Annotated in this window: 53 protein-coding genes and 1 other RNA gene (1 of these 54 running past the window's edge); 25 read left to right on the forward strand and 29 right to left on the reverse strand. The window is 55.2% G+C overall.

The features are described from left to right. Positions 1–611 carry the 5' portion of a multidrug efflux transporter transcriptional repressor AcrR gene (acrR, locus tag ACOTZC_RS16290; protein WP_023310602.1) on the reverse strand. The gene continues 43 nt to the left of window position 1, outside the view, so 611 of the gene's 654 nt are visible here — the first part of the coding sequence; its start codon is at positions 609–611; its stop codon lies off the left edge, out of view. Between the two features lie 141 nt (positions 612–752). Between acrR and acrA the strand changes: the two genes are divergently transcribed. The 6 genes from acrA (at position 753) to ACOTZC_RS16320 (ending at position 7,589) form a co-directional block, all read left to right on the forward strand. Beyond that, positions 753–1,946 (forward strand): multidrug efflux RND transporter periplasmic adaptor subunit AcrA, encoded by a 1,194-nt coding sequence (gene acrA, locus ACOTZC_RS16295; protein ID WP_023310601.1) that lies wholly within the window; start codon positions 753–755, stop codon positions 1,944–1,946. Between the two features lie 22 nt (positions 1,947–1,968). Continuing rightward, positions 1,969–5,115, forward strand: a complete 3,147-nt coding sequence (acrB, locus tag ACOTZC_RS16300) for a multidrug efflux RND transporter permease subunit AcrB (protein WP_126302948.1) — start codon at positions 1,969–1,971, stop codon at positions 5,113–5,115. A gap of 511 nt (positions 5,116–5,626) precedes the next feature. Beyond that, on the forward strand, positions 5,627–6,001 hold the full coding sequence (gene tomB, locus ACOTZC_RS16305) for an Hha toxicity modulator TomB (RefSeq protein WP_008499288.1): 375 nt from the start codon (positions 5,627–5,629) through the stop codon (positions 5,999–6,001). 27 nt (positions 6,002–6,028) lie between these two features. Further along, a complete protein-coding gene (locus ACOTZC_RS16310) occupies positions 6,029–6,247 on the forward strand; it encodes an HHA domain-containing protein (RefSeq protein WP_008499287.1) in 219 nt (72 codons plus the stop codon). A 205-nt stretch (positions 6,248–6,452) separates the two neighbouring features. Continuing rightward, a complete protein-coding gene (gene maa, locus ACOTZC_RS16315) occupies positions 6,453–7,004 on the forward strand; it encodes a maltose O-acetyltransferase (RefSeq protein WP_126302949.1) in 552 nt (183 codons plus the stop codon). Positions 7,005–7,121: 117 nt separating this feature from the next. Then, a complete protein-coding gene (locus ACOTZC_RS16320) occupies positions 7,122–7,589 on the forward strand; it encodes a YlaC family protein (RefSeq protein ID WP_045400719.1) in 468 nt (155 codons plus the stop codon). Here ACOTZC_RS16320 and ACOTZC_RS16325 read toward each other — a convergent pair. Beyond that, positions 7,561–9,021, reverse strand: a complete 1,461-nt coding sequence (locus ACOTZC_RS16325; protein WP_421635882.1) for a PLP-dependent aminotransferase family protein — start codon at positions 9,019–9,021, stop codon at positions 7,561–7,563. The two genes, ACOTZC_RS16320 and ACOTZC_RS16325, sit on opposite strands and share 29 nt — an antisense overlap. A gap of 101 nt (positions 9,022–9,122) precedes the next feature. On the opposite strand from ACOTZC_RS16325, the gene ACOTZC_RS16330 reads away from it, so the two are divergent. Further along, complete coding sequence (locus tag ACOTZC_RS16330) at positions 9,123–9,833, forward strand: GNAT family N-acetyltransferase (protein ID WP_023310596.1); 711 nt, start codon at positions 9,123–9,125, stop codon at positions 9,831–9,833. Here ACOTZC_RS16330 and ykgO read toward each other — a convergent pair. Both ykgO and ACOTZC_RS16340 read right to left on the reverse strand, forming a co-directional pair. Continuing rightward, on the reverse strand, positions 9,830–9,970 hold the full coding sequence (ykgO, locus tag ACOTZC_RS16335; protein WP_003859006.1) for a type B 50S ribosomal protein L36: 141 nt from the start codon (positions 9,968–9,970) through the stop codon (positions 9,830–9,832). The two genes, ACOTZC_RS16330 and ykgO, sit on opposite strands and share 4 nt — an antisense overlap. Positions 9,971–9,972: 2 nt before the next feature. Next, on the reverse strand, positions 9,973–10,233 hold the full coding sequence (locus tag ACOTZC_RS16340) for a type B 50S ribosomal protein L31 (RefSeq protein ID WP_010428154.1): 261 nt from the start codon (positions 10,231–10,233) through the stop codon (positions 9,973–9,975). Positions 10,234–10,453: 220 nt separating this feature from the next. Here ACOTZC_RS16340 and ACOTZC_RS16345 point away from each other — a divergent pair, with 220 nt between their 5' ends. Continuing rightward, positions 10,454–12,019 (forward strand): EAL domain-containing protein, encoded by a 1,566-nt coding sequence (locus tag ACOTZC_RS16345; protein ID WP_248161544.1) that lies wholly within the window; start codon positions 10,454–10,456, stop codon positions 12,017–12,019. Here the strand turns inward: ACOTZC_RS16345 and ACOTZC_RS16350 are convergent. Beyond that, positions 12,012–12,284 (reverse strand): metal-sensing transcriptional repressor, encoded by a 273-nt coding sequence (locus ACOTZC_RS16350; protein ID WP_023310594.1) that lies wholly within the window; start codon positions 12,282–12,284, stop codon positions 12,012–12,014. The genes ACOTZC_RS16345 and ACOTZC_RS16350 overlap by 8 nt on opposite strands. Positions 12,285–12,417: 133 nt before the next feature. On the opposite strand from ACOTZC_RS16350, the gene ACOTZC_RS16355 reads away from it, so the two are divergent. Next, positions 12,418–13,248: a nickel/cobalt efflux protein RcnA gene (locus ACOTZC_RS16355; protein WP_248161546.1), complete on the forward strand. Its 831-nt coding sequence runs from the start codon at positions 12,418–12,420 to the stop codon at positions 13,246–13,248. A 39-nt stretch (positions 13,249–13,287) separates the two neighbouring features. On the opposite strand, the gene ACOTZC_RS16360 is transcribed toward ACOTZC_RS16355, so the two are convergent. The 3 genes from ACOTZC_RS16360 to ACOTZC_RS16370 all read right to left on the reverse strand — a co-directional run bounded on the left by ACOTZC_RS16360 (position 13,288) and on the right by ACOTZC_RS16370 (position 18,239). Beyond that, complete coding sequence (locus tag ACOTZC_RS16360; protein WP_421635883.1) at positions 13,288–16,377, reverse strand: beta-galactosidase; 3,090 nt, start codon at positions 16,375–16,377, stop codon at positions 13,288–13,290. A gap of 102 nt (positions 16,378–16,479) precedes the next feature. Continuing rightward, positions 16,480–17,550, reverse strand: coding sequence for a LacI family DNA-binding transcriptional regulator (locus tag ACOTZC_RS16365; protein ID WP_045400700.1), 1,071 nt, complete (start codon positions 17,548–17,550; stop codon positions 16,480–16,482). A gap of 77 nt (positions 17,551–17,627) precedes the next feature. Then, positions 17,628–18,239, reverse strand: a complete 612-nt coding sequence (locus tag ACOTZC_RS16370; RefSeq protein WP_047173818.1) for a YczE/YyaS/YitT family protein — start codon at positions 18,237–18,239, stop codon at positions 17,628–17,630. Between the two features lie 86 nt (positions 18,240–18,325). On the opposite strand from ACOTZC_RS16370, the gene ACOTZC_RS16375 reads away from it, so the two are divergent. Continuing rightward, positions 18,326–19,747, forward strand: a complete 1,422-nt coding sequence (locus tag ACOTZC_RS16375) for a PLP-dependent aminotransferase family protein (RefSeq protein ID WP_248161549.1) — start codon at positions 18,326–18,328, stop codon at positions 19,745–19,747. Between the two features lie 81 nt (positions 19,748–19,828). Here ACOTZC_RS16375 and ACOTZC_RS16380 read toward each other — a convergent pair whose 3' ends face one another. The 3 genes from ACOTZC_RS16380 to ffs all read right to left on the reverse strand — a co-directional run bounded on the left by ACOTZC_RS16380 (position 19,829) and on the right by ffs (position 20,649). Continuing rightward, a complete protein-coding gene (locus ACOTZC_RS16380; RefSeq protein ID WP_023310588.1) occupies positions 19,829–20,044 on the reverse strand; it encodes a hypothetical protein in 216 nt (71 codons plus the stop codon). After that, complete coding sequence (locus tag ACOTZC_RS16385; protein ID WP_023310587.1) at positions 20,041–20,292, reverse strand: hypothetical protein; 252 nt, start codon at positions 20,290–20,292, stop codon at positions 20,041–20,043. The genes ACOTZC_RS16380 and ACOTZC_RS16385 overlap by 4 nt, the downstream gene beginning before the upstream one ends. Before the next feature lie 260 nt (positions 20,293–20,552). Further along, positions 20,553–20,649, reverse strand: an RNA gene (gene ffs, locus ACOTZC_RS16390) — signal recognition particle sRNA small type. A 170-nt stretch (positions 20,650–20,819) separates the two neighbouring features. On the opposite strand from ffs, the gene ACOTZC_RS16395 reads away from it, so the two are divergent. Then, complete coding sequence (locus tag ACOTZC_RS16395) at positions 20,820–21,131, forward strand: MGMT family protein (protein WP_029741631.1); 312 nt, start codon at positions 20,820–20,822, stop codon at positions 21,129–21,131. Positions 21,132–21,164: 33 nt separating this feature from the next. On the opposite strand, the gene ACOTZC_RS16400 is transcribed toward ACOTZC_RS16395, so the two are convergent. Continuing rightward, entirely contained in the window at positions 21,165–21,692 is a 528-nt protein-coding gene (locus tag ACOTZC_RS16400; RefSeq protein ID WP_008503301.1) for a YbaY family lipoprotein, read from the reverse strand. A 200-nt stretch (positions 21,693–21,892) separates the two neighbouring features. Between ACOTZC_RS16400 and tesB the strand changes: the two genes are divergently transcribed. Further along, entirely contained in the window at positions 21,893–22,753 is an 861-nt protein-coding gene (tesB, locus tag ACOTZC_RS16405) for an acyl-CoA thioesterase II (RefSeq protein ID WP_421635884.1), read from the forward strand. A gap of 95 nt (positions 22,754–22,848) precedes the next feature. On the opposite strand, the gene amtB is transcribed toward tesB, so the two are convergent. The 5 genes from amtB to ACOTZC_RS16430 form a co-directional block, all read right to left on the reverse strand. After that, on the reverse strand, positions 22,849–24,138 hold the full coding sequence (gene amtB, locus ACOTZC_RS16410; protein ID WP_023310584.1) for an ammonium transporter AmtB: 1,290 nt from the start codon (positions 24,136–24,138) through the stop codon (positions 22,849–22,851). Positions 24,139–24,173: 35 nt separating this feature from the next. Then, positions 24,174–24,512: a P-II family nitrogen regulator gene (gene glnK / locus ACOTZC_RS16415; protein WP_008503304.1), complete on the reverse strand. Its 339-nt coding sequence runs from the start codon at positions 24,510–24,512 to the stop codon at positions 24,174–24,176. Between the two features lie 221 nt (positions 24,513–24,733). Then, positions 24,734–26,515, reverse strand: a complete 1,782-nt coding sequence (locus ACOTZC_RS16420; RefSeq protein ID WP_039263947.1) for a SmdB family multidrug efflux ABC transporter permease/ATP-binding protein — start codon at positions 26,513–26,515, stop codon at positions 24,734–24,736. Beyond that, on the reverse strand, positions 26,508–28,280 hold the full coding sequence (locus ACOTZC_RS16425; RefSeq protein ID WP_047173816.1) for a SmdA family multidrug ABC transporter permease/ATP-binding protein: 1,773 nt from the start codon (positions 28,278–28,280) through the stop codon (positions 26,508–26,510). The genes ACOTZC_RS16420 and ACOTZC_RS16425 overlap by 8 nt, the downstream gene beginning before the upstream one ends. Positions 28,281–28,310: 30 nt before the next feature. Further along, the gene (locus tag ACOTZC_RS16430) at positions 28,311–28,769 is read right to left on the reverse strand and encodes an Lrp/AsnC family transcriptional regulator (RefSeq protein WP_023310581.1); all 459 of its coding nucleotides are present in this window, start codon (positions 28,767–28,769) and stop codon (positions 28,311–28,313) included. Positions 28,770–28,881: 112 nt separating this feature from the next. Between ACOTZC_RS16430 and ACOTZC_RS16435 the strand changes: the two genes are divergently transcribed. Further along, positions 28,882–29,931, forward strand: coding sequence for a PLP-dependent cysteine synthase family protein (locus tag ACOTZC_RS16435; RefSeq protein ID WP_230122637.1), 1,050 nt, complete (start codon positions 28,882–28,884; stop codon positions 29,929–29,931). A gap of 40 nt (positions 29,932–29,971) precedes the next feature. Here ACOTZC_RS16435 and cof read toward each other — a convergent pair whose 3' ends face one another. Beyond that, positions 29,972–30,790 (reverse strand): HMP-PP phosphatase, encoded by an 819-nt coding sequence (cof, locus tag ACOTZC_RS16440; RefSeq protein WP_126302955.1) that lies wholly within the window; start codon positions 30,788–30,790, stop codon positions 29,972–29,974. Between the two features lie 101 nt (positions 30,791–30,891). Here cof and ACOTZC_RS16445 point away from each other — a divergent pair, with 101 nt between their 5' ends. Both ACOTZC_RS16445 and queC read left to right on the forward strand, forming a co-directional pair. Continuing rightward, the gene (locus tag ACOTZC_RS16445; protein WP_248161555.1) at positions 30,892–32,628 is read left to right on the forward strand and encodes an SgrR family transcriptional regulator; all 1,737 of its coding nucleotides are present in this window, start codon (positions 30,892–30,894) and stop codon (positions 32,626–32,628) included. Between the two features lie 29 nt (positions 32,629–32,657). Continuing rightward, on the forward strand, positions 32,658–33,353 hold the full coding sequence (gene queC / locus ACOTZC_RS16450) for a 7-cyano-7-deazaguanine synthase QueC (RefSeq protein WP_023310577.1): 696 nt from the start codon (positions 32,658–32,660) through the stop codon (positions 33,351–33,353). 61 nt (positions 33,354–33,414) lie between these two features. Here queC and ACOTZC_RS16455 read toward each other — a convergent pair whose 3' ends face one another. From ACOTZC_RS16455 to bolA, 9 genes are all read right to left on the reverse strand, one after another. Continuing rightward, the gene (locus tag ACOTZC_RS16455) at positions 33,415–33,813 is read right to left on the reverse strand and encodes a YbgC/FadM family acyl-CoA thioesterase (RefSeq protein WP_024906822.1); all 399 of its coding nucleotides are present in this window, start codon (positions 33,811–33,813) and stop codon (positions 33,415–33,417) included. A 99-nt stretch (positions 33,814–33,912) separates the two neighbouring features. After that, positions 33,913–34,293 (reverse strand): helix-hairpin-helix domain-containing protein, encoded by a 381-nt coding sequence (locus ACOTZC_RS16460; RefSeq protein ID WP_045400681.1) that lies wholly within the window; start codon positions 34,291–34,293, stop codon positions 33,913–33,915. A 148-nt stretch (positions 34,294–34,441) separates the two neighbouring features. Beyond that, positions 34,442–36,313: a peptidylprolyl isomerase gene (gene ppiD, locus ACOTZC_RS16465; RefSeq protein WP_023310572.1), complete on the reverse strand. Its 1,872-nt coding sequence runs from the start codon at positions 36,311–36,313 to the stop codon at positions 34,442–34,444. 212 nt (positions 36,314–36,525) lie between these two features. After that, positions 36,526–36,798, reverse strand: coding sequence for a nucleoid-associated protein HU-beta (gene hupB, locus ACOTZC_RS16470; protein ID WP_002444653.1), 273 nt, complete (start codon positions 36,796–36,798; stop codon positions 36,526–36,528). 210 nt (positions 36,799–37,008) lie between these two features. Then, the gene (gene lon / locus ACOTZC_RS16475; protein WP_045400678.1) at positions 37,009–39,363 is read right to left on the reverse strand and encodes an endopeptidase La; all 2,355 of its coding nucleotides are present in this window, start codon (positions 39,361–39,363) and stop codon (positions 37,009–37,011) included. Positions 39,364–39,545: 182 nt separating this feature from the next. Next, positions 39,546–40,820 (reverse strand): ATP-dependent protease ATP-binding subunit ClpX, encoded by a 1,275-nt coding sequence (clpX, locus tag ACOTZC_RS16480; RefSeq protein WP_023310570.1) that lies wholly within the window; start codon positions 40,818–40,820, stop codon positions 39,546–39,548. Between the two features lie 126 nt (positions 40,821–40,946). Continuing rightward, positions 40,947–41,570, reverse strand: coding sequence for an ATP-dependent Clp endopeptidase proteolytic subunit ClpP (gene clpP, locus ACOTZC_RS16485; RefSeq protein WP_010428105.1), 624 nt, complete (start codon positions 41,568–41,570; stop codon positions 40,947–40,949). A 260-nt stretch (positions 41,571–41,830) separates the two neighbouring features. Next, positions 41,831–43,129 carry a trigger factor gene (tig, locus tag ACOTZC_RS16490; RefSeq protein WP_126302957.1) on the reverse strand — a complete coding sequence of 433 codons (1,299 nt, stop codon included), beginning with the start codon at positions 43,127–43,129 and terminating at the stop codon, positions 41,831–41,833. 330 nt (positions 43,130–43,459) lie between these two features. Continuing rightward, positions 43,460–43,777, reverse strand: a complete 318-nt coding sequence (gene bolA, locus ACOTZC_RS16495) for a transcriptional regulator BolA (RefSeq protein ID WP_021241655.1) — start codon at positions 43,775–43,777, stop codon at positions 43,460–43,462. Positions 43,778–44,082: 305 nt separating this feature from the next. Here bolA and ACOTZC_RS16500 point away from each other — a divergent pair, with 305 nt between their 5' ends. The 8 genes from ACOTZC_RS16500 (at position 44,083) to ACOTZC_RS16535 (ending at position 52,955) form a co-directional block, all read left to right on the forward strand. Continuing rightward, positions 44,083–44,661, forward strand: coding sequence for a lipoprotein (locus ACOTZC_RS16500; RefSeq protein ID WP_023310568.1), 579 nt, complete (start codon positions 44,083–44,085; stop codon positions 44,659–44,661). A 46-nt stretch (positions 44,662–44,707) separates the two neighbouring features. Beyond that, positions 44,708–46,183 carry a muropeptide MFS transporter AmpG gene (ampG, locus tag ACOTZC_RS16505; RefSeq protein ID WP_047173811.1) on the forward strand — a complete coding sequence of 492 codons (1,476 nt, stop codon included), beginning with the start codon at positions 44,708–44,710 and terminating at the stop codon, positions 46,181–46,183. 477 nt (positions 46,184–46,660) lie between these two features. Next, positions 46,661–47,608, forward strand: coding sequence for a cytochrome o ubiquinol oxidase subunit II (cyoA, locus tag ACOTZC_RS16510; protein ID WP_014882770.1), 948 nt, complete (start codon positions 46,661–46,663; stop codon positions 47,606–47,608). A 16-nt stretch (positions 47,609–47,624) separates the two neighbouring features. Then, the gene (gene cyoB / locus ACOTZC_RS16515) at positions 47,625–49,616 is read left to right on the forward strand and encodes a cytochrome o ubiquinol oxidase subunit I (RefSeq protein WP_014168864.1); all 1,992 of its coding nucleotides are present in this window, start codon (positions 47,625–47,627) and stop codon (positions 49,614–49,616) included. Continuing rightward, the gene (locus tag ACOTZC_RS16520) at positions 49,606–50,220 is read left to right on the forward strand and encodes a cytochrome o ubiquinol oxidase subunit III (protein ID WP_014168863.1); all 615 of its coding nucleotides are present in this window, start codon (positions 49,606–49,608) and stop codon (positions 50,218–50,220) included. The genes cyoB and ACOTZC_RS16520 overlap by 11 nt, the downstream gene beginning before the upstream one ends. Continuing rightward, a complete protein-coding gene (locus tag ACOTZC_RS16525) occupies positions 50,220–50,546 on the forward strand; it encodes a cytochrome o ubiquinol oxidase subunit IV (RefSeq protein ID WP_006176899.1) in 327 nt (108 codons plus the stop codon). The genes ACOTZC_RS16520 and ACOTZC_RS16525 overlap by 1 nt, the downstream gene beginning before the upstream one ends. A gap of 11 nt (positions 50,547–50,557) precedes the next feature. Continuing rightward, the gene (gene cyoE, locus ACOTZC_RS16530) at positions 50,558–51,445 is read left to right on the forward strand and encodes a heme o synthase (protein WP_013095848.1); all 888 of its coding nucleotides are present in this window, start codon (positions 50,558–50,560) and stop codon (positions 51,443–51,445) included. A gap of 148 nt (positions 51,446–51,593) precedes the next feature. After that, positions 51,594–52,955: an MFS transporter gene (locus tag ACOTZC_RS16535; protein WP_421635885.1), complete on the forward strand. Its 1,362-nt coding sequence runs from the start codon at positions 51,594–51,596 to the stop codon at positions 52,953–52,955. Positions 52,956–52,987: 32 nt separating this feature from the next. Here ACOTZC_RS16535 and ACOTZC_RS16540 read toward each other — a convergent pair whose 3' ends face one another. Next, the gene (locus ACOTZC_RS16540; protein ID WP_033144770.1) at positions 52,988–53,479 is read right to left on the reverse strand and encodes a YajQ family cyclic di-GMP-binding protein; all 492 of its coding nucleotides are present in this window, start codon (positions 53,477–53,479) and stop codon (positions 52,988–52,990) included. 121 nt (positions 53,480–53,600) lie between these two features. On the opposite strand from ACOTZC_RS16540, the gene panE reads away from it, so the two are divergent. After that, positions 53,601–54,512 (forward strand): 2-dehydropantoate 2-reductase, encoded by a 912-nt coding sequence (gene panE / locus ACOTZC_RS16545; protein ID WP_045400674.1) that lies wholly within the window; start codon positions 53,601–53,603, stop codon positions 54,510–54,512. Next, entirely contained in the window at positions 54,475–55,065 is a 591-nt protein-coding gene (yajL, locus tag ACOTZC_RS16550) for a protein deglycase YajL (RefSeq protein ID WP_023310563.1), read from the forward strand. Before panE ends, yajL begins: the two co-directional genes overlap by 38 nt. A 63-nt stretch (positions 55,066–55,128) precedes the next feature. On the opposite strand, the gene thiI is transcribed toward yajL, so the two are convergent. Next, positions 55,129–56,577, reverse strand: coding sequence for a tRNA uracil 4-sulfurtransferase ThiI (gene thiI, locus ACOTZC_RS16555; protein WP_023310562.1), 1,449 nt, complete (start codon positions 56,575–56,577; stop codon positions 55,129–55,131). Between the last annotated feature and the right edge of the window lie 36 nt (positions 56,578–56,613).

The following is a 56,613-nucleotide window of genomic DNA, read 5'->3' on the forward strand; positions in this document are numbered from 1 at the left end:
AGCTGTAGCATTTCCAGTAAAATCGCCACGTAGCTGCGGGCTTCCTCTTTGAGATCAAAGGATTGCGGCGCGAAAAGCCAGTTTTCCATCAGACCTGAAATGTAGCTGCGCATCAGGATTGCCGCCCGTCGGGTCAAGAGATTGGCCGGTAACAGTTTTGCCTGCATACAGAGGTTAAGATTCTGTTCAATACGATCATAGCTCTCCAGGCTAAGGCTGCGTTGCGCCTGCTGCACCACCGCCATCTCGCCCACAAACTCGCATTTATGAAAAATAATCTCCATCATTAATCTGCGACGTTCTTCAACTACCGTTGCTTCAAGGATATATACTAATATTTCTCTCAATACTGAGAGTGGATCGTCAGGGAATTTTGCCCGATACTCACTCTCGAGATCGCTAATGCTGGACTCTGAAAGCTCCCAGATTTCACTGAACAGATCTGACTTATCTTTAAAATGCCAGTAAATCGCTCCTCGCGTCACACCGGCAGCCTGAGCAATCTGCGCCAGCGAGGTGGATGAAACACCCTGCTGCGAGAACAAACGTATTGCCACATCCAGAATGTGTTGTCGGGTTTCCAGCGCTTGTTGTTTAGTTTTTCGTGCCATAGGTGGGTGAATTTACAGGAGTCAGATTTACATACATTTGTGAATGTATGTACCATAGCATGACGATAATATAAACGCAGCAATGGGTTTTTAGACTCAGGACCCTTGATCAATTTGAAATCGGACACTCGAGGTTTACATATGAACAAAAACAGAGGGTTAACGCCTCTGGCGGTCGTTCTGATGCTCTCAGGCAGCTTAGCGCTAACAGGATGTGACGACAAACCAGCTCAACAAGGAGCTCAGCAGGCGCCAGAAGTAGGCGTCGTGACGCTCAAATCTGAACCTCTACAAATCACCACCGAATTACCAGGCCGTACCAATGCTTACCGCATTGCGGAAGTGCGTCCTCAGGTTAGCGGCATTATCCTGAAGCGTAACTTCACCGAAGGCGGTGATGTGAAGGCCGGTGAGTCTCTGTATCAGATTGATCCAGCAACCTATCAGGCCTCTTATGAAAGTGCGAAAGGCGACCTGGCGAAAGCACAGGCAGCGGCCAAAATTGCTCAGCTGACGTTGAACCGTTACCAAAAACTGCTCGGTACGAAGTACATCAGCCAACAGGATTACGATACTGCCCTGGCGGATGCACAGCAGGCTAACGCGGCCGTGGTGGCAGCCAAAGCGGCCGTCGAAACCGCGCGCATTAACCTGGCCTATACCAAAGTGACCTCCCCTATTAGTGGTCGTATTGGTAAATCTTCCGTCACGGAAGGGGCACTGGTGCAAAACGGGCAAACTACTGCGCTGGCGACCGTGCAGCAGCTCGATCCGATCTACGTTGACGTGACGCAGTCCAGCAACGATTTCCTGCGCCTGAAACAGGAGCTGGCTAACGGCACCCTGAAACAGGAAAACGGCAAAGCCAAAGTGGAGCTGATTACCAACGACGGTATCAAGTTCCCGCAGGAAGGTACCCTGGAATTCTCTGACGTGACGGTCGACCAGACTACCGGTTCCATCACCTTACGTGCGATTTTCCCGAACCCTGACAAAAATCTGCTGCCAGGTATGTTCGTTCGCGCGCGTCTGGAAGAAGGAACGAATCCAACCGCACTTCTGGTTCCACAGCAGGGTGTCACCCGTACGCCACGCGGCGATGCGAGCGCGCTGGTTGTTGGGGCTGACGACAAAGTCGAAACGCGCAATATCACCGCCACCCAGGCGATTGGCGATAAATGGCTGGTGACGGAAGGTCTGAAAGATGGCGATCGCGTGATTGTTACTGGTTTGCAAAAAGTTCGTCCTGGCGCGCAGGTTAAAGCACAGGAAGTGAAATCTGACGATAAACAACAAGCTTCGGCCGCTGGCCAGTCAGAACAAACCAAGTCTTAACTTAAACAGGAGCCGTTAAGACATGCCTAATTTCTTTATCGATCGCCCCATATTTGCGTGGGTGATCGCCATTATCATCATGCTGGCCGGGGGACTTGCGATCCTGAAGCTGCCTGTCGCGCAATATCCAACGATTGCGCCACCGGCGGTGACAATTTCCGCAACCTACCCGGGGGCTGATGCGAAAACGGTGCAGGACACCGTTACCCAGGTTATCGAACAGAACATGAACGGTATCGATAACCTGATGTACATGTCCTCAAACAGTGACTCCACCGGTACGGTTCAGATCACCCTGACCTTCCAGTCAGGTACGGATGCTGACATTGCGCAGGTTCAGGTGCAGAACAAACTGCAGCTGGCAATGCCTTTGCTGCCGCAGGAAGTACAACAGCAGGGTGTGAGCGTCGAGAAATCGTCCAGTAGCTTCCTGATGGTTGTCGGCGTTATCAACACCAACGGCACCATGACGCAGGAAGATATTTCTGACTACGTGGGCGCCAACATGAAGGACGCTATTAGCCGTACTTCCGGTGTGGGTGACGTGCAGCTGTTCGGTTCCCAGTACGCGATGCGTATCTGGATGGATCCGAACAAGCTGAACAACTTCCAGCTTACACCGGTTGACGTGATCAGTGCGATTAAAGCGCAGAACGCCCAGGTGGCGGCCGGTCAGTTAGGCGGTACACCGCCGGTGAAAGGCCAGCAGCTTAACGCCTCGATCATCGCGCAGACCCGTCTGACCTCAGCCGATGAGTTCAGCAAAATTCTGCTGAAAGTGAATCAGGACGGTTCGCAGGTTCGCCTGCGTGACGTGGCAAAAGTTGAGCTGGGCGGTGAGAACTACGACATCATCGCGAAGTACAACGGCAAGCCGGCTTCCGGTCTGGGTATCAAACTGGCGACAGGCGCTAACGCCCTGGACACCGCCACGGCGATCCGCGCAGAGCTGAAGAGAATGGAACCGTTCTTCCCGTCAGGTCTGAAAATCGTTTACCCGTACGACACCACGCCGTTCGTCAAAATCTCGATTCATGAAGTGGTTAAGACGCTGATCGAAGCCATCATCCTGGTATTCCTGGTGATGTACCTGTTCCTGCAAAACTTCCGCGCGACGCTTATCCCAACGATTGCCGTGCCGGTTGTTCTGCTCGGGACCTTTGCGATCCTGTCGATATTTGGCTACTCGATAAACACCCTGACGATGTTCGGGATGGTGCTCGCCATCGGCCTGCTGGTGGATGACGCCATCGTCGTGGTCGAGAACGTCGAGCGTGTGATGGCGGAGGAAGGTCTGCCGCCGAAGGAAGCTACCCGTAAATCCATGGGTCAGATCCAGGGCGCGCTGGTCGGTATCGCGATGGTGCTGTCTGCGGTATTTATCCCGATGGCCTTCTTCGGAGGCTCTACCGGTGCGATTTACCGTCAGTTCTCCATTACCATCGTTTCCGCGATGGCCCTGTCGGTACTGGTGGCGTTGATCCTGACGCCAGCCCTGTGTGCCACCATGCTGAAGCCGATTCAGAAAGGCGGTCACGGCGAGCATAAAGGCTTCTTCGGCTGGTTTAACCGCATGTTTGACAAGAGCACGCACCACTACACCGACAGCGTGGGCAACATCCTGCGCAGCACCGGTCGTTACCTGCTGCTCTATATCATCATCGTGGTGGGCATGGCCTACCTGTTTGTTCGTCTGCCAAGCTCCTTCCTGCCGGACGAAGATCAGGGCGTGTTCCTGAGTATGGCTCAGCTTCCGGCGGGTGCGTCGCAAGAGCGTACCCAGAAAGTGCTGGATGAGATGACCGATTACTACCTCACCAAAGAGAAAGCCAACGTTGAATCCGTGTTTGCGGTTAACGGCTTTGGCTTTGCGGGTCGCGGTCAGAACACCGGTATTGCCTTCGTCTCTCTGAAGGACTGGTCTGAACGTCCGGGCAAAGAGAACAAGGTTGAAGCCATCACCGGCCGTGCAATGGGCACCTTCTCGCAGATTAAAGATGCGATGGTATTCGCCTTTAACCTGCCAGCGATTGTTGAACTGGGTACCGCAACCGGCTTCGACTTCCAGCTGATCGACCAGGGCGGTCTGGGTCACGAAAAACTGACGCAGGCGCGTAACCAGCTGTTTGGTGAAGTCGCTAAACACCCTGACCTGCTGGTCGGCGTGCGTCCAAACGGCCTGGAAGATACGCCACAGTACAAGATCGATATCGACCAGGAGAAAGCCCAGGCGCTGGGCGTATCCATCAGTGACATCAACACCACGCTGGGCGCAGCCTGGGGCGGTAGCTACGTTAACGACTTCATCGACCGCGGTCGTGTGAAGAAAGTGTACGTGATGTCCGAGGCGCAGTACCGTATGTTGCCGAACGATATCAACAGCTGGTTCGTGCGCGGCAGCAATGGTCAGATGGTACCATTCTCGGCGTTCTCAACCTCACGCTGGGAATACGGTTCACCGCGTCTGGAACGCTATAACGGTCTGCCATCAATGGAGATCCTGGGTCAGGCAGCGCCGGGCCGAAGCACCGGGGAAGCCATGAACCTCATGGAAGAACTGGCAAGCAAGCTGCCTGCGGGTATCGGCTACGACTGGACCGGTATGTCCTATCAGGAACGTCTGTCCGGTAACCAGGCCCCTGCCCTGTACGCCATTTCACTGATTGTGGTCTTCCTGTGTCTGGCGGCACTGTACGAGAGCTGGTCGATTCCGTTCTCCGTTATGCTGGTGGTTCCACTCGGGGTTATCGGTGCGCTGCTTGCAGCAACGTTCCGTGGACTGACCAACGACGTTTACTTCCAGGTAGGCCTGCTGACAACCATTGGCTTGTCGGCGAAGAACGCGATACTTATCGTTGAATTCGCCAAAGATCTGATGGAGAAAGAAGGCAAAGGCCTTATTGAGGCGACGCTTGAGGCGGTTCGTATGCGTCTGCGCCCAATCCTGATGACGTCGCTGGCGTTTATCCTCGGCGTACTGCCGCTGGTTATCAGCTCCGGTGCGGGTTCCGGCGCGCAGAATGCGGTAGGTACAGGCGTTATGGGTGGGATGATCACCGCGACCGTACTGGCTATCTTCTTCGTACCGGTGTTCTTCGTGGTGGTTCGCCGCCGCTTCAGCCGTAAAAATGAAGATATTGAGCACAGTCATTCGGTAGAACCTAACTGATACCGGTTCCACATGATAAAAAGGCCGCATTAGCGGCCTTTTTCATTTTCAGAAAAAATCATAAATTACGCTTATTGTGGCTCTATTTATTTTCTGCCATCTTAAATAGACATATCATAATTAACTGATACCTTAATCGGTGAATTCAGGATTTTTTTAATTTCATTTCCCCGCTTAAGGTATTAGGAATATTCCTAATAAGAAGTTCTTACAAAGATAAGTCTGAATCTGAACTTTTCTTATCATTTTTGCTAAGCTGATGAAACGTAAGGAAGCGATAAAACCCCGTCGTTAATTTGGATAAAAACGTTGAGTCCAGGGTGACCATTTGCGTACACGCTCCCAGCCTGCGGTTTTTATTTGTAATTTTTCGTAATAGCGCGGTGAAATCCAGGAAGGAGTGGCTTATAGTTAGGTTATCAGGAACACAGCACTCATGTAGCTAAGTCAGTTGTATCCATCCCGACAATGATGTTCGGTGAGTAAGAAATCACTCAGAAGGGGATGCGCTATGGACGAGTACTCGCCAAAAAGGCATGATATCGCGCAGTTGAAATTTCTCTGCGAATCCTTGTACCATGACTGCCTTGCCAATCTTGATGAAAGCAACCATGGCTGGGTAAACGACCCAACGTCTGCCATCAATTTACAGTTGAATGAGCTGATAGAGCATATCGCAACCTTCGCACTTAATTATAAAATTAAGTACAATGAAGATAATAAGCTCATTGAGCAAATTGATGAATACCTGGACGACACCTTTATGTTGTTCAGCAGTTACGGCATTAACGCTCAGGATTTGCAAAAATGGCGTAAATCGGGAAATCGGCTATTCCGCTGTTTCGTCAACGTGAGCAGAGCTAACCCGGTGAGTCTTTCCTGTTAAAATTATTACAATTACTAAGGTGAATTTATGTCTGATAAACCACTCACAAAAATCGATTATTTGATGCGCTTACGACGTTGTCAGTCAATTGACACGCTCGAGCGCGTCATTGAAAAGAATAAATACGAGCTTTCTGATAATGAACTGGCGGTATTTTATTCAGCCGCTGACCATCGTCTTGCTGAACTGACAATGAATAAGCTGTATGACAAAATCCCTACTTCTGTGTGGAAATTTGTCCGTTAATCTTTGAAGGGTGTCTGTAGAGTTCTACGCCTCGTTCTGAGTATTTACCTGTCCCGTTATGCTCCCTGTGCGTAAGCCAGGTCTCCGTATAAAACGTGTTCATCAGCAGCAATGTTGTGACGACAGTCACAACGGCTTTTCGGGAACGTTCCCCTTCTGGCCGGTTCCGATTACCCTGCGGTAATAACATCCAGAGAGGTTTCCAATGAGCTTAGAAAAACAGAAAATGATTGCCGGTGAACATTACCGCCCCGGCGATGAGACGTTACGGGCTGACCGACTGCGGGCCCGCCATCTGGTTTACCGCTATAACCACACCGCGCCTGATGAAAAAACAGAACGACAGAACACTCTGGCGGAACTTCTGGGACAAAGCGCAGGAGCTTATATTGAGCCTAGCTTCCGCTGCGACTACGGATATAACATTTATCTGGGCAAAAACTTTTATGCAAACTTCGACTGCGTGATGCTGGATGTCTGCCCTGTTCATATTGGCGATAACTGCATGCTCGCGCCGGGTGTTCATATTTATACGGCTACCCATCCCCTGGACGCGGAAGAACGAAACAGCGGCGTGGAATTTGGAAAACCTGTCAATATTGGCAATAACGTCTGGATTGGTGGCCGGGCGGTCATTAACCCTGGCGTCACCATTGGTGATAATGTGGTCGTGGCCTCCGGCGCCGTCGTGACGAAAGACGTCCCGGCTAACGTCGTCGTTGGCGGCAACCCGGCAAAAATCATCAAAACGCTGTGAGGTTACGGGGAGTCAACTGTTATAGTCTTTTAGCGCCAGACTGTTACTTTTTTCAGCCTGATGGCTCCCCTAAAATTGGCAGATACCCTGTATTGTCAACTCTCATGAAGGCAAAAAATGACCGAGATACAGCGCCTGCTTACCGCCACCATCGACGATCTTAACCTCCGCGAAAAGCGCGACAATCGCCCGCGCTTTAGCATTAGCTTTATTCGCAAACATCCTGGACTGTTTGTCGCCATGTATGCCGCCTGGCTGGCGACGCTTGTTGTGATGCTGAAGTCCGAAACGCTGGTGGACTCCGTCTGGCTGCTGGTTGTACTGTTTGTCGTCTTTAACGCCTTTTTCTTTTTCGACGTGAATCCGCGCTACCGTTACGAAGATATCGACGTGCTCGATTTCCGGGTCTGCTATAACGGCGAATGGTACAACACGCGTTACGTGCCAGAGGAGCTGATCGAAAACATTATGCACTCTCCGGCGGTAGAAGCCGGGCAAAAAGAGAAACTGCAGAAAATGGTCTCCACCAAAGGTCAGCTCTCTTTCTATGATGTCTTTACCCTTTCCCGCCCTGCTGCAGCGTAATTAACGTCTGCAGGCGTCGGATCCCCGGCGCAAACTGAGAAGCAGAGGTATTGCCGTAACCTAAAACCAGACCGGTTTGCCCCTGCTTCGCCTCCAGGTAGTACCCGCTCAGCGCAGCGGGTGCCAGCTGAAACGCCCTCGCCTGCTCTACCAGCCTCTGGTCGTCAATACCGTCTATCGCCAGCGTCAGATGCATTCCCCCTTCGCCTGCCAGAATGCGGTGCGGAGAATAAAGCTCTGCGCACAGCACCTCACGCAGCTGGCGGTAGCGCTTACGGTAGAGCCTACGCATGGCGGCAAGATGACGGGCGTAATGACCTTCTTCAATAAACAGCGCCAGGGTACGCTGCTCCGCACGATGTCCCCCGCGCAGCAGCGAGCCGATGGCCGGGCGAGCCGCTTTCGCCAGCGCTGGCGGTAACACCATGAACCCCATTCTGAGCGAGGGAAAAAGCGTTTTACTGAACGTACCCAGATATACAACGGGCGCATTATTGACCATTCCCAGCATCGCCGGTACGGGCTCACCGGCATAGCGGAACTCGCTGTCGTAATCGTCTTCAATGATCCACGCGTTGTGCTGCCGGGCCAGCTCCAGCAGCGCCAGCCGCCGCCGCGCGCTGAGCACGCTCCCGTAAGGGAACTGATGCGAAGGTGAGGTAAAAATCAGTGAAGGAGCAGGCGCATCCAGCCCTTCCCAGCACATTCCCTCGTCATCTACCGGTATTCCCGTCATTGACAGGCCGGTTTTAACAAACGCACTCTTTGCCCCGCTATAGCCGGGGTTTTCTACCCAGGCGACATCGCCAGACTCGCTTAACAGAATTGTGCAGAGATTGACGCCCTCAAGCGCTCCTTCGGTTATCACTATCTGGCTGGCGTCGCAGTCGATACCGCGAGACAGGGCGAGATGCCGGGCAATCGCGGCCCGCAGCGACGGCTCGCCGGTCGGGTCGCCATAGCCTAACAGGGCACTCCCCTCCTCGCGCAGGACGCGATCGTACAATCGCCGCCACAGCGGCAAGGGGAAATAGTTAATAGCAGGCGTTCCCGGCGTAAACGCCATCACCGGGGTGTCGCGCGGCACGGGCGCGGACAGCAGGGCAACCCGTTTTGTCAGCCTGACGTCAGGATCCGGCAATGCCCGGGCAATCGTACGATGAGCGAATTGCCCCACCCGCGTACCCTGACGGTTACGCAGCAAATAGCCTTCGAGCGCGAGCTGATCCAGCGCCGCATTGACGGTGTTTCGGGAAACCGAGATCTGCTGCGCCAGCGTTCGCGAACCGGGCAGCTGGCTGCCGGACCGAAGCCTTCCGCCCAGTATGGCCTCCCGCAAAGCGAGATAGAGCGCGCGCTGGAGCGTCTCTTGCCCACGCTTTTTCAGCGCAGCATGGAGCAAAGCGTAAAGCTCATCACCCGGTATATTCATCTTCCCTCCTTGTGGTACCAGAAAAACATAGCCTGGTGGTTCTTTTTAAGGAACCAGCAATTCACTAATCTGGAGATCTTTTCAACGTCACGGAAATAAAGATGAATACATTCAATGCGTTTGGGCAGCCCGTAGGTGAAGCCCTTATCGACTGGCAGCCTCGTCAGCACCCGTCCCGAGTGGTCCTTCAGGGTCACTATTGTCGGCTTGAGCCGCTGCGCGTGGAGCATGCCCACGCGTTGTTCTCCGCCTATTCCCTGGCCGAAGATACCCGCAGCTGGACGTGGCTGCTGCGTGAACCCGATGCCACCGCAGAGGAGTTTGCCGAATGGGTGGCGAGCGTAAGTGAGTTATCCGATCCCATCCACTTTACCGTTATGGATAACCGGACCCAGTCTCCTGTCGGTACGCTTTCCCTGATGCGGATCGATCCTAAAAACGGGGTCGTGGAAGTGGGGCACGTTCACTTCTCTCCTCTGTTAAGCCGCACGCCAGGGTCGACAGAAGCGCAGTATCTGCTGATGCGGTACGTGTTCGATACCCTGGGGTACCGGCGCTATGAGTGGAAGTGCAATAGCCTGAACGAGCCTTCCCGCAAAGCGGCGCTGCGTCTGGGCTTTCAGTTTGAGGGACGCTTTCGTCAGGCACTGGTCATAAAAGGCCGTAACCGGGATACCGACTGGTTTTCGATTCTCGACAAAGAGTGGCCGGCGCTGGCTAACGCCTTTGAAAGCTGGCTTGCCACCGACAATTTTACTGCCGATGGCAAACAGAAAAGATCCTTGGAAAGCTGGCGAGAAACGCGCGTTTAACGTCTTTTTTTACGTCCCTGAACCGCCTTAAAGCGCGGATTGGATTTGCAAATCACATATAAGCGTCCCTTGCGTTTGACTATCTGGCAATCCGGGTGACGCTGCTTTGCACTGCGTAATGAGTTAAGTACCTGCATGGTTAGCCCCGCTTCGCATTGAGAAAACCGCCAAAACGCTTGCGGAAGCGCGCTGCGCTGCCGTCCGTGGAGAACGTTTTCTGCTTACCGGTATAAAACGGGTGCGATTTTGAAGAAACCTCGATGGTGATGTACGGATACGTTTCACCGTCGAGTTCAATTTCGCGGTCGGTTTTAATGGTTGAGCCTACTTTAAAGTATTCATTGGCACTGGTGTCGTGGAATACCACGGTGCGATAGGCTGGGTGGATATCGGGTTTCATCGTAAATCCTTTATGTTTTGTTATAACATTACAAAATAATATCCAGGCCAGTTTGAAAAAACAACCCCCTCTCGCCTGGCGATATTTTCTCATTTGCCTGAGATAAAATGAAAACCATGCCAACCACGTGCTATAACTATATCATTTCGCGGTAAAATCTTTCTCTTCAGGCAGGGAACTCAATGCCCAGGAACGGGTGTACGAGGAAGGACACGACAGCATGAAAACCCGACATCTGGTCAGTCTGGTGACTGGCGTACTTATCTTTTCAGTGCTGGTCCCCATTTGCCTGAGCATCTGGCTGGCCCACCGCCAGGCGGAAGATAAATTCGCCGATGCGCTGGATAACTATGCCTCCCGCGTGCTGGTACGCACCGACAGGGTTGTAGACCAGGCAAAGGAAGCACTCGATCACCTGCAGGCTTTTGAGGGAGTGCCATGTAGCCCCTTGCAATTGAGGGAAATGCGCCGGGTCGCTTTCTCGTGGCGATATGTCCAGGAAGTAATTTATATCGACAACCTTCGACCGCTCTGCTCCTCCCTGGAGCAGACCAGTCATGCGCCCCCTTTTCCCCCTCCAATGCGCATTACCGAAGATGGTTACAGCGCGTGGCTGACCACGCAAAACGATCTTGGGTTTAACCGCTACATGACGGTGCTGGGAAAAGGCCACTACCTTGTCATGATCGATCCTGCCTCGCTGGTGGACGTGATCCCTTTCGGCGAGATAGCGATTGATGCCGCCCTGGTAGGAAGCACAACGCACCGCATATTCGCCAGCAGCAGCAAGCTTGATTCTCACATCCGCGACATGGTTCAGGAGCGGGGTGTGAAAAGCGTGCAGTACAACGGTTCAATGTACGTTATGAAGTCTGTACCTGAGCTTGGATTTACCGTCGTCGCATGGGCAACGCTCAAACCGCTGGCTGAAACCTGGCACCGGCAGCTTCTTTTCTGGTTACCGTTCGGCATGTTGATAAGCCTGCTCGCCGCACTGTTTGTCCTGCGGATCCTGCGGCGTATCCAGTCGCCGCGCAATCGCCTGCTGGATGCCATTCACAGCCGGGATTTTGTGGTTCACTATCAGCCCATCGTGGCACTCTGTAGCGGAAAAATCGTGGGCGCAGAAGCGCTGACGCGCTGGCCCCAGCCGGACGGAAGTAGCCTCTCGCCGGATATTTTTGTCCCCCTTGCCGAGCAAACGGGGCTCATCTCGCAGCTGACGCAGCTCGTCATCGAAAAGGTGTTTGAAGATATGGGACACTGGCTGCAGCGTCATCCGGATCAGCATATCTCCATAAACCTCGCCCCTGCCGATTTAACCTCCGGCATCCTGCCGCCTCTGCTGAGTCAGCTCCTGAACAAGTGGCAGATCCACCCCCGGCAAATCGCCCTGGAGCTCACCGAGCGCGGCTTTGCCGATCCCAAAATTAGCGCACCGGCTATCGCCGCATTCCGTCGTTCGGGCCACCCTGTCTATATTGATGATTTTGGCACGGGCTATTCCAGCCTGAGCTATCTGCAGGATCTGGACGTCGACACGCTAAAAATTGATAAATCTTTCGTGGATGCGCTGGAGTATAAAAACGTGACGCCGCACATCATTGAAATAGCGAAGTCGCTGAAGCTGGCGATGGTAGCGGAGGGCGTCGAAACCGCAGGACAGCTCGCCTGGCTACACCGCCACGGCGTGCAGTACGGTCAGGGATGGTTTTACAGTAAAGCGCTGCCAAAGACGGAATTTATTCTTTGGGCAGAAAATAACCTCGGCATGCACTCTACTTAAGATAGGATTTCATCACCCGCAACACCACGCCAAGATCGGCTTCACGCTGCGCTTCTTCAGGCTCTTTCACCACATGATCGGTTAAATGCCCTTCGATCACCTGCATCATCATGCCATTGACCGCCCCGCGGATCGCCGCCAGCTGCTGTAACACCTCGGCGCATTCGTGATCGCTGTTGAGCATTTTTTCCAGCGCGGTGCTCTGCCCCTGAATTTTCTTCAGGCGAGTCAGTAACATCTTCTTGTCGCGAACGGTATGTGACATCTCTGTATTCCTTATTTTTTGGCTTTTAAAGCATATCACGCTCTACTCCCCCTGAGTATTTTCTACTGGGGGGTAGTATTGAGCTACTGGGGGGGAGTAGTATCTCCGCACGCTTTCCACTCCGGAATTTCCCATGACCGATTTTGCTTCACTTCTTCCGCAGGGCAATGCCTGGCTGTTTGTTCCCAGCGCTATCCTGCTCGGTGCGCTACATGGCCTGGAACCGGGCCATTCAAAAACAATGATGGCCGCCTTTATTGTGGCCATCCGCGGCACGCTGAAACAGGCGGTGTTGCTCGGCCTGGCGGCCACGCTCTCCCATACGGCGGTGGTCTGGCTCGTTGCGATGGCGGGATTATGGTTTGGTCGGGGCTGGGATGCGCACACGTCCGAACCCTGGTTCCAGCTGATCTCCGGAGTGCTGATCGTTGCGATCGCCCTGTGGATGGCGTGGCGAACCTGGAAAGAGAGCCAGCCGCACGATCATCATCATCACGATCATGATTACCACCACCATGACCATGACCATGACCACCATCATGATCATCATCATCACCATGAACACTCGCTGGTTGAAGAAGAGTGGCAGGACGCCCACCAGCGCGCTCACGCGCAGGATATTAACCGGCGCTTCAGCGGTCAAAATGTCACCACAGGACAGATCGTGATGTTTGGCCTGACCGGCGGGCTTATCCCCTGCCCGGCGTCCATCACCGTGCTGCTGATCTGCCTGCAGCTGAAGCATTTCGCCCTCGGCGCGACGCTGGTGTTCAGCTTCAGTATTGGTCTGGCGTTAACGCTGGTCGCTTCCGGCGCGATTGCCGCCTTAAGCCTCAAGCACGCGACCAAACGCTGGCCCGGGTTTAGCGAATTCTCCCGTAAAGCGCCGTGGATCTCCGCTGCGCTGATTACCATAGTAGGGATTTACATGAGCCTGCATGGCCTGAGCGGCATTCTGGCGTAAAACTGCGGCCACGCTCTGTGGCCGCATCTTCATGGGCAGTTAAGGGTTCTGCTGCCAGCTGAAGGTATAGCGAAGCTGGCGTGTCTGCAGGAGGAATTCCGGCGAGACGCTGGGGCTCCAGGAGTCGTCGCCGCCCACGCCCATATGGAACGCATCGAGATTGAGCCAGCATCCCGGCTCTTCCCGCAGCAGGTGATGATGGGTGGTCTCACGCAGCTGCTGCTGGCCGTAGCGGCTCACCGAGAAATGGAACCGGCCGTTCAGCTGATGCGTTCCCACAACAAGCTCCCGGGTATCGCAGCGCAAACCATTTTCCGTCGGGAAGATATACGGCGTGTGCATGGCCTCGAGAGGTAATGTCCAGCGCCCCTGCTGCGCCGCCAGCTTTCTGTCCGGGTAGTTTTCATGCGGCCCCAGACCCAGCCAGTGAACGTTTTCCGGCGTTTCGGCAAGATGAACGCTCAGGCCAACGCGCGCGGGTTCAGGAATATCAGACGCAACATCAATCTGAATATCGCCATGCAGAACGCCCCGATCGTCCACCCGCCAGACTTTACGGCTCATGAACAGGGCTTTGCCGCGATACTCAAGCGCGTGCTGGGTTGTGACCACCACCTCGCCTGCGTGCTGCTCAGCCTCACAGTGCAGCACGCGCGAGGTGAGATCGTACATGCCCGCCGCTTTCCAGCGTTCAACCCAGGCGTTCGGATCGATCTGCGTCGCTTCACTCACGCCAATGTCATTATCCAGCGGCGCGCGGCTGACGTTGTCCGTCAGAGGTGAAAGGAGCGTTTCAACGCCGTTTCGCCACCACTGGGACAGGTTTCCGGTTGCGCAATCGAACTGCCAGCGCTGTTGACGATGGGCGATCTCCAGGATGCGATCGGTTTGCGTTAACACTGGAGGCTCGCCCGCCGGGAGCGGCGGAGCAAGAAAGAGCGGAGCCGGAAGCGGCCACTGCTCCCACGCGCAGCGATGGTCTGCCGGCGCCCACGGCGTTGCCCGCGGCTGGCGTACCTCAACGTTCAGCCAGATCTCACCCGGCCCGGCGTTCAGCGCCAGCAGGTCAATCTCCAGACGCTGGGTGCCTTCAGGCGCCATCGAGAGCGTCACCTCGCCCGCGGCCAGCACGTCCCCGTCCCGGGCAACCGTCCAGTTCAGCACTTCGTTATCGGTGTGGCGGAACAGGTAGCCGCTTTGCACCTCAATCACCAGCGGAGAGGTGCTGACCCGCGTAAAGGTAAAGAACTGCTGGGCGCGCTGCGCCTCGTACAGCGACGGGTGCGGCGTGCGATCGGGGAACACCAGCCCGTTAAGACAGAACTGCCGATCGTTCGGCTTATCGCCGAAGTCTCCGCCGTAGGCCCAGAACGCGTTGCCCTTTTCGTCCCGTTTCGTCAGGGCCTGATCGACCCAGTCCCAGACAAACCCGCCCTGCAGGCGAGGATGGCTGCGAAACGCTTCCCAGTATTTCGCAAACCCGCCGAAGCTATTTCCCATCGCGTGGGCGTATTCACAGAGGATCAGCGGGCGCGTTTCGTCCGGCATGCCGATCCATTTCTTGATTGACCATTTAGGCACAGCCGGGAAGGGCTGATCCCGATCGACCCGGGCGTACATCGGACAGACAATATCGGTCGCCGCCGTGTTCGCGCCGCCGCCTTCATACTGCACCGGGCGCGTAGGATCGGTGGTTTTCAGCCAGCGGTACAGCGCATCGTGATTCGCGCCGTGGCCCGACTCATTGCCCAGAGACCAGATGATAATCGAGGGATGATTACGATCGCGCTGCACCATGCGGGTCACCCGCTCGCTCATGGCGGGCAGCCAGCGCGGATCGTCAGCAAGGCGGCTCATCGGCACCATGCCGTGCGTTTCGATATTGGCTTCGTCAACGACGTACAGCCCGTAGCGGTCGCAAAGCCGGTACCACATGGGATGGTTCGGGTAGTGCGAGCAGCGCACGGCGTTGAAGTTGTGCTGCTTCATGATTTCGATATCGCGGCGCATGGTCGCTTCGTCCATCACCTGGCCGTTTTCCGGGTGATGCTCGTGCCGGTTAACCCCGCGGATCAGCAGCGGTTTACCGTTAAGCTTCAGCAGGCCATTGCTAATCTCAACGCGGCGGAAGCCCACGTCGCACGCCTCAACCTCCAGCACCTCACCCTGCGGGTTAAGAAGCGCAATCGTCAGGCGATACAGTTTTGGCGTTTCAGCGCTCCAGAGTGCGGGCTGGTCAACGGGGATCGCCGCCGTTAAGCGCTCTGCCCAGCTGCCGCGCTCGTCGACGATGGCCGATCCTGGACGCCGGGAAACGCTGGCGCATTTTTCACCCGTGCGCCACAGGGTCATGACCACCTCGCCGCCCGCAAAGCCAGCGCCTGCCAGCGTGACATCCACCTTCAGCACCGCGCGGTCCAGCTCCGCATTCAGGTCCGTCACCACGTGATAATCGGCAATCTGCGTATCGGGTTTATGCAGCAAGGTCACATCGCGGAAGATGCCGCTCATGCGCCACATGTCCTGATCTTCCAGATAGCTGCCGTCGCACCAGCGCAATACCATGACCGCCAGGCGGTTCTGCCCGGGGCGTAATGCCGCCGAGAGGTCAAACTCAGCGGGCAATCGGCTGTCCTGGGAATAGCCCATCCACTGACCGTTGCACCACAGATGGAACGCCGAGTTCACGCCGTCGAAGATGATGCGGGTCTGCCCGCTCCGGAGCCAGGCATCATCCACCTCAAATGTGAGCGAGTAACAACCGGTCGGGTTTTCCTGCGGCACGAAAGGCGGGTTAACGGGAATGGGATAGGTGACATTGGTATAGATGGGCGTGTCGAACCCCTGCATCTGCCAGTTAGACGGCACGGGCATCGCAACGGCATCTGCGCAATCTTCGGTTACCCATGCCTGAGGAACCCGCTCCGGCGCAGAAAAATAGCTAAACCGCCATAGCCCGTTGAGAGAGTGCCTGCTGGCGGATCCAGCGTCCTCTCTGGCAGAGGGCTCATTGCGCCAGCTGTGCAACGGCGCGTGTGCGGCCAGACGATTCCACTGGGTGACGCCAGGATTTTCCCAGTCCCGACGGGCCAGAATGGCGCTGAGGGTCAGCGGTGAAGTGGTGGACATAGTAACCTCTTTGCGAAGCGCTCACAATTTTGGTTAACATGCCCTGGCACCGGGCAACGGTAAAGCGTTCAATCGCGGGGTAGCGAGTCCGATCACAAAGTTTTATTTGCGGGCAATCTGCTCGGCAAGCAGTGCCAGGCTTCTGAGCTGCTGCGCCAGATCCTCGCGTTCGGCCTGCTTAGGGTTGCGCCGCGCGCTGGAATGACGAGTAACCAGCGTCACCGGCAGCTGAACCTGCCGGCACGCTTCGCCCCCGGAAGACGCCAGCAGCCACTCCACGCTGCGTTCGCCCGCCTCGCGAAACGCCTGACGAATGGTCGTCAGCGGCGGGGAGAACCAGGCGCTGTCGGCCGTATCGTCAAACCCAACCACCGAAAGCTGGCCAGGGATTGCGATACCTTTTTCCGCGCAGGCGCGCATCACCCCGAGCGCCATCTGATCGTTCGCCACCAGAATCGCGTCCGGTAATGCCGCCCCCGACAGCAGCACGTGTCCCTTCTCATAACCGCTGGCCGCGCTCCAGTCACCGTAGGCCACAGCCGCCGCGTTAAGACCCGCCTGCGCCAGCGTCGCTTTCCAGCCCGCCAGGCGCGCCCGCGCAGAGACCGAGCTTTCCGGCCCGCTCAGCAGGGCAATGCGCTGGTGCCCCAGCGAAAGCAGATGCTCAACGCCCAGACGCGCCCCCTGCTCCGCGTTAAACACGAGGCTGTTTACCCGCGCTGAGGGCGCCACATCGAGGAACAGCACCGGGACGGGCGACGCCAGCGCCCCGAGCTCTTCGGCGAGTGGATCGTCAAGCGGCACATTCACCAGCAGCGCGTCCACCCGCTGTGCCAGCAGCGTCTGAAGCGCGGCCTGACACTGCCGGGGTTGCTCCACCATGGAAATCAGGACGCTCGCCCCCTGTTCCGCCGCACGCGATTTGACCGCCGACACAATTTGCGAAGGCGCGTGCAGGGCCAGGTCGGTGGTGATGAGGCCCAGCGTACGGGTGCGTTTCCCCGCCAGCTGCTGCGCCCGAAGGTTAGGAACGTAGTGCAGCTCCGCCATCGCCTGCTGCACCTTTTCTCGCGTGCGGGCAGACACATGTTCCGCGTCGTTAATGACGCGGGAAACGGTCTGATAAGAAACCCCTGCAAGGAGGGCGACATCATAGAGAGTGATTGCTTTCATGCTTTCTGGCATCGCGATTTTCGAAGCGTCTATTCTGGCACAGCGACGCCGTTAAAACATGTGAGCGCTTCGCAAAATTAAACAACCCGCTCCGGCTGGGGTATTTCCGCAATGCGTGGCTTCTGGCGGAACCAGGGCAGACAGAGCTGGATAAGCGGGCCAATGGTCAGAGCATACAGTACGGTTCCCACCCCAAACGTGCCGCCAAGCACGCACCCAATCAGCAGAACGGACACTTCAATTGAGGTACGCACGCTGCGAATGGACCACCCCAGCCGGGCGTGAATGCCTGTCATCAGGCCGTCGCGCGGGCCAGGCCCGAAACCGGCCCCGATGTACATGCTGGTCGCAATCGCGTTCATCACGATGCCCGACACCAGGAAAGCGATTCGAACGGCTAGCGAATCCAGTTCCGGGATAAGCGCCATGCTGGCGTCCGCCGCCAGACCGATACAAATCACGTTGCTGATCGTGCCAAGGCCCGGCATCTGGCGCAGCGGGATCCACAGCAGCAGCACCGCAGCGCCGGTCACAATGATTACCGTCCCGATAGTCATCCCCAGCTGCATCCCCACCCCGAGGTGAAACACATCCCAGGGATCGACACCCAAATCGGAACGAATAAACATCGCGGTGGAAAGGCCATACAGTCCTAAACCGACATAGAGTTGTAGCAGACGACGTACCATTTTTATCTTCTCCAGTGAACCAGGCTTTCATCCTGACCTAAAATGGCACTATGATTAATATCCAGTTTTCAAATAGTGGACTGCATATGTCATCACGTCGTTTCGGAAGTCAGTCTCTGGTACGCCTTTTAGGCCACTGGCAGCAAGCCTCATCCCGCACCCCGCTCTGGCGACAGCTGGCCGACGCGCTGCGTTTGTTAATCCTCGATGGACGTCTGGCTTTGAATACGCGTCTACCGGGCGAGCGTGAGCTGGCCTCCGCGCTGGACGTGAGCCGAACCACCGTCAGCAGCGCCCTCGCCCACCTGCGTGAAGAAGGGTACCTTGAAAGCCGCCACGGCAGCGGGTCACGGGTCATTCTCCCTGACACGCGCGCCGTTCCTACCCTTTCAGCGGCGAGCGCCGCACTGGATCTCTCCACTGCCGCCCTGAATGCCGGGCCGGAGATCCATCAGGCTTATACCCATGCGCTCACGGCCATTACCCCGCATCTCTCGCTGACGGGCTACGATCAGCTTGGGCTGCCGACGCTGCGGGAGGCCATCGCTGCGCGCTACACCGCGCGGGGTCTTCCCACCCGCGCAGATGAAGTGATGGTGGTCAATGGTGCCGTCAGCGGCTTTGCGCTGGTACTGCGGATGATGACCGGGCCGGGGGACCGCGTCGTGGTCGATCATCCCACCTATCCGCTGGCGATTGCCACCATTCAGGGGGCGCAATGTCGGCCAGTCGGGGTGTCGCTGCCGGAAACCGGCTGGGATACGGATGGCTTTGCCGCAACGCTTGCCCAGACGGCGCCGCGCCTGGCCTACCTGATGCCAGATTTTCATAATCCGACCGGGCGCTGTATGGATATCGCCACCCGTCGGGCCATCACGGATATTGCAGCCCAAACCCGCACGGCGCTGGTGGTGGATGAAACGATGGTGGATCTCTGGTTTGATGCGCCTCCCCCGCCACCGCTGGCCGCCTTTAACCCGCAGGCCACCGTCATCACCTTAGGCTCTGCCGGTAAAAGCTTCTGGGGCGGGCTGCGTCTCGGCTGGATCCGTGCCTCATCGCGCATCATCGCCACGCTTGCCCAGACGCGGGATACCCTGGATTTAGGCTCGCCGCTGCTGGAACAGCTGGCAATGCAATGGCTCATTAATAACAGCGAGACGTTTCTGCCCGCCCGTCGGAAGATGCTGGCAGAACGGCGCGATCGCTGTGGTGAACTGCTGCGTGAACATTTCCCGGAGTGGAAATTCCACGAGGCGGAAGGCGGGCTCTCTTACTGGATAGAGCTCCCGGGCATGCTGGCGACACAGCTTGCCGCACGGGCAGAAATAATCGGGATTAACCTGGGAACCGGGACGCGATTTGGTTTATCAGGGGCGTTTGACCGCTATTTACGTATGCCCTTCTCGCTGGAATCGACAGAGCTTGAGCAGGCGTTACTGAGGATCAAACCGTTATGGCTCGCCCTGAATAAAAACGTGCCATCGTTAAAACGCAGCGTGATCTAATATTAAAATATTTGAAGCAGATCATAAAATAAAAACTGCTGACTGTAACATATGCAGTCAGCAGTTTTCACTGGTCAGGGTTTAATGCTGAGGTGGAATAGGAAAGCCTTTTAGTGAAATAACGAAGTTATCACCGTCTTTCTTTATTTTTGCACCCGTATCACACCAGTCAGACGCAATACGAAAGAACTCATCGCTTCCAACATTCCAGCCAAGACGTACATGCTTCACGTAGCCTGAACGCAACAGATCGCAGGCCTCGTTGTAGTCACTGGCGGTTGACAGTTGTTGTTTCATTTTCTCTTCTTCAGAAGTTTACGTAGAGCCTTGATTTCTTTAGGAGTAAAAGGAGAAACACTCTCTTCTTCCGTATGCTGATTATCAATATCCTCTTCCGATACTCCCGCCTCTTCTACTGCTTCGAACGCCAGCAGCAGCAGTTTCTCTGTCGTCACGCTTAAATTCTCGTTATTGACTTCCGCATAGTGGCGAAGTCTTTCTTTTAGCGCGTCATCAATCTTAACGTTTAATACCGCTGTAGCCATGTTTGTCACTTCCCTTCGGAATAAGTACTTTATTTAATACACGAACTTAACAATGTTATCCAGATATATATTTTTTTGAGTTATGGAAGAAAATAACCGTCCGATTATAAAATGACAGTCTATTATTACAGGTTTATGACAATAATATTTCATTTCAATGAAATATATATTACACAATATAGACGTAGTTTTATTGTGGAGAAATGATGTAAGGGAGAGGTGAAGCAGAAGAATCTTATGAGGCCACAAATGGGTGGGGGCCCTGCCAGCTACATCCCGGCACACACGTCGTCTGCCCTGGCTGCTTCCTTCCGAACCTGACCTGGTGAACAGAGTAGCGTTGCGGGAGAACCAACAGAGCCCCCATTGAGAGCGTTGATAACCAACGCGCTGGCGCATTATCCCTGTGCTAAGACCCAATTGCAAGCGACCAGAAACCGGATGCTGGTTTCTTGCACAAACAGGCGCAGCAATCATGAAGATCTTCGTTTACCATAGCTTTCCAGACACTCCCTAGAGGTAAAGGTATGGACGAACACGACTCCTTTCCACAGCGCGTATGGCAAATCGTGGCCTCAATCCCGGAAGGCTACGTCACCACCTATGGTGATGTCGCGCGTCTGGCCGGTTCCCCGCGCGCGGCGCGACAGGTTGGCGGCGTCCTGAAACGGCTGCCGGAAGGCAGTACGCTGCCCTGGCATCGGGTGGTGAATCGTCATGGCGCCATTTCGCTCACCGGGCCGGATCTTCAGCGTCAGCGTCAGGCGTTACTTTCAGAAGGGGTGCAGGTGTCAGGGTCGGGTCAGATCGATTTGCAGAAGTTTCGCTGGGTGTATTGACCCCTCTCCCGGAGGAGAGGGGAAATGCAGAAATTACATCTGAGTCGGTGGGGTTGGCAGGGACGGCTGATTGGTCTGCGGTGCGACCGGCACTTCGGTCTGCTGTACCGGCACCAGGTTCAGGTCGATTTTTGTCCCACCGTTGTTGATCGCTTCCTGGACCGTATCGGTGATAAACACCAGCTTGCCGTTGATGGTTACCGCTGCGCTCAGCAGGATACGGGCGTTAGGCTGCACGTCCGACGGGTTATACGGCAACACGAAGCTAAACGGCGCCTGCTTGCCTTCAGTACGAACGGCACGCTGGGCCACAACTTTCGACGGTGCGTCGGCCAGAGAAGCATCAGACAGCGTTACGGTTAATACCGCATCCGGCGGCAGCGCAACTTTCTGTTTAATCCAGATGGTACCGGAAACATTAGGCTGCTGAATGGATTGCTGTGAAAGGGTATTAATCCCGTTCGGGTCGGCTGCTGGTACCGGCACCTGGGCACTCTTACCGGCACAGGCGGACAACGCCACCGCAATAGCTACACCACTTAGCATGGGCACGAGTTTCATTGAAGTCTCCTTATCAATGCACCAGCGGGATCGATCCCATCCGATGTCGTTTCAATCACATAACGTATCTAAGTGTGGCACAGATCACCGATTTATGCCTGAAAACGTGCCGATATTCAGATTATTCTACCCATCGGACCACTTTCATTTCTGCGTTATACTCTGCCTATCTTTCGCTACGGCGTTTATTGAGGACAACTATGAGTCAGGCACTGAACAATCTGCTGACATTACTGAATCTGGAAAAAATTGAGGAAGGACTCTTTCGCGGACAGAGCGAAGATCTCGGCTTACGCCAGGTCTTCGGGGGGCAAGTCGTTGGACAGGCACTGTACGCAGCAAAGGAGACTGTCCCGGCAGACCGTCTGGTGCATTCATTCCACAGCTACTTCTTACGCCCTGGCGATAGCGCAAAACCGATTGTGTATGACGTTGAAGTCCTGCGAGACGGCAACAGCTTCAGCGCACGCCGCGTAGCGGCCATTCAGAGCGGCAAGCCGATCTTTTACATGACCGCCTCTTTCCAGGCGCCGGAAGCCGGCTACGAGCATCAAAAGGTGATGCCCCCGGCTCCGTCACCCGACTCTTTAAAGTCAGAGACGGATATCGCCCGCGCGCTGGCGCATCTGCTTCCGCCGCAGGTCAAAGAGAAGTTTGTCTGCGATAAGCCGCTGGAGATCCGCCCGGTTGAGTTCCACAACCCGATGAAAGGCCATACCGCCGAGCCGAAGCGCCAGGTCTGGATCCGGGCTAACGGGACCGTGCCGGAAGATTTCCGCGTGCATCAGTATATGCTGGGCTATGCGTCAGATTTCAACTTCTTGCCGGTGGCGCTGCAGCCGCACGGCGTTGGTTTCCTGGAAAAAGGGATGCAGGTTGCGACGATCGATCACTCCATGTGGTTCCACCGTCCGTTCAACATGAATGAGTGGCTGCTTTACAGCGTGGAGAGTACGTCAGCGTCGAGCGCGCGTGGGTTTGTGCGTGGGGAGTTTTATACTCAGGACGGCGTGCTGGTCGCGTCTACGGTGCAGGAAGGGGTAATGCGTAATCGCGGGTGATTGTGTACAGCCTGATGCCCTCACCCTGACCCTCTCCCACCGGGAGAGGGAATAAACATTAAAAACGGCAACCGAAGTTGCCGTTTTGCTGTTTATCAGGCGTTATACGCATTCTCGCCGTGGCTGTTGACGTCCAGACCTTCGCGTTCCTGCTCTTCCGGTACGCGCAGACCCACCGTCATATCCGCCAGCTTATAGCCAATGAAAGCGACAACGGCAGACCAGACAACGGTGATTGCAATACTTTCCAGCTGCACCAGCACCTGATGAACCATGGTCACGCCTTCTGCGTAGCCCACGCCACCGAGCGATTTCGCGGCGAAGATACCGGTCATGATACAACCCACGATACCGCACACGCCGTGAACACCAAACACATCGCATGGGTCGTCAACGCGCAGCACACGTTTCAGTGCGGTCACGCCCCACAGACCCGCCAGACCGGACACCAGGCCGACCAGCAGCGCGCCACCCACGCCGACATAACCACACGCTGGCGTAATGCCAACCAGACCTGCAATGGCACCCGAACAGGCACCCAGCAGAGACGGTTTACCGCGTACAGCCCACTCGCCAAACACCCAGGAGAGGATTGCACCGGCCGTGGCCACAACGGTGTTCACGAAGGCCAGCGCGGCGATTTCGTTTGCTGCACTTGCCGAGCCGGCGTTGAAGCCAAACCAGCCAAAGTAGAGGATAGCCGTACCTGTAAACACCATCGGCAGGTTGTGCGGTTTGAACGCTTCTTTACCGAAGCCCACGCGTTTGCCAATCAGGTAGGCGCCCACCAGGCCCGCGACCGCGGCGTTGATGTGTACAACGGTACCGCCCGCGAAGTCCAGCGCGCCGTGCGTTGCCAGCAGACCGCCACCCCAGACCATGTGCGCAATCGGCACATAGGAGAGCGTCATCCAGACCACCACGAAGATCAGCACGGCAGAGAAACGAATACGCTCGGCGAGCGCGCCCACAATCAGCCCGACGGTAATGCAGGCGAAGGAGCCCTGGAACGCAACGTGGATATACTGATAGAAGCTGCCCATCAGCGCGGTCAGCTCAATATTTTTCAGCATCACCCAGTCGAAGTTACCAAAGAACGCGTTGCCCGTGCCGAACGCCAGCGAGTAACCGTAAACCACCCACAGCACGCAGACCAGTGCGAACGTCACGGCAACCTGCGTCAGCATGGAGAGAACGTTTTTGCCACGGATCAGGCCGCCGTAGAACAGCGCAATGCCCGGAATTGACATGAACAGCACCAGCGCGGTGCTGATCATCATAAAGGCGTTATCGGCTTTGTCGACCACCGCAGGGGTAGCAGCCAGCGCCAGGCCCGGCAGCAGCGCCAGCGAACCCAGACCCGTTTTGAGTGTTGCTATCTTCATTTTCTCGATCCCTATCACTGTGTGCCAGGAGTTACTTACAGAGCCGCTTCGTCAGATTCGCCGGTACGGATGCGAATGACGCGCTGCAGTTCGGCAACGAAAATTTTGCCGTCGCCAATTTTGCCGGTATAGGCCGCTTTGCTAATGACATCAATGACTTCATCAAGCTGATCGTCAGCAATCGCGACATCAATTTTTACTTTTGGCAGAAAGTTAACGCTGTATTCCGCCCCGCGATAAAGCTCGGCATGCCCCTTCTGACGACCAAAGCCTTTCACTTCGGTGACAGTCAGTCCCTGAATACCCATTGAAGACAACGCTTCACGCACGTCTTCGAGTTTGAATGGTTTGATTACAACCGTAACCAGCTTCATAGATCCCCTCCAGTCAGAATTCGGTAATGGCCGCAGCTAACGCAGAAGGTATTGCAAGGGGTGTGCCAGAAATGAAAACCAGGGGGAAAAGCGGCATAACGAGCGTTGCACGGTTCTGGTTAACGAACCGGTGAAAAAAAAACGCACCATGCCGGTGCAGGGTGCGTTTCCGTTTTGCACCAACAGGAATGACTGTTAGCGCGTCGCCTCATTTTGGTGCATCAGGCGCTAAGCGACTCTTCATCGCGCACGCTGGCCGCCAGCTCTTCGCCCGCCAGCTGCAGCTGGTACATCTGCCAGTAGCGCCCTTTTGCTTCCAGCAGTTCACGGTGGGTACCGCGTTCAACGGCCTGTCCGCGATGCAGCACCAGAATGGTATCGGCATCGACGATGGTGGAAAGACGGTGGGCAATCACCACCAGCGTCGTATGGTCGCGTACGGCGGCCAGCGCCTGCTGGATGGCCTGCTCGGTGCCGGAGTCAATACTGGCAGTGGCTTCATCCAGAATCAGGATCTGCGGGGTTTCAATCAGCACCCGCGCCAGCGCCAGAAGTTGCTTTTGCCCGACGGAGAGATTGTTCCCTTGCTCGCCCAGTTTGGTATTGATCCCATCGCTAAACCCGCGCGCCAGCTCTGCCAGCTGCACTTTTTCCAGCACGTCCCAGACTTGCTCCTGGGAGTAGTCTCGGCCAAGGGTCACGTTCGCGTAGAAAGTATCGGCCAGCACGACCGGATCCTGCTGCACCATCGCGACGCCTTTACGCAACACGGTGTGGCTGAGAGACGCGAGCGGGCGCCCGTCGAGGCGGATTTCGCCGTGCGTGACCGGGTAATAGCCCATCAACAGGCTGGCAAGCGTGCTCTTACCGCTGCCGGTATGCCCCACCAGCGCCACGAAACCGCGCGACGGAACGTCAAGCGTGATGTCCTGCAGCACCAGCCGGTCTTCGCGATAGGCAAACGAGACGTTATCAAAGGCGATAGTCCCGCTTTGCAGAGGACGCTCGTCATTGCCGTAGGCCTGGCGCGGCCTATCCATCAGCTCAAACACGCGCTCACCGGCGACCACCGCCTGCTGCAGCATCGATTGCTGGGTGGTGAGCTCTATCAGCGGCTCGTTAAGACGCCCGAGATAGCTGATAAACGCGTACAGCACGCCCACTTCAATCGTACCGTTTGAGCTCAGCCCGAAGAGCATCAGCAGCCCGCAAAGCACCAGCGCCGAGAAAAGGCTCAGCAGCGGACGCAGCAGGAAACCATCAAGCCGCAGCGTCTGCATACGCGCCATGTAGTGCGAACGGCTGGCTTCCCCCATGCGTTCGCCAAAGCGGGCCTGCTGGCGGAACTGCTGGATGACGCTCATGCCGTTGATCACTTCGTTGAAGCCATCGTTGATGTCGGCCAGATACGCGCGCACCCGACGCACGATTGGCGTGCTGTAGCGCTGGTAAATGACCATGACAATCAGCACCGCCGGGAAGATGGTGATCGCCACCAGCGCCATGCGCCAGTCGAGGCTGAACATCGCCACCAGCATCGCGCCAATCAGCGCCGCGCTGCGTAACACCGTCGCGACCACGGTAACGTACAGATCGCGGATCACCTCGGTATCGTTGGTCACGCGCGAAATCACCTGCCCGACCGGCTGGATATCAAACTCGCTAAGCGGCTGGCGAAGCGCCGCGTCCATCACATCCGTACGCAGCTGCTGAACAACGCCCACGGCTGCGCGGTTAAACAGCAGCGACTGAGCATAGTGCAGCCCTGCCGCCGCCAGCTGCAGGCCAACGTAGGCCACGCCTAAGCCCGCCACCAGCCCAAGCGGAAGGTAGCTTTTGGCGACCATGTTGTCGATAAAATAGCTGATGAGCAGCGGACCGCTCACCTCAGCAATCGCCGCTATCCAGAGTAAAAGCACGGCCACGGAGAGCGGTTTACGCCACGGCGAGCCGTAGGCCAGCAGACGCTTGAGCGTCGGCCACATCGTTCCGAGCTTACGCATTGGCGGCCTCCTCATCCTGCTCCGGCGCATCGTCCAGCGCCGCCTCAAGCTGTTGATAGCGGTACATATCGCGATACCAGCCCGGCTGCTCGGCAAGCGTTTCATGCTGCCCGCGCTGGGCAATGTGCCCGTGCTGTAAGACCACAATTTCGCTGGCTTCAGTGAGCGCCGACAAACGGTGGGCGCTGATAATCACCGTGCGTCCGTCACCCCACTGGCGCAGGTTATGCAGGATCTGATGCTCGGTACGGCCGTCCACGGCAGAAAGCGCATCATCCAGGATCAGGATTTCAGCATTCAGCAGCAGCGCGCGGGCAATGGAGATACGCTGCTTTTGCCCGCCGGACAGCATAACGCCGCGTTCCCCGACTTCCGTTTCGTACCCCTGCGGCAGACGCAAAATATCATCATGTACGCTGGCCAGACGCGCCACATGTTCAATCTCGTCCTGCGTCGCCCCAGGGCGTCCCAGGGCGATGTTGTTCGCCACGGTGTCCGAAAATAAAAACGGCGTCTGGCTGACGACCGCCAGGCGACCGCGCCACTCGTCCAGCAGCAGTCTGGTCAGGGGAATATCGTGGAAGCGGATATCGCCTTCAGTGACGTCAAAGTGGCGCTGAAGCAGAGAGAGCACGGTACTTTTGCCGGATCCCGTCGGGCCGCAGATGCCCAACATTTGCCCTGGCTGCAGGGTAAAGCTGACGTTCTCCAGCACCGGATGCTCCGTATGCGGATAGACAAACTTGCGGACGTCGACGGTCATGACGCCGCGCCCTTCCGGTACGGCTTCACTGCCGTCGATGACCACCGGCGCTTCGGCCAGCATGGCGCGAATTCGGCTGTAGGCGGCGCTGCCGCGCTCCACGATGTTAAACATCCAGGCCAGCGCCAGCATCGGCCAGATCATGAGACCCAGATACATCGCAAAGCTGGTCAATTGCCCCAGGGTAAGCGTGCCCTGCACCACCATCCAGCTTCCGCCGCCAATGGCCAGCATATTTGCCATGCCGATTGCGATATAAATCGTCGGGTCAAAACGGGCGTCGATACGCGCGACGCGCATGTTTTTCGCCCCCGTGTCTGCCGCATCGGCGGCAAACAGCGCAGACTGACGGTCTTCCAGACCAAACGCTTTGATCATGCGGATGCTGGTCATGCTCTCCTGGGTGCGATCGTTCAGAGATGAAAACGCCGCCTGGGCCAGCTTAAAGCGCTCGTGCAGCTGTTCGCCATAGCGATTGATCGCCAGCGCCATGATCGGCATCGGCAGCAGGGCAAGCAGGGTCAGCTGCCAGCTGATCTGTGTGGACATCACGATCAGCACCGCGCAGCCCATCACCAGCGAGTCCACCAGCGTCAGCACCCCTTCCCCGGCGGCAAAGACCACGCGATCGACGTCGTTCGTCGCACGGGCGATGAGATCCCCGGTGCGATGACGCAGATAAAATTCGGGATGCTGTCGGCTCAGCTGGCGGTAAAAATCTTCACGTAGCTCAACGGCCAGCTGATAGGACGCACCAAACAGCAGCACGCGCCAGACGTAGCGCAGCAGATAAACAATGACCGCCGTCAGCACCAGCGTGCCGACCCACATCAACACCCGTGCGGTGGTGTAATGCTGTTCGGTGACGCCATCCACGACGTATCCCACCACTTTCGGCGGGATCAGCTGCAGGATGGCAATAATAATAAGCAGGGCGACTGCACCGAGGTAGCGTTGCCACTCCCGACGAAAGTACCAGCTTAATTGGGCAAATAATCGCACGCGGTTTGTTCCTGAAGGTATTTTACGAAGTTATTCAATGGGTAATGCTGTGGTGTATTTAATCTGTTCCATGGCAAAGCTTGAGGTGACGTCCGACAAACCCGGTACGCTGTTCACCAGCCGCTTGTAGAAATCATCATAGCGCTTCATGTCGGCCACCTGGACGCGCATCAGGTAATCATACTCTCCGGCCATACGCCAGAAACCGAGCACCTCGGGCATCTCAGACACCTGAGTAACGAAGCGGCAATACCACTCGCTGCTGTGATGCTGGGTTTTTATCAGCACAAATGCCGTCAGCCCAAGCCCCAGCTTTTCGGGATCTAACAACGCGACGCGCCCCAGAAGAATGCCGTCATCTTCCAGCTTCTTAAGGCGCTTCCAGCACGGAGTGGTGGTCAGATTAACGGCATCTGCCAGCGCCTGCAAAGAGAGGGTACAGTCATTTTGCAGCAATGAAAGGAGCTTGCGGTCAATTTTATCTAGCATACCCACCTCACAGAGAAAATTTTTCTCTCTTCATTCTATTTTAAAGGCCAGATAGCAACAATTTTTTCTGTGCTTTTCGCTATCCTAGGCACAAAATGACAAACGGATAACGATGATGAATAGCACCTGGGTTAAACATGCGATCAGCGAAATCAATGCCGACTATCAGCGCTCGGCGGATACGCATCTGATTCGCCTTTCCCTGCCGGGATTTGACGGCATTCAGCTCTATCTGAAAGATGAAAGCACTCATCCCACCGGCAGCCTGAAGCATCGCCTGGCGCGTTCGCTGTTTTTATACGGTTTATGTAACGGCTGGATTAAAGAAGGCACCACTATTATTGAATCTTCGTCCGGTTCAACGGCGGTGTCCGAAGCCTATTTCGCCCGCCTGCTGGGTCTGCCGTTTATCGCGGTGATGCCGTCCTGCACCGCAAAACGCAAAATCGAACAGATCGAATTTTACGGCGGACGCTGCCACTTTGTGGAAAGCGCCTGCGAAATCTACGCCGCCTCCGAAATGCTGGCCCGCGAGCTGAACGGCCACTATATGGACCAGTTCACCTTCGCCGAGCGCGCGACGGACTGGCGCGGGAATAACAACATTGCCGACAGCATTTTCCGCCAGATGACCCACGAACCGCATCCGGTTCCGTCCTACATTGTCATGAGCGCCGGTACCGGCGGCACGTCAGCCACGATCGGACGCTACATCCGCTGTCAGGGCTACGATACCCAGCTGATGGTGGTTGACCCGCAGAACTCCGTGTTCCTCGACTACTGGCAAAACCGCGATGCTGGCCTGCGCAGCCCGGTAGGCAGCAAAATTGAAGGCATTGGCCGTCCGCGCGTCGAGCCCTCTTTCATCCCCGATGTGGTGGACGAGATGATGCGCGTGCCGGATGCCGCCAGCGTGGCCACTGCTCACTGGCTGGAGACGCAGCTGGGCCGCAAGGTGGGCGCATCGACGGGCACAAATATGTGGGGCGCACTGCAGCTTGCCGCCCGTATGCGCGAAGAGGGCCGCACCGGTTCCATCGTCACGCTGCTGTGCGACAGCGGCGAGCGTTATCTCGATACCTACTACAACGCAGAGTGGGTGCAGGCCAACATCGGCGATATCGCCCCGTGGAAAGCGCAGATTGCAGACCTGGTGAAATAAAAAAAGCCAGACCGAAGTCTGGCTTGCTGGAAGGGTCTCACTATTCGGGGGAATACGGGAGATTGTTGTTGTCCAGCCAATGCGTCAAAAAATGGGACACTGCTTCATTGCGGCAGTGGCCAATAACCGGCAGATGGGGAAGTTCTGCTTTCAGCTGCGCCATCGCATTCCCCATGATCAGACCGCGACCTACGCTACCGAGCATTTCGCGGTCGTTCATGGCGTCACCAAACGCCATACACTCCTGCAGCGTTAAGCCAAGGTGGTCGCTCAGCACCGCCAGAGCGGAGCCTTTGTTACAGCCCACCGGCAGCACTTCCAGACAATCTACCGCCGAGAAGGTCAGATGCGCCCGGTCGCCCAGCGCCTCATTCAGCTGAATCCTTAAGCGGCACAGATCGTCATGATCGCCGCAGAAGCAGATCTTGGTTACCGCATGGGCGGGGATCCGACGCAGATCGATAAGCTGGTATTTGAAACCGCTGTAAACATGCGCATGCAATAATTCCGGGATTTCGCTTCCGGTGAACCAGCCGCGATCGTTAAAGACGTGGACGCTGGCCTGCGTGTCCCAGGTGCTGTGCAGCACGATATCCGCAACTTCCGGGTTGAGATCCTGCCGGTGCAGCACATCCCCTTCTACGGAGTGAATTCGCGTCCCGTTGCCGGTGATCAGAAAAGCGTCGAGGGAGAACGCGCCCAGCAGGTGGCGCATCTCCAGCACATGGCGCCCGGTGGCAAACGTCAGGGTGACATCACGCTCGCGCAGGCGCTTCAGCGTGTTCAGGGTTTTTTCCCCTAAACGGTGATCCGGCATTAACAGCGTACCGTCCATATCAAATACAGCGAGCCGAGCCATGATTACTCCCGAAATGTGATGCGGTTAACTTGTGCAACAGTATCGTGTGAGATATACGGAAGTAATAGTGAATAGATGAAAATTATTGTTCCGGGTTTTTTATGCGCCAGCTCAATCGACTCAACCAGTATCACCGCCTCTGGCAGCCTTCTCAGGGTGCAACGCAACAGGTCACCATCAGCGAGCTGGCCGCCCGCTGTTTTTGTAGCGAGCGGCATGTCCGAACCCTGCTGCACCAGGCCCAGGAGGCGGGCTGGCTCAGCTGGCGAGCGCAGTCTGGCCGCGGTAAGCGCGGTGAGCTAACGTTCCATGTCGCCCCGGAGTCACTGCGTAATGCGATGATGGAAGAGGCGCTGAAAAGCGGGCAGCAGCATAACGCGCTGGAACTGGCCCAGCTGGCCCCTGAAGCGCTGCGGTCATTACTTCATCCTTTTTTGGGCGGGCAGTGGCAAAACGACACGCCGACGCTGCGCATCCCCTACTATCGCTCTCTGGAGCCGCTTCAGCCGGGTTTTTTACCGGGCCGGGCAGAGCAGCATCTTGCGGGACAGGTGTTTTCAGGCCTGACGCGTTTTAACGGTAACAGCAGTGAACCCGCGGGCGATCTGGCGCATCACTGGGATGTCTCTGCTGACGGCCTGCGTTGGCATTTCTACATTCGCTCCACCCTGCACTGGCATAACGGCGATAAAATAGAAACGGCACAACTCCAGCGAAGTCTGACAGCGCTGTTGACGCTTCCTGCCCTGCGCACTCTGTTTCAGAGCGTCTTATGTATTGAAACAACGCATCCTCAGTGTCTGACGTTTACACTGCATCAACCGGACTACTGGCTGCCGCACAGGCTGGCAACCTACTGTAGCCGTCTGGCGCATCCCGACCATCCTGCGGTTGGCAGTGGCCCCTTTCGGCTGGCCGCTTTTGAGCCCGACCTGGTTCGTCTGGAAAGCCATGAGCAGTATCACCTGAGCCATTCGCTGCTCAAAGCCATCGAATACTGGATCACTCCCCAGCTTTTTGATTACAGCCTGGGCACCAGCTGTCGTCACCCGGTGCAAATCGCGATCGGCGAGGCCGACGAGCTGGAAAGTCTGCGGCTGGTAAGCAGCAGCACCAGCCTGGGGTTCTGCTACCTCACGCTTAAACAGAGCGTGCGCCTGAGTGAGATCCAGGCAAAGCGGCTTATCAATATCATTCATCTCTCCAGGCTTCTTCACACACTTCCGCTAAACGAAGGGCTCATCACGCCCACCCAGGAACTGCTTCCCGGGTGGACCATCCCCGAATGGCCTGATTTATCGGACGTACCCCTCCCTGAAGCGTTGACGCTGGTTTACCATCTCCCTGTTGAGCTTCACACCATGGCCAGCCAGTTGAAGGCATACCTGGCGCTACAGGGGTGTGAACTGACCGTCATCTTTCACGACGCCAAGACGTGGGACGGATGCCTGGAGCTTGCCGATGCAGACATCATGATGGGGGACAGGCTGATTGGCGAAGCGCCGGAATATACGCTTGAACAGTGGCTGCGCTGCGATGCCCTCTGGCCGCACGTTCTTAGCGCTCCGGCTTACGCTCATCTGCAAGCCACGCTGGATGCGGTACAGACACAGGCCGAGGCTCAGGATAGACACGCGGGGCTGCAAGCCATCTTTAACCGGCTAATGGAGAGTGCGGTGCTTACGCCACTCTTTAATTATCAATACCAAATCAGTGCTCCGCCTGGCGTGAATGGTATACGCCTCAACACCCGCGGCTGGTTTGACTTTACCGAAGCCTGGCTGCCGCTCCCAACTCGTGAAGAAGCTGGTCGCCGTCGTGGTCAGACGGTAACATAACGTTTTTACCGTAACAGTCGAGATGATTTATGAAACGTGCCGTCGTAGTGTTCAGCGGAGGACAAGACTCTACTACCTGCCTGGTCCAGGCCCTTCATCAGTACGATGAAGTTCACTGTGTCACTTTCGATTATGGTCAGCGTCATCGCGCTGAGATCGACGTTGCTCGTGAACTAGCCCTGAAACTGGGCGCACGCGCGCACAAGGTGCTGGACGTTACGCTGTTAAATGAACTGGCCGTGAGCAGCCTCACCCGCGACAGTATTCCTGTGCCAGACTATGAACCCGATGCCAGCGGCATTCCAAATACCTTCGTGCCGGGCCGTAATATCCTCTTCCTGACCCTGACGGCGATCTACGCCTATCAGGTAAAGGCCGAAGCGGTGATCACAGGCGTGTGCGAGACCGACTTCTCCGGCTACCCGGACTGCCGTGATGAGTTCGTGAAAGCGTTAAATCACGCCGTTAATCTGGGGATGGCGAAAGAGACGCGCTTTGAAACTCCGCTCATGTGGCTGGATAAAGCCGAAACCTGGGCGCTGGCGGACTACTGGGGCAAGCTGGACCTTGTTCGCAGCGAAACGCTCACCTGCTATAACGGTATCAAAGGCGACGGTTGCGGCCAGTGTGCGGCCTGTAATCTGCGCGCTAACGGGCTGAACCACTATCTTGCCGATAAATCCGGCGTGATGGCCGCGATGCAGAAAAAGACCGGCCTAAAATAGGGCTACTTGACCGTGCTGTCACAAAACGGGTGTCGACAGCACGAGTACGCCTTAACAAGTCTTACGCGATCATCAACTCCAGCTTTTCACGCAACTCCCCTTCCAGCGGCAGCGCTTTCTGCGTTTTCAGATCGATACAGACAAAGGTGATCAACGCATCAGCCACCACCTGCCCTTCTGGATCGAGCGTCACCACCTGGCTTAACACCCCGCTTTTGCCATTGATTTGCTGCACCTGGCTTGTCACCGTGAGCACATCACCCAGCACGGCCGGACGGCGGTAGTTGATGTTGATATTGACGACCACAAACGCGATGTTGTGCGCGGTCAGCCACTGAAAGCTTTCGCTATTTTCCAGCCCGTCCCAGCGCGCTTCTTCAAGAAACTCAAGATAGCGAGCATTGTTCACATGCTGATAAACGTCGAGATGAAAACCGCGTACTTTGATTTTTGTCTGCATAGCGCAATAGCCTTTACTGTTATTGTAGGAAGAGAGGTCATAACTGGTATGACCTCTTTATCCTGGCAAAATTTTGCCGCAGTGCAAGAAATTGCGTAATTACAACGTCAGGTGTGAGAGGTTGCGCTCAACCAGCGCGCTGCCCATGCCCGGCACCTGCTTGAGATCGTCGACCGTTTTGAAAGGACCATACTCTTCGCGGTAGCTGACGATGGCCTGCGCTTTTTTCAGGCCCACGCCATTCATCGCGCGGGCGAGATCTTCCGCTGAGGCTGAATTGATACTGACCCGCGTACCGTCATCATCCGCATTTTTACCAGCGTCTGTCGCTTTGGTTTGCCCTTGCACCGGCGCTGCCGCGTCGGACTTGCTCTGGGTAGCTTGTGTTTTGGCGGCGGGGGCCGACGCCATCGCACCCGCACTCATCCCGGTGGTGGCAATAGCCAGCGTAATTAACAGTGCTTTGATTCCACATTTCATGCTGTTATCTCCTTGTTTGTTGACAGCCACGTCACGATAGCCGCGAGTTAAAACCGGCACAAACAGCAGATTGCAGAAATGGAAAAGGCCGCGAAAGCGGCCTTTAGTTTTTGCAGAGCGTTACGAAAATCTGCGAGCAGACACGTAATTACTGCTGCTGAGTCATTACATCACCCAGCTTGATTTTGGCTTCTTTACGCAGGTTACTCATCATGGCTTCGAAGGCAATCTGGGCATTGTTCTGGGTAATTCCCTGAACCATCGCTTTCTTCTGCGCTTCTGGCAGGGTACCGGCTTTCACTTCATCCAGCGCCAGCAGAACGACGTTACCCTGTGCATCGGTGGTGGTGCCGAAGCTTGGCTTGTCCTTGGCAGGCAGCGTCAGACCAAACGCGGCCTGGCTGATTGGGTCCTGGCCGGTACGGCTCAGCGTTTTCGCTTCACCGAAGCTCAGGCCAGCCGCTTTCAGCGCGTCTTCTTTACCCGCTTTCAGATCGGACAAAATCTTCTCAGCATCCAGTTTCGCCTGCTGTTCCGCTTTGTTGTGCTTAACCTGAGCGATAACCTGATCCTTCACTTCCGCCAGCGGTTTGACCGCTTCTGGCTTGTGTTCGCTGACGCGCAACACAAACGCACGATCGCCGTCGACGGTAATGATGTCAGAGTTACTGCCCGGCGTGCCGTTCTCACCCACCAGACCACCGTTGAAGATAGCATCAGAAACCGGTTTAAAGTTCAGCTCTTCCGGAAGGTTGTCACGACCAAACCAGCCCGTTTCAACCGCCTTCACGCCCGCCGCCTGCTCTGCACCTGCCAGAGATTCGTTGTCGTTGCTGGCAGCATCGCTCACCTTCTGCTGCAGCGCGTAATAGGCATCCAGCGCTTTTTCCTGTTTCACTTTCGCCGCGATATCATCGCGAACGTCAGCCAGCGGCTTGGTTTTCGCCGCAGTGATGTCGTCCAGACGCACGACCAGGAAACCAACGGAAGACTTAATAACGCCTGAAAGCTGACCTTTCTCTTTCAGACCGGCATTTTTCAGCTCGTCAGGGGTGGTCGCGTCTTCTAGCCAGCCCATATCACCGCCGTTTTTCGCAGAGATAATGTCGGTGGATTTCGCTTTCGCAACGGTCGCGAAATCAGCGCCTTTGTTCAGCTCATCCAGCGCCGCTTTAGCATCGGCCTCAGTTTTCGTCTGAATCACGCTGTAGCGGTTACGCTGCGGCTGAGTGAACTGATCCTGATGCTGATCGTAGTAAGACTGGATTTCAGCATCAGACGCGGTTTCCTGCAGCGCGGCCGCATCCAGCTTGATATAGCTCACGCGGAACTGCTCTGGAGAAACAAAGGAGTTCTTATTCTGCTCGTAGTAAGCGTTAACGTCAGCATCGCTCACCTGCTGTTTCGCCGCCAGGGCGTTCACATCAATGGTCGCTTCGCGTACAACACGCTGCTGCGCCACCAGCGCGGCCAGTTCGTCCGTTTCACCTTTGAGCATGAAATCGGTGCCCACAACGGCATTGATAAGCTGCTGGGTGGTCAGCTGGTTACGCAGCGCCTGAGCGTACTGGTCGGCCGTCATCCCCATCTGATTGACGATGCTGTTGTAACGCGCGTTGTCGAATTTACCGTTAGACTGGAAGGCTTGAGTGGAAAAGATGGCTTTTTTCACCTGCTCATCACTGATGCCAAGGCCCAGTTTTTTGGCATACTGATCAAGCAGCGCTTCGTCGATAAGACGGTTCAGCGTCTGTTGGCGCAGGGTCTTCATGTACCCTTCGTTCGCTGCCAGTTCAGAGAATTGGTCGCCCAGCTGTTGCTGCATACGGTTACGTTCACCGGCAAAAGCATTCTCGAACTGACCACGGCTGATTTCCTGGCCATTCACTTTTGCGGCATAGTTTGCGCCACCGCCAATAAGGTAACTGCTCACGCCGGTCAATATGAACGACACGATAATGATACCGAAAATAATCTTGAGCACGAGACTGTTAGCAGCCGTGCGTAAGCTGTCCATCATGGTGTAACAACACTCCGCTGTAGGTGACTGGTTACCTGACGCTGACGGAAAATCCTGCCCGTCGCGCGTGAAGGCGTATTGTGACAAGAAAACGGGGCGATTGTCAGCCCACAACTCGCATAAACTCGCACAAATCAGGTCTGGACAAACAAAAAAGGCACATCAAATGATGCGCCCTTGTACTTTCCGGCTTCCCTGAAACGGGAAAGCAATCAGTTTACTGCGTCTTTCAGCGCTTTACCTGCACGGAAACCCGGCACTTTAGCAGCAGCAATGGTGATCTCTTTACCGGTCTGAGGGTTGCGGCCAGTACGGGCAGCACGCTCTTTAACAGCAAAAGTACCGAAACCTACCAGTGCAACGTCGTCCCCAGCCTGCAGAGATTCAGTAACAGAAGCAATTAAAGCATCTAACGCACGTCCAGCTGCAGCTTTAGAAATATCAGCACCCGCAGCAATTTTGTCAATCAGTTGAGATTTATTCACTGTTCTCTTCCTCTCTTTATAATTTATATCGCGCCTGAATCCTTCACAACGCGACCGCGCAGCAGTTATATCAGGCCTGCCATGACCTTACAACACCCGTTGTTGATGGCTGACATAATCAGCAATCTAAATTAGCTATACAAAAAAAGGCTGGCAAGTGCGAAATGACTTACCAGCCTTGTTTTTATTGACGCTCTTTGCGCGAGGTCACTATTTTGCGGTTACAACCTGCATTCCGGAGGGTTCATTCTGCAATGCGAGACTGAGAACTTCCTCAATTCGCTTCACAGGATGGATCTGCAGATCGGCAATCACGTTGTCCGGAATCTCTTCCAGATCGCGTTTATTTTCGTAAGGGATCAATACGGTTTTGATCCCACCGCGGTGTGCCGCCAGCAGTTTTTCTTTTAAACCACCAATCGGCAGAACCTGGCCACGCAGCGTAATTTCACCAGTCATTGCCACATCGGCACGCACCGGGTTCCCAGTCAGGCAGGAAACCAGAGCGGTACACATGGCAATACCCGCGCTTGGGCCATCTTTCGGCGTCGCCCCTTCAGGAACGTGCACGTGGATGTCGCGTTTTTCGTAGAAATCCGGGTTGATACCCAGTTTCTCCGCGCGCGCGCGCACCACGGTCAGCGCCGCCTGGATGGATTCCTGCATCACTTCACCCAGCGAGCCGGTGTAGGTCAGCTTGCCTTTGCCCGGCACGCAGGCGGTTTCGATGGTCAGCAGATCGCCGCCCACTTCCGTCCATGCCAGGCCAGTTACCTGACCAACGCGGTTTTCGTTGTCCGCGCGACCGTAGTCAAAGCGCTGAACGCCCAGGTACGCATGCAGATTGTCGCCGTTAATCACAATGTGTTTCAGGCTCTTATCCAGCAGCAGCTGTTTCACCGCTTTACGACACAGTTTAGAGATTTCACGCTCAAGGCTACGCACGCCCGCTTCGCGAGTGTAGTAGCGAATGATGCCAATAATCGCGCTGTCCTCGACGGTCAGCTCGTTGGATTTCAGCGCGTTACGCTCAATCTGTTTCGGCAGCAGGTGCTGCTTAGCGATGTTCAGCTTCTCATCTTCGGTATAACCGGAGAGACGAATCACTTCCATACGGTCCAGCAGCGGGGCCGGAATGTTCATGGAGTTGGAGGTCGCCACGAACATCACATCGCTCAGGTCGTAGTCCACTTCCAGGTAGTGATCGCTGAACGCCACGTTCTGTTCTGGATCAAGCACTTCCAGCAGTGCAGATGCAGGGTCACCGCGCATGTCCGACGACATCTTGTCGATCTCATCGAGCAGGAACAGCGGGTTTTTAACCCCCACTTTCGCCATCTTCTGGATCAGTTTACCCGGCATAGAACCGATGTAGGTACGGCGGTGACCGCGGATTTCCGCTTCATCGCGTACGCCACCCAGCGCCATACGGATATACTTGCGTCCGGTCGCTTTGGCGATGGACTGACCCAGAGAGGTTTTACCCACCCCCGGCGGTCCTACCAGGCACAGAATTGGGCCTTTAATTTTGTTTACACGGCTTTGTACCGCGAGGTACTCAAGAATGCGGTCTTTCACGCGTTCCAGGCCATAGTGGTCGGTATCCAGGATTTCCTGTGCCTGACGCAGATCTTTTTTGACCTTGCTGCGGGCGTTCCACGGAACCTGCACCATCCACTCAATGTAGCCGCGTACAACGGTCGCTTCAGCCGACATTGGAGACATCATTTTCAGCTTCTGCAGTTCTGCTTCGGCCTTCTCTTTCGCCTCTTTCGGCATCTTCGCCGCGTCGATCTTACGCTTCAGGGCTTCGTTTTCGTCCGGCGCGTCGTCCATCTCGCCCAGTTCTTTCTGAATGGCCTTCATTTGCTCATTCAGATAGTACTCACGCTGAGATTTCTCCATCTGCTTTTTCACGCGGTTGCGAATGCGCTTCTCAACCTGCAGCAGATCGATTTCAGACTCCATCATCGCCATCAGGTATTCCAGACGTTCGTTGACGTCGGACATTTCCAGCACGGACTGCTTGTCAGCCAGCTTCAGCGGCATATGGGCAGCGATGGTGTCCGCCAGGCGCGCAGGATCGTCGATGCTGTTCAGCGACGTCAGCACTTCTGGTGGGATTTTCTTGTTCAGCTTGATGTAGCCTTCAAACTGGCTAATCGCGGTGCGAACCAGTACTTCCTGCTCGCGCTCATCAAGTTCAGGCGAATCAAGGTACTCTGCCTTGGCAGAGAAGTGTTCGCCGTCGTCTGACAGAGTGGTAATACGCGCACGCTGCAGGCCTTCTACCAGCACCTTCACGGTGCCGTCAGGCAGCTTCAGCATCTGCAAAATAGAGGCCACGGTCCCGACGGTGAAAAGATCGTTTACACCCGGCTCATCCGTTGATGCTTCTTTCTGCGCCACCAGCATGATTTTTTTATCATGATCCATGGCGGCTTCGAGGCAACGGATAGATTTTTCCCGCCCTACAAATAAGGGTATGACCATGTGCGGATAAACCACCACATCGCGCAACGGCAATACGGGGATTTCAATGCGTTCAGAACGCTCAGGATTCATAGAGCTCTCTCTTAGTTAGTGTCCGCCAGGTAAGCTGGTCATGTCACTGTGCTTCACATAACCATTAACATGTATCCAGTATATGGGGATGTTTCCCACACATTCAACGCTATGAATACGGAAAAAGTAAAGGGGAGATAAAATCCCCCCTTTTTGATTAACTGCTTGTATGATTTGGTGAATTATTCGCCAGATGCCTGCTGCGCTTCCGGTTTGCCGTAAATCAGCAGCGGCTTGGTTTGACCGCTAATAACGGACTCGTCAATCACCACTTTCTCAACGTCTTCCATCGACGGCAGATCGTACATGGTGTCGAGCAGTGCTGCTTCAACAATTGAACGCAGACCACGAGCACCGGTTTTACGGACCATCGCTTTCTTGGCAATAGCATCCAGCGCTTCGTCACGGAATTCCAGATCAACGCCTTCCAGATTGAACAGCGCCTGATACTGCTTGGTCAGCGCATTTTTCGGCTCTTTCAGGATCTGGATCAGCGCGTCTTCGCTCAGCTCATTCAGCGTTGCCACAACCGGCAGACGGCCGATGAATTCAGGGATCAGACCGAATTTGATCAGATCTTCCGGTTCAACCTGAGACAGCAGTTCGCCTTCGTTTGGTTTTTCGGACGTCGATTTCACCGTTGCGCCAAAACCAATGCCGGAGCCGGTTTCAACACGGTGGGAGATGACTTTGTCCAGACCAGCAAACGCACCGCCACAGATGAACAGGATCTTGGAGGTATCAACCTGCAGGAACTCCTGCTGCGGATGTTTACGACCACCCTGTGGCGGAACGGCGGCAACCGTACCTTCAATCAGTTTCAGCAGTGCCTGCTGTACGCCTTCACCCGATACGTCACGGGTAATGGACGGGTTGTCTGATTTACGGGAGATCTTGTCGATCTCATCGATGTAAACAATCCCGCGCTGCGCTTTCTGTACGTCGTAATCGCACTTCTGCAGCAGTTTCTGGATGATGTTTTCGACGTCCTCACCCACATAACCGGCCTCGGTCAGGGTGGTGGCATCCGCCATCGTGAACGGAACATCAAGCAGGCGCGCCAGAGTTTCAGCCAGCAGCGTTTTACCGGAACCGGTTGGGCCGATCAGCAGAATGTTACTTTTACCCAGTTCTACGCCATTGCTGGTGTCGCCGTTACGCAGACGTTTGTAGTGGTTGTAGACCGCTACTGCCAGCACTTTCTTGGCCTGCTCCTGTCCGATGACGTAGTCGTCAAGGTGATGACGAATTTCATGCGGCGTTGGCAGCGCGCTGCGCTCACGGTGCGGTGCGACTTCTTTAATCTCTTCGCGAATGATGTCGTTACATAAATCGACACATTCGTCGCAGATATACACGGACGGCCCGGCAATCAGTTTACGCACTTCATGCTGGCTTTTGCCGCAAAAAGAGCAGTACAGCAGTTTGCCCGAACCATCTTTGCGTTTATCTGTCATGAGTCCAAACCTCTTTTTAAGTTCTTTGTGCCGCACATGACGACGCAAATGCCATTCTAAGACGCAAGCTGCAATCAGCAGCGTGCCGCCCTACCTTAGTATAGCGGCACACTCGCGTCACGGGCATCAATTACGATGGGTCAACACGGAGTCGACTAAGCCGTACTCAACTGCCTCTGGAGCAGAGAGGAAGCGATCGCGCTCGGTATCACGCTCGATCTGCTCGAGTGGTTGACCCGTATGCTGCGCCATAAGTTCATTCATGCGCGCTTTTACTTTCAGAATTTCGCGGGCGTGGATTTCGATATCCGTCGCCTGCCCCTGGTAACCGCCCAGCGGCTGGTGAATCATCACGCGGGAATTTGGCAAGCAGAAACGCTTACCTTTCGCCCCTGCTGTTAACAGGAACGCGCCCATAGATGCAGCCTGACCCATACAGATAGTGCTTACATCAGGCTTGATGAATTGCATGGTGTCATAAATGGACATACCTGCTGTAATCACGCCACCCGGGGAGTTAATGTACAGGTAAATGTCTTTTTCCGGGTTTTCCGCTTCCAGAAACAGCATCTGCGCCACGATCAGGTTAGCCATGTGGTCTTCCACCTGGCCGGTCAGAAAGATAACGCGTTCCTTGAGCAGACGGGAATAGATATCAAAAGAACGCTCACCACGTGAGGTCTGTTCAATAACCATTGGCACCAGAGCCATATGGGGTGCAAAGTTATCTCGTTCGCCACTGTATGACATTTCCGTCTCCTGGATCAAAATTGAAAACACCTGCTGTACTGATTGTAACCTTACGGACGGATTATCAGCCAGTCTCATTCATCATGATTACGTACTTATGGGGTTCACAGTGCCCTATTTCAAGCATAACAACCTTTTGTTGTTACGCTAACACCGAAAGGGCGTTTTAGCACTCTTCCTGGGCTATCGCTGCGATAAAAAAAACCCGCTGCCGCAAGGCAACGGGTTTTCTGTTCAAACTTTAAACCGTTGGGGCGAAATTACGCCTGCTGGTTCATCAGTTCGTTGAAAGAGGTCGCTTTTTCGGTCACTTTCGCTTTCGCCAGTACCGCTTCAACAGCCTGCTCTTCCAGGGCAACATTGCGCATGTTGTCCATCAGCTCTTTGTTCTTACCGTAGAACTCGATCACTTCTGATGGATCTTCGTATGCAGAAGCCATCTCTTCGATCAGGCCTTTCACACGCTCTTCGTCAGCTTTCAGCTCGTGGGTACGAATCACTTCGCCCAGCAGCAGGCCAACAACAACGCGGCGTTTCGCTTGCTCTTCGAACAGCTCGCGCGGCAGTTCCATCGCTTGCTGCTGGTTGCCACCGAAACGCTGTGCAGCCTGACGGCGCAGAACGTCGATTTCGCTGTCGATCAGGGCAGTTGGAACGTCGATTTCGTTGGCTTTAACCAGACCTTCGATCGCCTGAGATTTCACACGGTTACGCACCGCGCCGTTCAGTTCGCGTTCCATGTTCTTACGCACTTCGGTACGCAGACCCGCTACGGAACCATCTTCCACGCCGAAACGCTTGATGAATTCTTCAGTCAGTTCTGGCAGTTCGCGCTCTTCAACTTTCTTCAGGTTGATAACGAACTTCGCTGCTTTCCCTTTCAGGTTTTCAGCGTGGTATTCTTCCGGGAAGGTCACGTCGATAGTGAACTCTTCGCCAGCCTTGTGGCCTTTGATACCGTCTTCGAAGCCTGGGATCATACGCCCTTGGCCCATTGCCAGTACGAAGTCAGACGCTTTACCGCCTTCGAACTCTTCGCCGTCTACAGAACCGGTGAAGTCGATGGTGACACGGTCTTCAGCGTCAACAGCGCCTTCTTTCTCTTTCCAGTTCGCCTGCTGCTTGCGCAGGGTATCCAGCATGGCGTCAACGTCTTCGTCAGTCACGGAAACAACTGGTTTTTCAACTTCGATAGATTCCAGACCTTTCAGCTCAACTTCCGGGTACACTTCGAACTCTACGGAGTAGGTGAAGTCTTCGCCCAGTTTGTATTCGCCTGGAACGTAGTTCGGCGCACCGGCCGGATTGATTTTTTCTTTGATGATCGCATCGATAAAGTTACGGCTCATCAGTTCACCCAGCACATCCTGACGCACGGAAGCGCCATAACGCTGAGCAACAACATTCATTGGTACTTTGCCCTTGCGGAAGCCGTCAATACGTACTTTTTTTGCTACGTTGACCAGCTCGCTTTTCACAGCAGTTTCGATGCTGTCAGCAGCGATAGTAATCGTTACACGGCGGCCAAGGCCTTGAGTGGTTTCAACTGAAACTTGCATCTTGTTACCTCAAAAAAATCACAGTGCTCGGTCAACTCTGAATCTGTCTGTTATACCGGGATGCTCTCTTAGTGCAGATCCACATTCCCTGTCGCCAGAATCATCCCGAAGACATTCAATAAGACGCGGCATTATAGCGGCATCACTTAGGTGAGTCGAGAACGGTTGGGGCATGTTGCTGCGGCTTTTTTCACACTTTAAGGCTATTTTTAGCCTTAAAATCGCACCATCCGCTCAAAACTCAAACAAAACAAAACGGCCCGGAGGCCGTTTTGAGGAAATCTGTAAGCAACATACTGGAAAAGCTCCAGCCGTTGCAAATCCGATTTATCAGGCGATAGTGCCTGCACCGCGACAGGGAGGCGATGCGAAAACCGTATCCTGCAGGCCTTCCCATTCCTTAATGGTGTAGGTATGCAGTGCCAGCGCATGCACGGTCGTGGAGAGTTCTTCCGTCAAGGTGCTGTAGATCAAGCGGTGTCGATTCAGGAAACGTTCTCCCGTGAAGCGATCGCTAACCAGAACCACTTTAAAGTGGCTTTCAGAACCTGCCGGCACGTTATGACGATAGCTTTCGTCGACGACTTCGAGGAACACAGGGTTGAACGCTGCCCTTAATTTATCTTCTATATGCTCACGTATCATCATGAAATTACTCCTCCGACAACGCCAGGATGTCACCCATCCCTTTAAATGTTAGCCGCTTTTACCGTTTCCATTACACCTTGACAACAAATATTTAGCTTTCGTCTGATTTTCTCATTCAAACGAATGAAGTTCACTGTGAGACTCATACGTTTTGTCATACACGGATTGGGAAAAACGGTGAACTGGTCAGTTTTCGGACAAGGCGATGAATTTACATGCGTTGACCACTTCCCCTCGCCGTTGGCGATGTTATGATGGCGGCAATTTTTCTCTTTATATGCTTACGATTCGTTGAGAACCCGAAAATGTTAAAAAAACTCTTCTTTCCGTTGGTAGCCCTTTTTATGCTGGCAGGCTGCGCTACTCCGCCAACCACTATTGATGTCTCACCAAAAATCACCCTGCCTCAGCAGGACCCAAGCTTGATGGGCGTCACCGTGAGCATTAACGGTGCCGATCAGCGTCAGGATCAGGCGCTGGCAAAAGTGACCCGCGATAACCAGCAGGTTACCCTCACCGCGTCCCGCGACCTGCGCTTCCTGCTCCAGGAAGTGCTGGAGAAACAGATGACCGCTCGCGGCTACATGATTGGCCCAAGCGGCGCGGTCGATCTGCAGATCATCGTGAACAACCTGTACGCTGACGTGTCACAGGGCAACGTGCGCTACAACATCGCGACCAAAGCGGATATCGCCATCATTGCCACCGCGAAGAATGGCAACAAGATGACCAAAAACTACCGCGCCAGCTATTCTGTTGAAGGTGCCTTCCAGGCTTCTAACCAGAACATTGCTAACGCCGTGAACAGCGTGCTGACCGACACCATTGCCGATATGGCGCAGGACACCAGTATTCACGACTTTATCAAGCAGAACGCGCGTTAATCCCGCTCTCTGACCCGGTGTATCACCGGGTCAGTTTTATAAGAACATGTCCAGCCACTACTTACGCATTTTCCAGCAACCGAAATCAGCTATCCTGCTGATCCTCGGCTTCGCCTCGGGTTTACCCCTCGCACTCACTTCCGGCACGCTTCAGGCGTGGATGACGGTTGATAACATAGATCTTAAAACCATCGGTTTCTTCTCGCTTGTCGGCCAGGCCTATGTCTTTAAGTTCCTGTGGTCTCCGGTCATGGATCGCTATACGCCGCCTTTCCTCGGGCGTCGACGCGGCTGGTTAGTGATGACGCAGATCCTGCTGCTGCTGGCTATTGCGGCGATGGGATTTCTTGAACCCACCACCCAGCTTCGCTGGATGGCCGCGCTTGCGGTGGTGATTGCCTTCTGTTCCGCCTCTCAGGATATCGTGTTCGACGCCTGGAAGACGGACGTGTTACCTGCGGAAGAGCGCGGCGCCGGTGCGGCAATCAGCGTGCTGGGCTATCGCCTCGGGATGCTGGTCTCCGGCGGGCTGGCGCTGTGGCTCGCCGATCGTTACCTCGGCTGGCAGGGCATGTACTGGCTGATGGCCGCCCTGCTGATCCCCTGCATTATCGCGACGCTGTTCGCGCCCGAACCGAGTGACGTCATCCCGGTTCCCCGCTCGCTGGAGCAGGCCGTCGCCGAACCGCTCCGTGACTTCTTTGGCCGCAACAACGCCTGGCTGATCCTGCTGCTTATCGTCCTTTATAAGCTGGGCGATGCCTTTGCCATGAGCCTCACCACCACCTTCCTGATCCGGGGCGTCGGCTTTGACGCCGGTGAAGTCGGCGTGGTGAATAAAACGCTGGGGCTGTTTGCGACCATCGTCGGCGCGCTTTATGGTGGCGTATTGATGCAGCGCCTGACGCTGTTTCGCGCGCTGCTGATTTTCGGCATCCTTCAGGGTGCCTCTAACGCAGGCTACTGGCTGCTGTCGATTACCGACAAACATACGATCAGCATGGCCGCGGCGGTGTTCTTCGAAAACCTCTGCGGCGGCATGGGAACCGCGGCGTTTGTCGCCCTGCTGATGACCCTGTGCAACAAGTCGTTTTCCGCTACCCAGTTCGCGCTGCTCTCGGCGCTCTCCGCCGTTGGGCGTGTTTACGTTGGCCCGATTGCCGGCTGGTTTGTGGAAGCCCATGGCTGGCCAACATTTTATCTCTTCTCGGTCGTGGCTGCCGTGCCGGGAATTTTATTGCTGCTGGTCTGCCGTCAGACGCTTGAATATACCCAGCGGACAGAACATTTTATGCCGCGCACCGAATATCGCCGCGCTTACCGTTTTGCGCTACGTCTGTTAATGGCGGGCTGTATCGCTCTGGCGCTCTGGCTTGTGGTGCTTATTATCAATGCCAGCACCTCTCTGGTACTCCCTTTCGAAGCCCTTCTGCTGGACGCAGGCGCCCTGCTGGCTATCGCCGGGATCCTGATCGGAGGTCTGCTCGATTTCATGGCGTTGCGTAAAACGCAGATGACCTGAAGAAAAATGCGAAAGGTTATTTCCCGTTGTAATCACTAACTGAAATTATAACGGTGAAATAGCCGCCAACCGCAAAAAAAATATTTGTTGATTTGTGCGGGATAGGATTTGGAAATTATTGGCTCCCACTCCAAAACGCTATTTTTCATTAAACGATTCAGCATACGAGAGTTTGATTTTTCGTTTTTTAGATGTCTTTTTATTGATAATTAATTGTTAATTTTTTGTTTATTTTTAACAATGGTTATACCAATTGCCCCTTTTAGGGTATGCTTGGGGGTCCTTTCGTTATAAAGCCCATGCCGTGCGGCTTCGGTCATAAAAACCGACATAATTTGCAACACTTGTGACACGTGCGGCAGAACCCGGTAACACCTTCCTGACACAGGCCTAATGATGTTTACAGTAATGTAACCTTCCCGTAAAATGCCCGCACACTTTAAACGCCACCAGACTCCGTGGAATTGAGGTCGTTAAATGAGACTCGGGAAATACAATAAAAGTTTGGGATGGTTGTCATTATTCGCGGGCACTGTATTACTCAGTGGCTGCGATTCTGCACTACTAGACCCCAAAGGACAGATTGGACTGGAACAACGTTCACTGATATTGACGGCTTTTGGCCTGATGTTGATTGTGGTTATTCCTGCCATTTTGATGGCTGTTGGTTTCGCCTGGAAGTATCGTGCGAGCAATAAAGATGCGAAGTATAGCCCTAACTGGTCACACTCCAATAAAGTGGAAGCTGTGGTCTGGACGGTTCCTATTCTGATCATCCTGTTCCTTGCCGTACTGACCTGGAAAACCACTCACGCACTTGAGCCAAGCAAACCGCTGGTTCACGATGAGAAACCTATTACCATTGAAGTGGTCTCCATGGACTGGAAATGGTTCTTCATCTATCCAGAGCAGGGTATTGCTACCGTGAATGAAATCGCCTTCCCGGCGAACACTCCGGTTCAGTTCAAAGTGACCTCCAACTCCGTAATGAACTCCTTCTTCATCCCACGTCTGGGTAGCCAGATTTACGCGATGGCCGGTATGCAGACCAACCTGCACCTGATCGCGAATGAAGCAGGCACCTATGATGGTATCTCCGCCAGCTATAGCGGCCCGGGCTTCTCAGGTATGAAGTTCAAAGCTATTGCGACGCCAGACCGTGCCGCTTTCGACCAGTGGGTTGAAAAAGCGAAGCAGTCTCCAAACACCATGTCTGACATGGCGGCGTTCGAAAAAGTGGCTGCACCAAGCGAATACAACAAGGTGGAGTACTTCTCTAATGTGAAACCAGATTTGTTCAAAGACGTTATTGGCAAATTTATGGATCACGGCAAGAGCATGGACATGACCCAGCCTGAAGGCGAGCACAGCGCGCACGAAGGTATGGAAGGCATGGACATGAGCCACGCGGAAACCGCTCACTAAGGGGCCGAGGAAGAAAATGTTCGGAAAATTGACACTGGATGCAGTGCCCTACCATGAACCGATTATCGTGGTTACGGTGGCTGCAATTATCATTGGTGGCGCGGCCTTACTGGCCCTGATCACTTACTTCGGTAAGTGGAGCTACCTGTGGAACGAGTGGCTGACTTCGGTTGACCACAAAAAACTCGGTATCATGTACTGCATCGTCGGTATCGTCATGTTAATTCGTGGCTTTGCGGATGCGATCATGATGCGTAGCCAGCAGGCACTCGCTTCTGCGGGTGAAGCCGGCTTCCTGCCACCGCACCACTACGATCAGATCTTTACCGCCCACGGCGTTATCATGATCTTCTTCGTGGCGATGCCGCTGGTTATCGGTCTGATGAACGTTGTCGTTCCGCTGCAAATCGGCGCGCGCGACGTGGCGTTCCCGTTCCTGAACAACCTGAGCTTCTGGTTCACGGTTGTCGGCGTTATCCTGGTTAACCTGTCACTGGGTGTGGGCGAATTCGCGCAGACCGGCTGGCTGGCTTACCCGCCGCTGTCAGGAATTGAGTACAGTCCAGGCGTTGGCGTCGACTACTGGATTTGGGCGCTTCAGCTCTCCGGTGTCGGTACTACCCTGACCGGTATCAACTTCTTCGTGACCATTATCAAGATGCGTGCCCCTGGCATGACCATGTTCAAGATGCCGGTATTTACCTGGGCATCTCTGTGCGCCAACATCCTGATTATTGCCTCCTTCCCAATTCTGACCGTCACCATCGCGCTGCTGACCCTGGACCGCTACCTGGGCACCCATTTCTTCACGAATGATATGGGTGGCAACATGATGATGTACATCAACCTGATTTGGGCCTGGGGTCACCCGGAAGTGTACATTCTGGTTCTGCCTGTGTTCGGTGTGTTCTCCGAAATCGCGGCAACCTTCTCGCGTAAACGTCTGTTTGGTTACACCTCTCTGGTGTGGGCAACCGTGTGTATTACCGTTCTGTCGTTCATCGTTTGGCTGCACCACTTCTTCACCATGGGTGCGGGCGCGAACGTAAACGCCTTCTTCGGTATTACCACCATGATTATCGCCATCCCTACCGGGGTGAAGATCTTCAACTGGCTGTTCACCATGTACCAGGGCCGCATCGTGTTCCACTCAGCAATGCTGTGGACTATCGGCTTCATCGTGACCTTCTCCGTAGGTGGGATGACCGGCGTACTGCTGGCGGTACCAGGCGCTGACTTCGTTCTGCACAACAGCCTGTTCCTGATTGCGCACTTCCATAACGTTATCATCGGTGGCGTGGTCTTCGGCTGCTTCGCTGGCGTAACCTACTGGTGGCCAAAAGCGTTCGGCTTCACGCTGAACGAAAAATGGGGTAAACGCGCGTTCTGGTTCTGGATCATCGGCTTCTTCGTAGCATTTATGCCGCTGTACGTGCTGGGCTTCATGGGTATGACCCGTCGTCTGAGCCAGCAGATCGATCCGCAGTTCCACCCAATGCTGATGGTTGCAGCGGGCGGTGCCGTGCTGATTGCTTGTGGTATCGCGTCTCAGCTGATTCAGTTCTACGTGTCTATTCGCGACCGCGACCAGAATCGTGACCTGACCGGTGACCCATGGGGTGGCCGTACGCTGGAGTGGGCAACCTCTTCTCCACCTCCTTTCTATAACTTTGCCATCGTGCCGCAGGTTCATGAACGCGACGCATTCTGGGAAATGAAAGAAAAAGGTGAAGCGTACAAGCAACCTGCTCATTACGAAGAGATCCACATGCCGAAAAACAGCGGTGCGGGCATTGTGATTGCCGCCTTCGCAACGGTATTTGGTTTCGCAATGATCTGGCACATCTGGTGGATGGCGATTGTTGGCTTCGCCGGCATCGTAATCAGCTGGATTGTGAAGAGCTTTGACGAGGACGTGGACTACTACGTACCAGTCCGTGAAGTTGAGAAGCTGGAAAACCAGCATTTCGACGAGATTTCTAAAGCGGGGCTGAAAAATGGCAACTGATACTCTGGCGCACTCAACTGCCCACGCGCATGAGCATGCGCACCACGATACAGGACCGACCAAAGTCTTCGGTTTCTGGATCTACCTGATGAGCGACTGCATTCTGTTCTGCTGTCTGTTCGCGACCTATGCCGTTCTGGTGAACGGCACGGCGGGCGGCCCGGCTGGCAAGGACATCTTTGAACTGCCGTTCGTTCTGGTTGAAACCGCACTGCTGTTATTCAGCTCCATCACCTACGGCATGGCGGCTATCGCCATGTACAAAAACAACAAGAGCCAGGTTGTGTCCTGGCTGGCGTTGACCTGGCTGTTTGGTGCTGGATTTATCGGGATGGAAATCTATGAATTCCATCACCTGATCATGGAAGGCTTCGGCCCGGATCGCAGTGGCTTCCTGTCAGCGTTCTTCGCGCTGGTCGGTACCCACGGTCTGCACGTCACCTCCGGTCTGATCTGGATGGCAGTACTGATGTTCCAGATTTCCCGTCGCGGCCTGACCAGTACTAACCGTACCCGTATCCTGTGCCTGAGCCTGTTCTGGCACTTCCTGGACGTGGTGTGGATCTGTGTGTTCTCTGTTGTATATCTGATGGGGGCGATGTAATGAGTCATTCAAACGATCATGGCGCTTCCCACGGTAGCGTAAAAACCTACATGACAGGTTTCATCCTGTCGATCATCCTGACGGTGATCCCGTTCTGGATGGTGATGAGCGGTTCTGCGTCTAAGCCGGTTATTCTGGGTGCAATCCTGGTGACCGCGGTGATTCAGATTCTGGTGCATCTGGTTTGCTTCCTGCACATGAACACCAAGTCCGATGAAGGCTGGAATATGACCGCCTTTATCTTTACCGTGATTATCATCGCTATCCTGGTAGTCGGTTCCATCTGGATTATGTGGAACCTCAACTACAACATGATGGTTCACTAAGAGCGGCGAGTATGTTTAAGCAATACCTGCAAGTAACGAAACCAGGCATCATCTTTGGCAACCTGATCTCCGTGATCGGAGGGTTCCTGCTGGCCTCTAAGGGCAGCATTGATTACACCCTCTTTATCTACACGCTGGTCGGTGTGTCACTGGTTGTTGCGTCCGGTTGTGTATTTAACAACTACATCGACATGGATATCGACAAGAAGATGGAAAGGACCAAAAATCGGGTGCTGGTGAAAGGCCTGATCGCCCCTTCCGTCTCGCTGGTGTACGCCACCTTGCTGGGTATTGCTGGCTTTATGCTGCTGTGGTTTGGTGCTAACCCGCTGGCCTGCTGGCTGGGGGTGATGGGGTTCGTGGTGTATGTGGGCGTCTACAGCCTGTATATGAAACGCCACTCCGTCTACGGCACGCTGATTGGTTCTCTCTCCGGCGCTGCGCCGCCGGTGATTGGCTACTGCGCGGTCACGAACGAGTTCGACAGCGGTGCGCTGATCCTGCTGGCTATCTTTAGCCTGTGGCAGATGCCGCACTCCTATGCCATCGCGATTTTCCGCTTTAAGGATTATCAGGCAGCGAACATCCCGGTTCTGCCGGTCGTGAAGGGCATTTCAGTTGCCAAGAACCACATCACGCTGTACATCATCGCCTTTGCCGTGGCAACGCTGATGCTCTCTCTGGGCGGTTACGCCGGATATAAATATCTGGCGGTAGCGGCCGCGGTGAGCGTCTGGTGGCTCGGTATGGCGCTGCGCGGTTACAAAGTGGAAGATGACAAAGTCTGGGCGCGCAAGCTGTTTGTGTTCTCGATTGTGGCCATCACCTCGCTATCGGTGATGATGTCCGTGGACTTCATGGTGCCGGATTCGCACAACCTGCTGACTTACGTCTGGTAAGCCAAACAGGTCAATAAAAGGGTGCTTCGGCACCCTTTTTTATTCACTGAATCTACTAATAACGCATGTAATATTTGTTAAATAACCCTTTATTTACCCCGCCCCTTCCCCGCACTACACTATGGCCTGCTTTTGAACTGAGGTGGTAATGAACGATTATAAAATGACGCCAGGCGAGCTACGCGCGACCTGGGGCTTAGGGACTGTCTTCTCGCTACGGATGCTTGGCATGTTTATGGTCCTGCCTGTTCTGACCACGTACGGTATGGCGCTGCAGGGGGCCAGCGAGGCGCTGATTGGGCTCGCGATCGGCATCTACGGCCTGGCGCAGGCGGTCTTCCAGATCCCCTTTGGCCTGCTCTCTGACCGGGTGGGCAGAAAGCCGCTGATCGTCGGCGGGCTGCTGGTCTTTGTGCTCGGAAGCGTGATTGCCGCCCTCTCCCACTCCATCTGGGGGATTATTCTTGGCCGCGCCCTGCAAGGGTCCGGCGCGATTGCCGCCGCGGTGATGGCGCTACTCTCAGACTTAACCCGCGAGCAAAACCGCACCAAAGCGATGGCGTTCATCGGCGTGAGCTTTGGCGTGACGTTTGCGATTGCCATGGTGCTGGGCCCCATCATTACGCACACGTTGGGTCTGCACGCCCTGTTCTGGATGATTGCCGTGCTGGCAACCATCGGTATTGCCTTAACCCTGTGGGTCGTGCCGGACAGCAAGAACCACGTTCTGAACCGTGAATCCGGCATGGTAAAAGGCTGCTTCAGCAAAGTGATTGTTGAGCCGCGCCTGCTTAAGCTGAATTTTGGCATTATGTGCCTGCACATCCTGCTGATGTCGACCTTTGTCGCTCTGCCCGGCCAGCTTGCCGCAGCGGGTTTCCCGGCGGCTGAGCACTGGAAAATCTATCTGGTCACGATGCTGATTTCGTTTGTCTCCGTCGTGCCGTTCATCATCTACGCCGAAGTGAAGCGCAAAATGAAGCGCGTCTTCGTGGGCTGCGTGGCGGTCCTGCTGATTGCCGAAATTGTGCTCTGGGGTGCCGGTCCGCACTTCTGGGAACTGATTGCCGGCGTACAGCTGTTTTTCCTGGCCTTTAACCTGATGGAAGCGCTGCTGCCGTCGCTGATCAGCAAAGAGTCCCCCGCCGGATATAAAGGCACCGCGATGGGCATCTACTCCACCAGCCAGTTTCTCGGCGTGGCGATCGGCGGCTCGCTCGGCGGCTGGGTGGACGGCCTGTTTGATTCACAAACCGTGTTTCTCGCCGGTGCGCTACTGGCGACGGTCTGGCTGCTGGTCGCCAGCACCATGAAAGAGCCGCGCTACGTGAGCAGCCTGCGTGTAGATATCCCGGATAATGTGGAAATCAGCGATTCGCTTAAGCAGCGTCTTGAAGCAAAAGAGGGTGTAACAGAGGTGCTCATTGTCCCGGAAGAGCGCAGCGCTTACGTCAAAATAGACAGTAAAATGACCAACCGCTTCGAAGTCGAGCAGGCGCTCAAAGCGTGAAAAAAAGCCCGGTTAAACCGGGCTTTTTTATATTAATCGCGGAAGTTTTTAAACTGGAACGGTTGCCCCAGATCGCCGCCGCGCACCAGTGCCATTACGGACTGGAGATCATCGCGGGACTTACCGGTCACGCGAATTTCTTCGCCCTGGATCTGCGCCTGCACCTTCAGCTTGCTGTCTTTAATGAGCTTAACGATCTTCTTCTGCACCGCGCTCTCGATGCCCTGCTTCAGCCTGGCTTCCACAAACCAGTTTTTACCGCTGTGCACAAACTCTTCCGGCACGTCCAGAGACGTCCCTTCGATACCGCGTTTTAACAGCTTGGCGCGCAGAATGTCGAGCAGCTGATTCACCTGGAAGTCAGACTCGCTCAGCACCTTAATGGTCTTATTTGCGTCGTTCAGCTCAAACGACGCCTCAACGCCGCGAAAATCGAAACGTGACTCAACTTCGCGGGTTGCGTTCTCAACGCCGTTGCGAACTTCCTGGATATCAACTTCGGAAACAATATCGAAAGATGGCATCTTTTCTTCTCCCTTCACTTTTGTTGCGTTGCATAATACCCGCTACGAGGCATAACTCAACAGAAGCTTAGCTGTATAATTAAGCTGTAACACCTGGCGCAGTTGCAGGTGAGGAGGAACAATGAAAATTACGGTGCTCGGATGCGGAGCGCTTGGTCAGCTGTGGCTGACCGCGCTGTGCAAGCACGGACATGAGGTTCAGGGCTGGCTGCGCGTGCCCCAGCCCTATTGCAGTGTAAACCTGATTGGTGAAGACGGAAGCATCTTTAACGAATCCCTCACCGCGAACGATCCTGACTTCCTGGCGCAAAGCGACCTTTTACTGGTGACGCTCAAAGCGTGGCAGGTCTCAGACGCGGTAAAAACGCTGGCCGCGCAGCTCCCCTCCACTTCCCCCATTCTGCTGCTGCATAACGGCATGGGGACGCTTGATGAGCTGAAAAACGTCCCGCAGCCCCTGCTGATGGCGACGACCACGCACGCTGCGCGTCGCGACGGCAACATCATCGTGCATGTCGCCAGCGGCGTGACGCACATCGGGCCCGCCAGAACTCAGGATGGAGATTACAGCTATCTTGCCGATGTGCTGCAGAAGGTGCTGCCGGACGTCGCCTGGCACAACAACATCCGCCCTCAGCTGTGGCGCAAGCTGGCGGTAAACTGCGTAATCAATCCGCTGACGGCGCTGTGGAACTGCCCGAACGGAGAGCTGAAAAATCATCCGCAGGACGTTGCCATGCTGTGTGCGGAAGTCGCGGCGGTCGTTGGGCGGGAAGGCCTGCATACCTCGGCCGACGATTTGCGCTGCTATGTCGAGCAGGTCATTGAGAGCACGGCAGAAAACATCTCCTCGATGCTGCAGGATGTTCGGGCATTACGCCACACGGAGATCGACTACATCACCGGCTATCTGTTAAAACGCGCCCGCGCGCACGGTATAGCCGTGCCGGAAAACGCCCGTCTGTATGACCTGGTTAAACGTAAGGAGAGTGAATATGAGCGCGTCAGCACTGATCTGCCTCGCCCCTGGTAGCGAAGAGATGGAAGCGGTCACCACCATTGATTTGATGGTGCGCGGCGGCATTAAGGTCACCACCGCCAGCGTCGCCAGCGACGGTAATCTGGCAATCACCTGCTCGCGCGGGGTGAAAATCCTTGCGGATGCCCCCCTTGTTCAGGTGGCTGACGGCGATTACGACATCATCGTTCTGCCCGGCGGCTTAAAAGGCGCGGAATGTTTTCGCGACAGTCCGCTGCTGGTCGAGACCGTGCGTCAGTTTCATTTATCCGGCCGCATCGTCGCGGCAATCTGTGCCGCCGCCGGAACGGTTCTGATTCCGCACGATATCTTCCCCATCGGCAACATGACCGGTTTCCCAGGGCTCAAGGATACGATCCCGGAAGAGCACTGGGTTGATAAACGCGTCGTCTGGGATCCGCGCGTCAACCTGCTGACCAGCCAGGGGCCAGGCACCGCGATTGATTTTGGCTTAAAGATTATTGACCTGCTGGTCGGGCGCGAGAAAGCGTACGAAGTAGCGTCATCGCTGGTGATGCCTGCGGGGATTTATAATTATTACGAATAGGTGTTCTCCCTCACCCTGTGGGAGAGGGGCGGAGGCAACAGGTCGCCCCCGCCCTGCAATAAACTACGGGCGATACACCTTCACATTCGCAAAGCCCTGCTCGCGCAGATACAGCGCCTGCAGTCGGCTCATCACCCCACGCTCACACCACAGCAGATAGGTTTTGCTCTGGTCGAGGTCGCCAAATTTGGTGCTCAGCTTGTAGAACGGCAGAGAAACCACTTCGACGCCTTCAACCTGCAGCGGCTTGTCATCCTGCTCATCAATGGAGCGAATATCCAGAATTGCATCGTTAGCGCCGAAACCGCTCACGGTTTCAACTTCAACGACTTCCTGCTCGGTCTGCTGGGCAATCTCGCGGATGTCGATGTTGGAGGCTTCCTCCACCACTTTTTCCAGAATGCTGAAATCGAAGTTCTCTTCTTCCGCTTCGATCTTCGCCTTCACCGCCTTCACCGTTGGGCTTTTTGAGATCACGCCGCAGTATTCCGGCATGGTGCGGGCAAAATCTTCGGTGCCGATTTCGCGCGCCAGGTCGATGATGTGCTCTTTGTCGTGGGAGATCAGCGGACGCAGGATCAGCGTATCAGACACGTTGTCGATAAGACGCAGGTTGGTCAGCGTCTGGCTGGATACCTGGCCCAGCGCTTCACCGGTGACCAGCGCCTGCACGCCGTAGCGCTCGGCAACTTTGGACGCCGCACGCACCATCATACGCTTCAGCACCACGCCCATCTGGCCGTCGTCGACTTTCTCGAGGATTTCACCCACGACCGGCTCAAAGTTGATCGCCACGAAACGCACGCGGTGGGAACTGCCGAAGCGGTTCCACAGATAATGCGCGACCTGACGAACGCCGATTTCGTGCGCCGCGCCGCCCAGGTTGAAGAAGCAGTAGTGCACGCGGCAGCCGCGACGCATCAGCATATAGCTGGAGACGCCGGAGTCGAAGCCGCCGGAGATGAGGGACAGGACGTCTTCCTGGGTGCCGATCGGGAAGCCGCCGATACCTTCATAGCGCCCTTTCACCAGCAGCAGGCGATCGTTTTCGATCTCCAGGTTCACGGTCACGTCCGGGTTGGTCAGACGAACGCGCGCCGTTTCAACGTGCTGGTTCAAACCGCCGCCAACGTAACGTTCCACTTCAATAGAGCTGAACTCGTGCTTGCCGCGACGCTTCACGCGCACGCAGAAGGTTTTGCCTTCGATCTGATCGCGGTACTGGACCAGCGCTTTCTCGAAGATGTCGTGCATATCGCTGAACGGAACATCTTCCACTTCCAGGATATGGTGGATCCCCGGAATACGGGTCAGCGCGTCGCGAATATCCTGACGTTTATTTTCGTCTTTGGCGCGTACTTCAACGTGGTCCCAGTGGCGCACCACGGCGAGGGTTTCGTCGTAGTGCTTTAATACGTTACGAATGTTCCCGGTGAGAATTTTAATAAAGCGCAAACGCACAGATTGGCTTTTGATGGTGATTTCAGGGAACAATTTAATGATAAACTTCATGGCGGCAATGTTTCTTAGGCAAGCGTATTAAGGCTT

The organism is Enterobacter cloacae complex sp. SHL009, from assembly GCF_049237205.1.
GTDB lineage: Bacteria > Pseudomonadota > Gammaproteobacteria > Enterobacterales > Enterobacteriaceae > Enterobacter > Enterobacter cloacae_M.

Excerpts from the sequence above, each read along its gene's own strand:
- acrA (WP_023310601.1), top strand. The coding sequence starts at position 753 with ATGAACAAAAACAGAGGGTTAACGCCTCTGGCGGTCGTTCTGATGCTC.
- acrB (WP_126302948.1), top strand. The coding sequence starts at position 1,969 with ATGCCTAATTTCTTTATCGATCGCCCCATATTTGCGTGGGTGATCGCC.
- tomB (WP_008499288.1), top strand. The coding sequence starts at position 5,627 with ATGGACGAGTACTCGCCAAAAAGGCATGATATCGCGCAGTTGAAATTT.
- ACOTZC_RS16310 (WP_008499287.1), top strand. The coding sequence starts at position 6,029 with ATGTCTGATAAACCACTCACAAAAATCGATTATTTGATGCGCTTACGA.
- maa (WP_126302949.1), top strand. The coding sequence starts at position 6,453 with ATGAGCTTAGAAAAACAGAAAATGATTGCCGGTGAACATTACCGCCCC.
- ACOTZC_RS16320 (WP_045400719.1), top strand. The coding sequence starts at position 7,122 with ATGACCGAGATACAGCGCCTGCTTACCGCCACCATCGACGATCTTAAC.
- ACOTZC_RS16325 (WP_421635882.1), bottom strand. The coding sequence starts at position 9,021 with ATGAATATACCGGGTGATGAGCTTTACGCTTTGCTCCATGCTGCGCTG.
- ACOTZC_RS16330 (WP_023310596.1), top strand. The coding sequence starts at position 9,123 with ATGAATACATTCAATGCGTTTGGGCAGCCCGTAGGTGAAGCCCTTATC.
- ykgO (WP_003859006.1), bottom strand. The coding sequence starts at position 9,970 with ATGCAGGTACTTAACTCATTACGCAGTGCAAAGCAGCGTCACCCGGAT.
- ACOTZC_RS16340 (WP_010428154.1), bottom strand. The coding sequence starts at position 10,233 with ATGAAACCCGATATCCACCCAGCCTATCGCACCGTGGTATTCCACGAC.
- ACOTZC_RS16345 (WP_248161544.1), top strand. The coding sequence starts at position 10,454 with ATGAAAACCCGACATCTGGTCAGTCTGGTGACTGGCGTACTTATCTTT.
- ACOTZC_RS16350 (WP_023310594.1), bottom strand. The coding sequence starts at position 12,284 with ATGTCACATACCGTTCGCGACAAGAAGATGTTACTGACTCGCCTGAAG.
- ACOTZC_RS16355 (WP_248161546.1), top strand. The coding sequence starts at position 12,418 with ATGACCGATTTTGCTTCACTTCTTCCGCAGGGCAATGCCTGGCTGTTT.
- ACOTZC_RS16360 (WP_421635883.1), bottom strand. The coding sequence starts at position 16,377 with ATGTCCACCACTTCACCGCTGACCCTCAGCGCCATTCTGGCCCGTCGG.
- ACOTZC_RS16365 (WP_045400700.1), bottom strand. The coding sequence starts at position 17,550 with ATGAAAGCAATCACTCTCTATGATGTCGCCCTCCTTGCAGGGGTTTCT.
- ACOTZC_RS16370 (WP_047173818.1), bottom strand. The coding sequence starts at position 18,239 with ATGGTACGTCGTCTGCTACAACTCTATGTCGGTTTAGGACTGTATGGC.
- ACOTZC_RS16375 (WP_248161549.1), top strand. The coding sequence starts at position 18,326 with ATGTCATCACGTCGTTTCGGAAGTCAGTCTCTGGTACGCCTTTTAGGC.
- ACOTZC_RS16380 (WP_023310588.1), bottom strand. The coding sequence starts at position 20,044 with ATGAAACAACAACTGTCAACCGCCAGTGACTACAACGAGGCCTGCGAT.
- ACOTZC_RS16385 (WP_023310587.1), bottom strand. The coding sequence starts at position 20,292 with ATGGCTACAGCGGTATTAAACGTTAAGATTGATGACGCGCTAAAAGAA.
- ACOTZC_RS16395 (WP_029741631.1), top strand. The coding sequence starts at position 20,820 with ATGGACGAACACGACTCCTTTCCACAGCGCGTATGGCAAATCGTGGCC.
- ACOTZC_RS16400 (WP_008503301.1), bottom strand. The coding sequence starts at position 21,692 with ATGAAACTCGTGCCCATGCTAAGTGGTGTAGCTATTGCGGTGGCGTTG.
- tesB (WP_421635884.1), top strand. The coding sequence starts at position 21,893 with ATGAGTCAGGCACTGAACAATCTGCTGACATTACTGAATCTGGAAAAA.
- amtB (WP_023310584.1), bottom strand. The coding sequence starts at position 24,138 with ATGAAGATAGCAACACTCAAAACGGGTCTGGGTTCGCTGGCGCTGCTG.
- glnK (WP_008503304.1), bottom strand. The coding sequence starts at position 24,512 with ATGAAGCTGGTTACGGTTGTAATCAAACCATTCAAACTCGAAGACGTG.
- ACOTZC_RS16420 (WP_039263947.1), bottom strand. The coding sequence starts at position 26,515 with ATGCGTAAGCTCGGAACGATGTGGCCGACGCTCAAGCGTCTGCTGGCC.
- ACOTZC_RS16430 (WP_023310581.1), bottom strand. The coding sequence starts at position 28,769 with ATGCTAGATAAAATTGACCGCAAGCTCCTTTCATTGCTGCAAAATGAC.
- ACOTZC_RS16435 (WP_230122637.1), top strand. The coding sequence starts at position 28,882 with ATGATGAATAGCACCTGGGTTAAACATGCGATCAGCGAAATCAATGCC.
- cof (WP_126302955.1), bottom strand. The coding sequence starts at position 30,790 with ATGGCTCGGCTCGCTGTATTTGATATGGACGGTACGCTGTTAATGCCG.
- ACOTZC_RS16445 (WP_248161555.1), top strand. The coding sequence starts at position 30,892 with ATGCGCCAGCTCAATCGACTCAACCAGTATCACCGCCTCTGGCAGCCT.
- queC (WP_023310577.1), top strand. The coding sequence starts at position 32,658 with ATGAAACGTGCCGTCGTAGTGTTCAGCGGAGGACAAGACTCTACTACC.
- ACOTZC_RS16455 (WP_024906822.1), bottom strand. The coding sequence starts at position 33,813 with ATGCAGACAAAAATCAAAGTACGCGGTTTTCATCTCGACGTTTATCAG.
- ACOTZC_RS16460 (WP_045400681.1), bottom strand. The coding sequence starts at position 34,293 with ATGAAATGTGGAATCAAAGCACTGTTAATTACGCTGGCTATTGCCACC.
- ppiD (WP_023310572.1), bottom strand. The coding sequence starts at position 36,313 with ATGATGGACAGCTTACGCACGGCTGCTAACAGTCTCGTGCTCAAGATT.
- lon (WP_045400678.1), bottom strand. The coding sequence starts at position 39,363 with ATGAATCCTGAGCGTTCTGAACGCATTGAAATCCCCGTATTGCCGTTG.
- clpX (WP_023310570.1), bottom strand. The coding sequence starts at position 40,820 with ATGACAGATAAACGCAAAGATGGTTCGGGCAAACTGCTGTACTGCTCT.
- clpP (WP_010428105.1), bottom strand. The coding sequence starts at position 41,570 with ATGTCATACAGTGGCGAACGAGATAACTTTGCACCCCATATGGCTCTG.
- tig (WP_126302957.1), bottom strand. The coding sequence starts at position 43,129 with ATGCAAGTTTCAGTTGAAACCACTCAAGGCCTTGGCCGCCGTGTAACG.
- bolA (WP_021241655.1), bottom strand. The coding sequence starts at position 43,777 with ATGATGATACGTGAGCATATAGAAGATAAATTAAGGGCAGCGTTCAAC.
- ACOTZC_RS16500 (WP_023310568.1), top strand. The coding sequence starts at position 44,083 with ATGTTAAAAAAACTCTTCTTTCCGTTGGTAGCCCTTTTTATGCTGGCA.
- ampG (WP_047173811.1), top strand. The coding sequence starts at position 44,708 with ATGTCCAGCCACTACTTACGCATTTTCCAGCAACCGAAATCAGCTATC.
- cyoA (WP_014882770.1), top strand. The coding sequence starts at position 46,661 with ATGAGACTCGGGAAATACAATAAAAGTTTGGGATGGTTGTCATTATTC.
- cyoB (WP_014168864.1), top strand. The coding sequence starts at position 47,625 with ATGTTCGGAAAATTGACACTGGATGCAGTGCCCTACCATGAACCGATT.
- ACOTZC_RS16520 (WP_014168863.1), top strand. The coding sequence starts at position 49,606 with ATGGCAACTGATACTCTGGCGCACTCAACTGCCCACGCGCATGAGCAT.
- ACOTZC_RS16525 (WP_006176899.1), top strand. The coding sequence starts at position 50,220 with ATGAGTCATTCAAACGATCATGGCGCTTCCCACGGTAGCGTAAAAACC.
- cyoE (WP_013095848.1), top strand. The coding sequence starts at position 50,558 with ATGTTTAAGCAATACCTGCAAGTAACGAAACCAGGCATCATCTTTGGC.
- ACOTZC_RS16535 (WP_421635885.1), top strand. The coding sequence starts at position 51,594 with ATGAACGATTATAAAATGACGCCAGGCGAGCTACGCGCGACCTGGGGC.
- ACOTZC_RS16540 (WP_033144770.1), bottom strand. The coding sequence starts at position 53,479 with ATGCCATCTTTCGATATTGTTTCCGAAGTTGATATCCAGGAAGTTCGC.
- panE (WP_045400674.1), top strand. The coding sequence starts at position 53,601 with ATGAAAATTACGGTGCTCGGATGCGGAGCGCTTGGTCAGCTGTGGCTG.
- yajL (WP_023310563.1), top strand. The coding sequence starts at position 54,475 with ATGAGCGCGTCAGCACTGATCTGCCTCGCCCCTGGTAGCGAAGAGATG.
- thiI (WP_023310562.1), bottom strand. The coding sequence starts at position 56,577 with ATGAAGTTTATCATTAAATTGTTCCCTGAAATCACCATCAAAAGCCAA.